Origin of the sequence: Streptomyces sp. NPDC101118 (assembly GCF_044759445.1) — a bacterium.
Lineage (GTDB): Bacteria > Actinomycetota > Actinomycetes > Streptomycetales > Streptomycetaceae > Streptomyces.
Genome location: NZ_JBIVZG010000015.1, coordinates 137,013 through 193,816, shown reverse-complemented (window position 1 = coordinate 193,816; position 56,804 = coordinate 137,013). Strand labels below are relative to the sequence as shown.

Sequence of the window (56,804 nt, the reverse complement as noted above, 5' to 3'; positions counted from 1 at the left end):
GCGCTCGACGCCGCGCTCGCGCAGATTGAACGACAATTCGGCAAGGGCGCCGTGATGCGCCTCGGCGACCGGCCGAACGACCCCATCGAGGTCATCCCCACCGGGTCGACCGCTCTGGACGTCGCGCTCGGCGTCGGCGGCCTGCCGCGCGGCCGTGTCGTCGAGATCTACGGACCGGAGTCCTCCGGCAAGACCACGCTGACCCTGCACGCGGTGGCCAACGCGCAGCGGGCCGGCGGCACGGTCGCGTTCGTGGACGCCGAGCACGCCCTCGACCCCGAGTACGCCAAGGCGCTCGGCGTCGACACGGACAACCTCATCCTGTCCCAGCCCGACACCGGTGAGCAGGCCCTGGAGATCGTGGACATGCTGGTCCGCTCCGGCGCCCTCGACCTCATCGTGATCGACTCCGTGGCAGCCCTCGTGCCGCGTGCGGAGATCGAGGGCGAGATGGGCGACTCCCACGTGGGTCTCCAGGCCCGACTGATGAGCCAGGCGCTCCGGAAGATCACCAGCGCGCTGAACCAGTCCAAGACCACCGCGATCTTCATCAACCAGCTCCGCGAGAAGATCGGCGTCATGTTCGGCTCGCCGGAGACCACGACCGGTGGCCGCGCGCTGAAGTTCTACGCCTCCGTGCGCATCGACATCCGCCGCATCGAGACCCTCAAGGACGGCACCGAGGCGGTCGGCAACCGCACCCGCTGCAAGGTCGTCAAGAACAAGGTCGCCCCGCCGTTCAAGCAGGCCGAGTTCGACATCCTCTACGGCCAGGGCATCAGCCGCGAGGGCGGCCTGATCGATATGGGCGTGGAGCACGGCTTCGTCCGCAAGGCCGGCGCCTGGTACACGTACGAGGGCGACCAGCTCGGCCAGGGCAAGGAGAACGCCCGCAACTTCCTGAAGGACAACCCCGACCTCGCCAACGAGATCGAGAAGAAGATCAAGGAGAAGCTTGGCGTGGGCGTCCGCAAGACGGCCGACGCCGAGCCCGGACCCGACGCGGCCACCGTCTCCACCGACGACGCCAAGTCCGTGCCCGCGCCCGCGAGCAAGGCCAAGGCGACCAAGGCCACCACGGCCAAGAGCTGACCGTGATGGTCCCAGCACCCGAGGACGGCAGCGGTCCCGGCCCGTCGAGGGCCGGGCAGGGGCCGCCGCCCGGCGGGACGGACGAGGCTCCGGAGCGACAGAGCCCCGAGGAGCAGGCCCGGGCGATCTGCCTGCGGCTGCTCACCGGAAGTCCGCGCACCCGCCGCCAGCTCGGGGACGCCCTGCGCAAGCGGGGCATCCCCGAGGAGGTCTCGGAGGAGGTCCTCTCCCGCTTCGAAGAGGTGGGCCTCATCGACGACGCCGCGTTCGCGGGCGCCTGGGTGGAGTCCCGGCACCACAGCCGGGGTCTCGCCCGCCGGGCGCTCGCCCGCGAGCTCCGCACCAAGGGCGTCGAATCCACCCTGATCGACGAGGCGATGGAGCGCCTCGATTCGGACCAGGAGGAGGAGACCGCCCGCGAACTCGTCGCGCGCAAGCTCCGTTCCACCCGCGGACTCGAGCGCGACAAGCGGATCCGGCGCCTCGCCGGCATGCTCGCCCGCAAGGGCTACCCCGAGGGCATGGCCCTGCGGGTGGTCCGCCGCGCCCTCGAGGAAGAGGGCGAGGACACCGAGGACCTGGGGTACGGCTTCGGCTGACCGCCGGTGGCGGCGCCTCCCCCCGGAAGGGGGGTGGGGCTAGCCCCCCGACGGGACGCCGGGGCACTCCAGTGCCCCGGGGCACCCCCGGCCAGCAGGCTTGGCCGCATGATGCTGCGTTTCGCCCTCCAGACCGTCAGGGACCGCAAAGCAGGGTTCCTCGGCGCCTTCGTCGCCTTCCTCTGCGCGGCGGCCCTGATCACCGCGTGCGGCTCCCTGCTGGAGACCGGACTACGCGGCACGATCGCCACCGAGCGCTACGCCGGCGCCCCGGTGGTCGTCTCCGCCGACCAGAACGTCCACCGGACCACGGTCAAGGACAAGGGCGACGGCGAGAAGAAGTACAAGCACAAGGCCAAGCCCGTCCCGGAGCGGGCCTGGCTCCCCGCCGGGACCCTCGACCGGGTCCGCGCCGTCCCCGGCGTCGCGCGGGCCGTCCCCGAACTCACCTTCCAGGCCGTCCCGCTGACGAAGGCCCCGGGCGGCCTCCCCTCGTACGGGCACTCCTGGGAATCCGCCGCCCTGACCCCCTTCACCCTGGCCGCGGGCCGCGCCCCCCGCACCGCCACCGAGGTCGTCGTCGACCGCGCCCTGGCCCGCAGTGCCGGCCTGCGCCCCGGCTCCCCGCTCACCGTCCAGGCCACCGCCTCCCCCCGCACGTACACCGTGACCGGCATCGCCACCGCCGCCGACGGGGACCTCCGGCACCAGACCTCCCTCTTCTTCAGCAGCGCCGAGGCCCGCCGCCTCGCCGCCCGCCCCGACGGCCGCTACACCGCCATCGGCGTGCTGCCCGCCCCCGGAACCGGCCCCGCGACGCTCGACGCCGCCGTCACCCGTGCCCTCCACGGCACCACCGCCCAGGTCACCAGCGGGGCCGACCGCGGGCCCGTCGAGTTCCTCGACGCGGCCGGGGCCCGCATCAAGCTCGTCTCCATCGGCGGCTCGATGATCGGCACCTCGCTGCTGGTCGCGATCCTCGTGGCCGTCGGCACCTTCGCCCTCGCCGTCCAGCAGCGCCACCGCGAACTCGCCCTGCTCCGCGCCATCGCCGCCACCCCCCGGCAGCTCCGCCGGCTGCTCGGCGCGGAGGCCCTGATCGTCGGTCTGGCCGGCGGCGCGCTCGGCGCCCTCGTGGGCCTGCCCCTCGCCGCGTACCTGCACGGCCGGTTCGTCGACGCCGGTGTCGTGCCCGCAGCCCTGGAGCGCTCCGCGGGCATCCTCCCCATGCTCGCGGCCGTCGCCGTCACCCTCGTCGGAGCCCGGGCCGCCGCCCGCATCACCGCCCGCCGCATCGCCCGGATCCGCCCCGCCGAGGCGCTGGCCGAGGCCGCCGTCGAGCGCTCCCGCCCGGCCTGGGCCCGGATCGCCGCCGGACTCGTGCTGGCCGCCGCCGGCGTCGTACTGATCGCCCTGCTCAGCGCGCTGCGCACCGAGCCCGCCTCGACCCCGGTCACCTTCCTCGCCATCGTGGTCCTCGCCGGCGCGGTCTCGCTGCTCGGCCCGCTCCTGGTGAAGGGGGCCACCGCCCTGCTCGCCGGCCCGCTCCGCCTGGCCGGCCCCAACGGCCGCCTCGCCACCGCCAACCTGCGCGGCAACGCCACCCGGATGGCCTCCGCCGTCGCCCCCCTCGCCCTGCTGGTCGGCATGACGTGCACCGTGCTCTTCAGCCAGCCCACCCTCGGCAACGCGGCCCGGGCCCAGGCCCGCGAGGGCATCCGCGCGGACTGGATCCTGGCCGCGCAGGGCCCGGGCGTACCGGGGGAAGCCGCGGCGAAGCTCCGCAGGACCCCGGGCGTCACCGCCGCGACCGAGGTCGTCACCACCCAGGTACGGGTCGGGCTGACCAAGTACGCGGCCCAGGGCGTCACCCCGGCCGGACTCACCCGCACCTGGGACCCCCAGGTCACCCGGGGCACGCTCGACGGTTTCGGCCCGCGCAGCGCGGCGGTCAGCGAACTCGCCGCCGAGGCGCTGGACCTGCGCCCCGGCAGCACCCTCACCCTCCATCTCGGGGACGGCACTCCGGCCGCCGTCACCGTGACCGCCGTCTACGCCCGTGGCCTCGGCTTCGGGGACCTCACCCTCGCCCACGACCTGGTCGCGGCCCACGTGGACAACCCCCTCGCCCGCGCGGTGTACGTCGCCACCGCCCCCGGCACCCCCCGCGACCGCCTCACCGCCGCCGTCGCCCGCTTCCCCGGCACAGCGCTCCTCGCCCCCTCCGCGGCCGACGCGGCCCGGGCCGAGCGCCAGCAGGCGAACGCCGAGGTGAACCTCATCGCGATGGGCCTGGTGCTGGCCTTCACCGCCGTCTCCGTGGTCAACACCCTCGCGATGTCCACCGCGGAGCGGGTCCGGGAGTTCGCGCTGCTCCGGCTGACCGGTGCCACCCGCCGCCAGGTGCTGCGGATGCTGCGGCTGGAGGCCCTCGCCGTCCTGCTGATGGGCGTGGTCCTGGGCAGCGGCACCTCCCTCGCCGTCCTGACCGCCTTCAGCGTCGGGATGACCGGGAGCGCGGCACCCGCCGTGCTGCCGCTGGTGTACGCGGTCGTCCTGGGCGCGGCCGGGCTGCTGGCCCTGGCGGCCACGGCGGTGCCGGGACGCTTCGCGCTGGCGGTGCGGCCGGTCGAGGCCGCGGGGGCGAGGCAGTAGCGGCGGAGTTCGGCCGGGCGGGGCGTTCCTCCTGCGGGAGGGCGCCCCGCCCGGCGTTCCGGTGCCGTGCCGTCAGGCGGGGTGCCGGCCGGTCCTGGCCTCAGTCCTGGCCCTGGTCCTGGCCTTGGTCGTGCCCCTGCCCCTGACCCTGACCCTGACCCAGGTCGTGGCCCCGTTCGACCGGGAGTCCGGCCGACCGCCACGCCTGGAAGCCGCCGATCAGGTCGGTGGCGCGGGGGAGGCCGATGCGCTGGAGCTCGGCTGCCGCGAGGCTGGACGCGTACCCCTCGTTGCAGATCACGATCACGGTCAGCCCGTGGTCCGTGGCCTCGGGCAGCCGGTGGCTTCCGTCCGGGTCGAGGCGCCACTCCAGTTCGTTGCGCTCGACCACCAGGGCTCCGGGGATCAGCCCGTCGCGTTCGCGCAGCGCCTGGTAGCGGATGTCCACCAGCAGCGCGCCCTCGGCGGCGGCCGCGCGGGCCGCGTGGGCGTCCAGCCGGTCCAGTCCCTCGCGCACCCGCTCCAGGTAGGCGTCGATGCCCCGGGGTTCCCCGCCCCCGGGGCGGCCCGCGGCGCTCACTGCCAGTCCGCCGGGCGCTCGACCTGCTCCAGGCGCAGCACGGCGCCGGAGCGCGAGTAGCGCCGGATCAGGGGCAGCGGCGGGTAGTACGCGTGGACCGAGACGGCGTGCTCGGTCTCCGAGTCGTTGAGCACCTCGTGGACGTGGTGCTCCAGGAACGCCCGGCCGGTGCCCTCGGCCAGGCTCCGGCTGCGGTCGACGTCCTCGGCGAGCTCCAGGCTCTGCCAGCCCTCCGAGGGCAGCCGCACCGCGAGGGAGTGCTCCGTGAGCCGTCCGGAGGCGGTGGCGAAGGCCCCGCGCGACTCGGCGTGGTCGTGCCAGCCGGTGCCGGTGCCGGGCGGCCAGCCGATCAGCCAGGCCTCGCTGCCGCCGGGCCCTTCCAGCCGCACCCAGGTGCGGCCCTCCGGGTCGAGGGGGAGCTGGGCGACGAGCTCGGGGTCGGCGGCGGTGCGCAGGGCGAAGTCGAGGAGTTCGGCGGCGGTGGGGCCGTCCTGGACCTGGGTACGGGTGTGCGCGGGCGCGGAGAGGGAGGGTGACACGGGGCATCCGTCCTGGGAGTTCGCGGGGAGCGCGCGTCCTGGCGCGCGGAGGAAGGCGAATCAGCAGGAGGGTCGACACACGCAGCCCGCGTAGCGGAGGAGGTCCATGTGAACCCTCCGCCACAGGCGTGCATCGGTGCCGGTCATGTCCCGGAGTACACCACGGGGCTCAGCGGACGGTCAATCGATCACCGCGACACGTACCACGATACGGATGCCCAGCGCCCGGCATCCGGGCGCGCCCGCCCGTCCCCGGAGCCCGCCGCCCCCTTCCGACCAGGGCCGGAGGGGCTGCGCGGGCTCCCGGCACGCGGGCGGGCCGGCGCGCGCGGCCCCGTACCGCTGCGTTCAAGTGCGGCGGCCGGCCGCACCCGCCGCTCCGCCCGGCAGGGTTCCGGTCAGCTCGCCGCGTCGGCCGCCGTGGGGACCGGGTCCTCGGACGCCGACCGGTCGGTGGAGCCGCCGCGGACGGCCTCGGCCGCCTCGTACAGCTCCGCCGGGCGCACGCCGGAGAACGCCCCCACCAGGTGCCCGTCCGGCCGGACCAGCAGCACGGTGTGCGCCGCCGCGCCCGGGTACGACTCGGCCACCAGCAGCTCCGCCCGCGTCGGCAGCGCGCTCACGGCGGCGGCCAGCCGGGGCATCAGACCGGCCTTCAGCCAGTGCCGCCGGTCCCACACGCCGGTGCCCGGAGCCACGAGCACCACGAGCAGCCGCCCGCGTCCCAGCCGGTCGCGCAGCGGCACGGTCGTCCCGTCCGGCGCGGTCACCCGTACGTCCGTCACCGGCGCGCCCGGCTCGGTGGCGGTCTGCACGGCGCCCTCGGTGGGCGCCGGGGCCAGCGGCGAACGCCCGTACCCCGGCGCGGAGCCCAGCGGCCCGCGGCCCAGGTGGGCGTCGGACAGCAGCGTGGCGTGGGCCCGGGCCGCGCCCGGCAGCAGCACCCGCAGCCCGCCGGAGGAGCGCAGCACCGGCATCGCCTGGTCGGCGGCCCGCAGCCGGGCGGCCACGGCCGTGCGGCGCTCGCTCTGGTAGCTGTCCAGCAGGGTCTCGGAGGCCCCTTGGTGCCAGGCCAGCGCCAGCTTCCAGGCGAGGTTCTCCGCGTCGCGCAGCCCCTCCTCGACGCCCTGCGTGCCGAGGGCGCCCAGCAGGTGCGCCGCGTCCCCCGCGAGGAAGGCGCGGCCGTCCCGCCAGCGCCGGGCCAGCCGGTGGTGCAGCGTGTGCACTCCCGTGTCGAGGAGCTCGTACGGCGGTGTCGTCCCGCCGCACCACTCGGCGAGCGTGTCGCGGATCCTGCCCACCAGCACGTCCGGGGTGACGAGGTCGCCGCGCGGCGGGAGCAGCCAGTCGAGCCGCCACACCCCGTCGGGCAGCGGGCGGGCGGTGACCTCCTCCGGGGGCGACCGGTGCAGCAGCGCCTCGTCGGGCCAGGGGAGTTCGGTGCGCAGCGCGGCCACCGCGTGCCGCTCCACGGCGGTACGGCCGGGGAAGCGCACGCCCAGCAGCTTGCGGACCGTGGACCGGGCGCCGTCGCAGCCCACCAGGTAACTCCCGCGCCACCACGTGGTTTCCGCCCCGCGGGTGTGGGCGGTGACGCCGTGCGGGTCCTGCTCCACGGTGTCCAGCCGGCTGTCCGCGACCACCTGGACCAGGGGGTGCGCGTGCGCGGCGTCGCGCAGCCCGCGGGCGAGGGCGTGCTGCGGCACGTGCAGGGGAGCGGGCGTCCCGGACTCGGCGTCCCGGGGCGCGAACTCGATGCGTACGGGCTCCTGCCGGCGCCGCACGGTGCGCCAGGCGGTCCACCGGGCGGCCTCGTCGCGCAGCGTCGTACAGCCCAGCCGGCGGACCATGGCGGCGGTGTCGGCGTGCAGGACGACGGTACGGGCGGGACGCGGCTCGTCCTTGCCGGGGCCCTCGTCCAGGAGGACCGAGGGAACGCCCTGGCCCGCGAGAGCCAGCGCGAGCGAGAGCCCCACGGGCCCCGCTCCGACAACGATCACCGGGTCCACGCGTGCTCCCCGGCCGTCCGATTTGTGATCACAGAACGTATGCAACCCACTGCGCGTGCTTGCGTCAAGTGACGTAGGTATGCGGAGAGAGGTGTGGTGAGGCGGAACGTTCCGCCACACCACACCTCTCTCCGCGGGTGGGTGATCCGGGGTCAGATCTTCTCGTCGTTGCCGCCGGCGTGCGGGGCCGCGAGCTCCTCGACCTCCTCGGCGGTGAGGGTGGTCCCGGTGCTCCGCTTGGAGCGGCGCAGCCACTTCTCCAGCCAGGAGGCGAAGGCCGTGAGCGCGAAGTTCACCGCGATGTAGATGGCCGCGATCACGACCAGGGTGGCGATGGTGTTCGAGCCGTAGTTGGCCGGGATGGTGCGGTAGGCGGACATCAGGTCCTCGACGCCGAGGATGGCGCCGCCGAGCGCGGTGTCCTTGAGGATCACGACCAGCTGGCTGACCAGGGCGGGCAGCATGGCGGTGACGGCCTGCGGCAGCAGGATGTACTGCATGATCTGGCTCTTGCGCATGCCCAGCGCCTTGGCGGCGTCGGACTGGCCGTGCGGCAGCGAGAGGATGCCCGCCTTGACGATCTCCGCGATGACGGAGGCGTTGTACAGCACGAGGCCGGTGACCACGGCGTACAGCGGCCGGATCTCGGAGCCGATGGCGGTGTACTCGACGTACAGCTGGCTGGCGAACAGCATCAGCATCAGCACCGGGATGGCGCGGAAGAACTCGACCCAGGCGCCCACGGGCACGCGGATCCAGCGGTGCTCGGAGAGCCGCCCGATGCCGAGCAGGGCGCCCAGCGGGATGGCGATGACGATCGCCAGGATCCCCGCCTTGAGGGTCTCGCCGAGGCCGGGGAGGAGGAAGGTCGTCCAGACGTCGCCGTCCTCGACGAACGGCGTCCACTTGGCGGCCTCCATCTCGCCCTTGTCGGCCATCGTGGCGATCACGTACGCCAGGGCGCCGCAGAAGACGATGCCGAAGGCGATGGTGTAGAGGACGTTGCGCCGCCTGGCCCTGGGGCCCGGGGTGTCGTACAGCACGGAGCTCATCGCTTCACCGCCATCCGCTTGGCCACCCAGCCGAGGAACAGACCGGTCGGGAGGGTCAGCACGATGAACCCGAAGGCGAAGACCGCGAAGACGGCCAGGATCGCGTCGGATTCGTTCTCGAGCATGGTCTTCATCAGCGTGGCCGCCTCGGCGACGCCGATCGCGGCCGCCACCGTGGTGTTCTTGGTGAGCGCGATCAGGACGTTGGCGAGGGGCGTGATGACCGCGCGGAAGGCCTGCGGCAGCACGATCAGCCGGATGACCTGGGTGAAGCTCAGGCCCAGCGCGCGGGCGGCCTCGGCCTGGCCGGGCGGCACGGTGTTGATGCCGGAGCGCAGCGCCTCGCACACGAAGGTGCCCGTGTACGCGATGAAGCCCAGGATCGCGAGGCGGAAGCCCTTCTGCTCGAAGGTGTCACCGCCCAGCGTGACGCCGAGGGTGTCGCCCAGGCCGAGCGAGCAGCCGATGATGATCAGCGTCAGCGGGGTGTTGCGGACCAGATTGACGTACGCGGTGCCGAAGGACCGCATCAGCGGGACGGGGCTGACCCGCATGGCGGCCAGCATGGTTCCCCAGATCAGGGAGCCCGCCGCCGACCAGAGGGTGAGCTGCACCGTCACCCAGAAGGCGCCGAGCAGGTCGTACTGCGGATTGTCTAGAAAATCGAACACGTCGTTGCCCTGCGCTCTCCTCAGGATGGCTGGTGGGGCACGCCGCCGGTGGCAGGCCGGCGGCGGGCCCCGTCAGTGGCTCAGCTGCCCTCGGTGACCTGCGGGGCCGGCTCGTTCTTGTAGTTCGCCGGGCCGAAGTTGGCCGTCACGAACTTCTGCCAGGAGCCGTCCGCGACCATGTCCTTGAGCGCCTGGTTGATCTTGGTCTGGAGCTCCTTGTCGCCCTTCTTCAGACCGATGCCGTAGTTCTCGTCGCTCAGGGTCAGGCCCAGGAGCTTGAACTTGCCGGCGTGGTCCGGCTGCGCGGCGTAGCCGGCGAGGATGGAGTTGTCCGTGGTGAGCGCGTCGACGGACTTGTTCTCCAGGCCGGTGATGCACTCCGAGTAGCCGCCGACCTGCTTGAGGTCGGCCTCGGGGGCCAGCTTCTCCTTGACGTTCTGCGCGGAGGTCGAGCCGGTGACCGAGCAGAGCTTCTTCTTGTTGAGGTCCTCGGCCTTGGTGATCGAGTTGTCGTCGGCGCGGACCAGCAGGTCCTGGTGGGCCAGGAAGTACGGGCCCGCGAAGTCGACCTTGGCCTTGCGCTTGTCGTTGATCGAGTAGCTCGCGACGACGAACTTCACGTCGCCGTTCTGGATCATCGTCTCGCGCTGGGCGCTGGGCGCCTGCTTGAACTCGATGTTCTTCTCGTCGTAGCCGAGCTTCTTCGCGACGTACTTGGCCACGTCCACGTCGAAGCCGGTGAACTTGCCGTCCGCGGTCTTCAGGCCGATGCCGGGCTGGTCGAACTTGATGCCGACGACGACCTTGTCGCCGGAGCCGCCGTCGCCCTTGTCGCTGTCGCCGCCGCAGGCGGTCGCGGTCAGGGCGAGGGCTACGACGGCCGCGGCAGCGGCGCCGACCTTGGAAACCTTCATGGTGAACTTCCCTCGGATGAGACGTGGTTGACGTTGACGAATACTGCTGACCGGATCAGTACCAGACCAGACCGGGACCGGTCAGTGGTGCAGGATCTTCGACAGGAAGTCCTTGGCACGATCGCTGCGCGGGTTGTTGAAGAACTGGTCGGGCGTCGCCTCTTCGACGATCTTCCCGTCGGCCATGAAGACCACCCGGTTGGCCGCGGAGCGGGCGAAGCCCATCTCGTGCGTGACGACGACCATCGTCATGCCCTCCTGGGCGAGCTGCTGCATGACCTCCAGCACCTCGTTGATCATCTCCGGGTCGAGCGCCGACGTGGGCTCGTCGAACAGCATGACCTTCGGGTCCATCGCGAGGGCCCGGGCGATCGCGACGCGCTGCTGCTGGCCGCCGGACAGCTGGGCGGGGTACTTCTCCGCCTGCGTGCCGACGCCCACGCGGTCGAGCAGGGCGCGGGCCTTGCGCTCGGCCTCCGCCTTCCCCGTCTTGCGGACCTTGATCTGGCCCAGCATCACGTTCTCGAGCACCGTCTTGTGCGCGAAGAGGTTGAACGACTGGAAGACCATGCCCACGTCGGACCGGAGGCGCGCGAGCTCGCGGCCCTCCGACGGCAGGTCCTTGCCGTCGATGGTGATGGTGCCGGAGTCGATGGTCTCCAGGCGGTTGATCGTCCGGCACAGCGTCGACTTGCCGGAACCGGACGGGCCGATCACGACGACGACCTCACCGCGGGCGATGCTCAGGTTGATGTCCTGGAGCACGTGCAGCGCGCCGAAGTGCTTGTTGACGTTGCTCAGTACGACCAGGTCCTCGCCGGCCGGGGCCGTGTCCTCGGGGCCCTTGGTCACTGATACTCCGCTCATCGGGCTCTTGCTCCGTCCTCCTCGGTTGCAAGGACATTAATGAGCCGGTGAGCGCAGCGTCATCACATCTGAGCGGAAATTGAGCATAACGATAAGGCTTCACCCGGACACAGTGCGTGAAGGGCGTCGTTGTACTCGTACCGGGTGCATAACGGAAGGCGCGCCGGGCCGGAACCCTCTTGACGTGGGCGTCTCCATGGGCGTGGATGCATGGTGGCCACGTGCGCGACCCTGACCATTCACCTGCGCGCGACCGGCCCGCGATCCGGAAAGGGGGACCCATGAGACTGCTGCTCGTCGAGGACGACGACCACGTCGCCGCGGCCCTGTCCGCGATCCTGGCCCGGCACGGCTTCCAGGTCACGCACGCCCGGAACGGTGAGGAGGCCCTCCAGGCGCTGCTGCCCGCCGGGGCGCCGCCGTTCGGCGTAGTGCTCCTCGACCTCGGGCTGCCCGACCAGGACGGCTACGAGGTGTGCGGCAAGATCCGCAAGCGCACCTCCATCCCGGTGATCATGGTCACCGCGCGGTCCGACGTACGCTCCCGCATCCACGGCCTGAACCTCGGTGCGGACGACTACGTCGTCAAGCCCTACGACACCGGCGAGCTCCTCGCCCGCATCCACGCCGTCGCGCGGCGCCGCGCGGGTGCCTCCGGGGAGGCGGCCTCCGGCGGGAACGTGGTCCGGCTGGGCCAGGTCGCCGTCGAGCTGGAGACCCGCCGCGTCACCGTGGCCGGTGCCGACGTACCCCTGACCCGCAAGGAGTTCGACCTGCTGGCGCTGCTCGCCCAGCGGCCCGGCGTGGTGTTCCGCCGCGAGCAGATCATCAGCGAGGTCTGGCGCACCAGCTGGGAGGGGACCGGCCGCACGCTGGAGGTGCACGTCGCCTCCCTGCGGTCCAAGCTCGGCATGCCGGCGCTGATCGAGACCGTCCGCGGCGTCGGGTACCGCCTGGTCGCCCCGGCGGCCGCCCCCTGACCGGCCGTACCCCATGCGCACCCGGCTCCTTCCCCTGCTCGTCGTCCTCATGGCGGGCATCCTCATCGCGCTCGGCTTCCCCCTCGGGGCCAGCCTCGCCGCCGCCCGGCAGCAGCGGGTGGTCGTCGACCGGATCGACGACACGGTGCGCTTCGCCGCGCTCGCGCAGTTCGTCAGCGACTCGGCCGACTCCGGCTCCGAGGGCGCCGACGAGCGCCGCGAGACGCTCCAGATGGAACTCGCCCGCTACTACGACCTCTACGACATCCGGGTCGGCGTCTTCTACCGGGACGACAACGCCATGGCCCGCGCCCCCGGCTGGTGGGCCCTGCCCGAGACGGGTGAGGGGCGGCGCGCCTTCGAGGAGGCGCTGGCCGGCCGGCGCAGCCACGACCCGGCCCAGGTCTGGCCCTGGCAGCACAACGGCCGGCTGGTCGTCGCCTCCCCGGTCGTCCTCGACGGGGACGTCGTCGCCGTGGTCGTCACCGACTCGCCCACCGGCCAGATGCGCTCCCGGATCCTGGCGGGCTGGCTGGTGATCGGCGCCGGCCTCGCCGCCGCCATGCTGGTGGCCTTCGGTGCCGCCCTCCGGCTGACCAGCTGGGTGCTCAGGCCCGTACGGATCCTCGACGCCGCCACCCACGACATCGCCACCGGCCGCCTCAACTCCCGGGTGGCCGCCTCCGGCGGACCGCCCGAACTGCGGCGGCTCGCCCGGTCCTTCAACGAGATGGCCGACAACGTCGAGGAAGTGCTGGAACAGCAGCGCGCGTTCGTGGCCGACGCCTCCCACCAGCTGCGCAACCCGCTGGCAGCGCTGCTGCTGCGCATCGAGCTGCTCGCCCTCGAACTGCCCGAGGGCAACGAGGAGATCGCCTCCGTGCGCACCGAGGGCAAGCGGCTCGCGCAGGTGCTGGACGACCTGCTGGACCTGGCCCTGGCCGAGCACGCCTCGGCCGAGATCTCCGTCGTCGACATCGGCGAGCTGGCCGCCGAGCGGGTGGCCGCCTGGCGGCCGCTGGCCGAGGAGAAGGGCGTACGCCTGACCGAGGTCGGCCGCGGTGCCGTGACCGCCTGGGCCGACCCCATCGCGCTGTCCAGCGCGCTCGACGCGGTCATCGACAACGCCCTCAAGTTCACGCCCGCCGGTGAGGAGGTCACGGTCTCGGTGGCCGCCGAGGGGCGCGCGGCGACCGTGGTGGTGGCCGACCGCGGGCCGGGCCTCACGGAGGAGGAGCTGGTGCGGGTGGGCGACCGCTTCTGGCGCAGCGGCCGGCACCAGAACATCAAGGGGTCCGGCCTGGGCCTCGCCATCTCCCGGGCGCTGCTCGCCGCGGGAGGCGGCTCCCTGGCCTACGAGACGAACCCGCCGCATGGGCTGCGGGTGACGGTGTCGGTGCCGCGGACGCGGCCTGGGGTTTGAGGGGGGCTGGGGTTTGATGGGGCTTGGGGTTTGAGGGGGGCTGGGGTTTGAGGCGGCCGGGGGGCTGAGGGGACCTGCGGTTTGAGGGGGACCCGGCGCCGGTGCCCGTGCGTTCCGCCGGCCCGCCGGAGCTTCGGTGGTGGGTCGTGTGGTGTGTGGGTCCCCTCGGTGCTTGACGCGTCGTGGCCTGCAGGCCCTGCGGCAGGCCCACCCCTGGGGCTTTGGGGCTTCGCCCTGGCCTTCGGCCACCCCAGGCCCGGGCCTGCCTCCGGTCCAGCCTGCCACGACGCCTCAAGCACCTCCCCCACACACCACACGACCGGCCGGGCCCTGCCAAGGGGGAGTGGCCCGGGGGCGGGGTGCGGGCCATGGAGGTATCGGGTGCTGGTATCGCTCCGTCGGGTGGGTGGAGGCTTCGGCCTGGCCTTCGGCCACCTCAGGCGCGGGCCTGGCTCCGGACCGGCCTGGCACGACGCCTCAAGCACTTTCCCCCGGCGGTAGGTGCCCCCTCACCTCCCCAGATACGCCTCCCGCACCGCCGCGTCATCCCGCACTTGCGCCGGTGTGCCCTCCGCCAGCACCGTCCCCAGGTCCAGCACCACCACCCGGGCGCACAGCTCCATCACGAAGGCCACGTTGTGCTCGACCAGCAGCACCGCGCACCCCTCCCGCGCCGCCAGGTCCCGCACCACGGAGGCCAGTTGCGCCCGCTCCGGTGCCGACATGCCGGAGGCCGGCTCGTCGAGCAGCAGCACCCGCGGCGGGTCCGCCACCGCACGGGCCAGCTCCGCCATCCGGGCCCGCCCCACGGGCAGCGCCCCGGCGTACGTGTCCCCGAGCGCCCCGATCCCGCAGCCGTCCAGCACCGCCGCGGCCCGCTCCCGGCGCTCCCGGGCCAGGGCCCGGCCCCGGCCGCCGCGCCACTCCTGGGCGACCATCAGGTTGTCGGTGACGCTCAGCTGCCCGAACAGCTGCTGCCGCTGGAACGTGCGGCGCATCCCGTGCCGGGCCCGCCACACCGGGGAGCGGCGGGTGATGTCGGCGCCGGCCAGCCGTACCGAGCCCGCGTCGGGCCGGCGTATCCCGGACAGCACGTCGAACAGGGTGGTCTTGCCCGCGCCGTTCGGTCCGATCAGCCCGCACACCTCCCCGGCGCGCAGGCCCAGCGAGACCCCGTCGAGGGCGCGCACCCCGCCGAAGCGGACCCCCACGGCCTCTGCGGTCAGCACGTACCCGGTCATCCGCGCACCCCCAGGTAGGCCTCGGTGAGCCGGTCCGCCTCGACCTCGGCGCGCGGCCCGCACCAGGCCACCCGGCCGTCGGCCAGGTACGCGACGGTGTCGGCGATGCCGAGGATCTCGGCCGCCTTCTCCTCGACCAGTAGCAGGGCCGTGCCCGCCGCCCGCAACTCGCCGAGCAGGGCGTACACGTCGTCGACCACGCGGGGCGCCAGGCCCAGCGACGGCTCGTCGGCGACCAGCACCCGGGGCGGGCGCTGGAGCAGCGGTGCGAGGGCCAGCAGCTGCTGCTCGCCGCCCGAGAGGGAGCCCGCGGGAGTGCGGCGCCGCTCGCGCAGGCGCGGGAACCGGCCGTACACCGCGTCCCGTTCGGCGGGGTCCGCCAGCCGCAGGGCAAGGTTCTCCTCGACCGTGAGGGCGGGGAACACCCCGCGCCCCTCCGGTGCCAGCAGCACCCCGTCGCGGGCGCGGCGCACCGGCCCGTGCGAGGTGACCTCGTGCCCGGCGGCGTGCACGGAGCCGGCGGTGACGCGCAGCAGACCGGCGGCGACGCGGCAGGCGGTGCTCTTCCCGGCCCCGTTGGGACCCAGCACGGCGACGATCTCCCCGGGCCGCACCGCGAGGTCCACCCCGCGCAACACCTCACCGCCGTCGTACCCGGCCCGCACCCCCCGCAACTCCAGCGCGGCCACGGAGCTGTCCCCGGCGCCCGCCGCCCCGGCTTTCCGGGCGTCTGCTGCCGCAGCTTTCCCAGTGCCCGCGAGCCCGGCTTTCCGGGCGTCTGGTGCCCCGGCTTTCCCGGTGCCTGCTGCCCCGGCTTTCCGGGCGCTCGCCGCCCCCGCTTCCCCGGCGCTCGCGTCCGGGCCTGCGCCACCCGAGCCCGGGCCCGCGACGCGCACCCCCTCTGGGGCGCGGAACGGCGCGGCGCCAGCCGCCGCCGCGCCCGTGACGGGGGCCCGGGGGCTCGCCCCCGGTTTCGGGGAGGGGCGGGTAGGGGAGACCTCCGCCTCGGCGCCCGCCCCCTCGGCCCGCACCTGCCCCGGCACCGCAGCGCCGGGCACGGGAACCGGCACGGCAGCGCCCGGCACGGGAGCCGGAGCCGAAGCTCCCGGCACGGGACCCGCACCCCTGCGCCGGGCCAAGCGCAGCGGAACGGCCGCGCAGTATCCGTCCGGGTCATTGGCCAGTGCCAGCCCCGCCAGGCCGAAGAGGATCACCGGCAGGTGCGCGGACGAGGTCACCCACTGCTCCAACACGTGCGGGGCCAGGGCGAACACCAGGCCGGCCACCACCGCGTACTGCGGCCGCCGCACCCCCGCGGCCACCACGACGGCCAGCCAGACCAGCCCCGTCATGGCGGTGAAGTCGGTGGCGGTGATACGGGTGTTGTACGAGGCGTACAGCACGCCCCCGAACCCGGCGAGCCCCGCGGACACCGTGAACAGCAGCAGCTTCGTCCGCAGCACCGACACCCCCGAGGCCATCGCGGCCGCGGGCGCCGACCGGACCGCCAGCATCGCCCGCCCCCACGGCGAACTCCGCAGTGCGGTCAGCCCCCATGCCACCAGCACCACCAGCACCAGCATCGCGACGCCGAACGCGCGGTCGTCCGCCAGGTCCACCGGCCCGGCCACGGGACGCGGCACCGACCAGCCGGCGTCCCCGTTCCGCAGCCAGCGCAGCTGGAACAGCACCTGGTCGGCCAGGAAGGCCAGCGCCAGGGTGGCCAGCGCCAGCGACCGCCCGCCCAGCCGCAGCGCGGGCAGGGCCACCAGCGCCCCCAGCGCCGCGGCCACGCAGGTCCCCACCAGCGCGGCGGCCACGAACGGCCACCCGTGGCTCATCAGCAGCCCCGCGACCAGCGCCGCCCCCGTGACGAACGTGGCCTGCGCGAGGGACACCATCGCCCCCAGGCCGGTCACCACCGTGAACGACATGAACACCAGCGCCAGCGCCAGCCCCTGCGCCAGCAGCCCGCTCCAGAACGGTGTGGTGACCGTGTACAGGGCGACGGCCACCAGCACCGCGGCCCCCGTCCAGGGTCCCCAGCGCCGCGCCCAGGGGGCGCCCGCCAGGTGGTCCGGCGGCGGCGCGTCGGCGGCGGCCGCGGTGCCGGCGGTCCGCTGCCGCCGGGTCAGCACCAGCAGTCCGGCGAAGAGGATCAGGAACGGCACCGCGGTGCGGAACCCGGTGATCCCCTCGGCGAACGACGCGTACCCGGCGACCAGGTTCTGCAGCACCCCCAGCCCGAGCCCGCCCGCGAAGGCCACCGGCACCGAGGCGAACCGCCCCAGCACCGCGGCCGTCGCCGAGACGAACAGGAACAGCGTGTAGTCGTGGGCCGACAGCCCCAGCAGCGGGGTCGCCAGCACCCCGGCCAGTCCCGCGAGCCCCGACGCCAGCATCCACGCGACCGAGGAGAGCCGGTCGGCGCTGATCCCGCGCAGCTCGGTGAGGGTGCGGTTGTCCACGGCCGCCCGCAGCAGGAGCCCCAGCCGGGTGTGCCGCAGCAGCACCCACAGGCCCACCGCGACCAGCGCGGTCACCACCCAGGTGATCAGCTGGTCGGAGTCCACCCCGACCCCGTCCATCAACTGCCAGGACTCCGCGGGGCTGGGCCCCACGCCCGGCAGCCCGAACTGGTTCTCGGCGGGCACCACGTCCGCCCCCGCCTCCGCCAGCAGCTCCACCGCCCACAGTCCGGCGGCCGGCAGCGCCACCAGCAGGCCGATGGTGGCCACCAGCTGCGCGGTCTCGCCCACCCGCGCGAGCTTGCGGAACATCAGCCGGTCCAGCGCCCACCCGAGCCCCGGGGCCAGCACGCCCACCACCAGCAGGGCGGCGGGGACCGCCGGCCAGCCCAGGCCCGAGTGCAGCTCGTGGAAGACCAGCGCGCACAGGTAGGCGGTGGCGCCGTGCGCGAAGTTGAACAGCCCGGACGCGGAGTACGACAGCACCAGGCCGGTGGCCAGCAGGGCGTACAGCGCGCCCGAGACCAGACCGCTCAGGACGAAGCCCAGCAGATCCCCCATGGCGGCGGGCCTACGAGAAGGGGATCGGCGGGTGGCACGTGAAGGGGACGGACACGTGGTACTTGCCGTCCTTCAGCTGTACGAGCGCCCCGCACCCGAAGCTCTCCTTCTGGCCCTTGGGCTCGGCCCGGTCGCCCACCAGCGTCCCGGTGTCGGAGAAGCCCTTGGCGGCGGCCTGGAAGGACTCCGGTGTCAGGTCCTTGCCGGCCTTCTTCGCGATGGCCAGGAAGAGGTCGGCACTCATGTAGCCGGTGAGCATGTGCATGCTAAGCGGCACGTCCTTGCCGCCGGCCGCCTTCCTGATGTCGGCCTTGAACTGCGCCATGTTCGCGTCGTCGGCCTCGAACGGCTGGAACTGCAGCAGCACGTGCACGCCGTCCAGCGCCATCCGGGTCGCGTCCTTGGCGAGCAGGCCCGGGTCGTAGTCCGTGGGGTCGGTGAGCACCCCGCGGTAGCCGCTGCGCTTGAGGGCGGTGAACAGGCCGATGTTGTTGGGCGTCTGCATCACGGAGACCACCGCGTCCGGCGCCTTGCCGTCGTTGCTGCGCAGGATCTCCTTGGTGTACGCCGACCAGTCCGTAGGCACGGAGGCGGCGGGCACCGACGGCTTGGCGTACGCGACCTTGAAGCCGGCGGCCGCGAAGCCGCGGCCGAAGGTGCGGATGCCGAACTTCCCGGCGTCGCTGTCGTTGGCGATGATCGCCACGGACTTGCCGGCGCCGCCGCCGAGGACCTGCTTGATGCCCTCCGGCCAGGTCTGGTTGAGGGTGCCGCCGGGCATGGGGACGAGACAGCCGTTGAAGCCGTAGATGTAGGAGGGGCCGCAGAAGGCGGGGGTGGTGCCCCAGCCGAAGACCGGGACCTTCGACTGCTGGAGGAAGTCCGCGCCGGAGAAGGTGACCGAGCTCATCGGGGCGACCGCGAAGACCTTGTCCTGCTGCACGAGCTTGCGCGCGGCGGCGGTGTTCTTGCCGGGGTCCTGGCCGTCGTCCTCGGCGCCCAGGTAGTCGATCCTGCGGCCGTTGACGCCGCCCTCCTCGTTGGCGCGCAGGTAGCGGGCGCGCGCGCCGAGGTCGGTGTCCTTCTTGCTGTAGCCGCTCGCGGTGGTCATCGAGACGATGCCGCCCACGGTGATGGCGTCCGCGGTGACCCCGCGGACGGCGCCGGGCTTCTTCCCGTCGTCCCCGGAGGGTGCGTTGGAGGCGGAGTTGCAGGCGGACACGGAAGCGAGCGCGAGGGCCGCCGCGGCCACGGCGAGGGTGCGGATCGGTCGCAACATGAATGAGGTCCCTCCGTCGGAATCCCCGCATTCTGTGTGCGACCTGATGAACCGTCAATAAATGCGCGAGCATGAATTGACGATCCATCAGATTGTGATGCGGGTCGGACGGAGAGCCCCGGGCGACGCCCCCTCACTCCTGGTAGAGCGCGGCCACCTCGGACGCGTACGCCTTCTCGATCGCCCGCCGCTTTAGCTTCAGCGAGGGCGTCAGCAGCCCGCCCTCCTCCGTGAACGGCTCGGCCAGCACCCGGAACGTCCGGATCCCCTCCGCCCGCGAGACCAGCGTGTTCGCCGCCACCACCGCCCGCCGCACCTCGGCTGTCAGTGCCTCGTCCCGCACCAGCTCCGCCGGCCCCATCGCCTGCCGGCCCCGCATCGCCAGCCAGTGCGCGACCCCCTCCGGGTCGAGGGTGAGCAGCGCGGCGACGTACGGGCGGTCGTTGCCCAGCACGATGCACTGCGACACCAGGGGGTGGGAACGCACCCGCTCCTCCAGTGCCGCGGGGGAGACGGACTTGCCGTTGGAGGTCACCAGGATCTCCTTCTTCCGCCCGGTGATCGTCAGGTACCCGTCGTCGTCCAGCCGCCCCAGGTCGCCCGTCGCCAGCCAGCCGTCCCGCAGCACCGCGTCCGTCGACCGGGCGTCGTTGAGGTAGCCCGCGAACACGTGCCGCCCGTACAGCCACACCTCCCCGTCCTGCGCGATGTGCACGGCGGTGCCCGGGATCGGGGGCCCCACCGTGCCGTACTTGGTCCCGCCCGGCGGGTTCGCGGTCGCCGCCGCGCAGGACTCCGTCAGCCCGTACCCCTCGAAGACCGTCACCCCCGCCCCCTCGAAGAACAGGCCCAGCCGCCGGGACATCGCGGAACCGCCCGACATCGCGTGCCGCACCCGGCCGCCCATCGCCTCGCGTACCTTCCCGTACACCAGCTTCTCGAACAGCTGGTGCTGCACGCGCAGCGAGGCCGACGGGCCCGGTCCGGTGCCGAACGTGCGCAGCTCCCTGGCCTCCGCGTAGCGCACCGCCGTCTCCACGGCCCGGTCGAACGGCCCCAGCCGGCCCTCGGTCTCCGCCTTGCGCCGGGCGGCGGCGAAGACCCGCTCGAAGACGTTGGGCACCGCGAGGATGAACGTCGGCCGGAACGCCGCCAGGTCCGGCAGCAGCTGCTCGGCCGCCAGCACCGGCTGGTGCCCCAGCTTCACCCGGGCCCGGACCGCGGCCACCTCCACCATCCGCCCGAAGACGTGGGCCAGCGGCAGGAAGAGGAGCGTGGACGGCTCGTCCTCCGGCTTCGAGCGGAACACCGGCTCCCAGCGGGCGACCATCGTGTCCGCCTCGTACATGAAGTTGGCGTGTGTCAGCACACAGCCCTTCGGCCGGCCGGTCGTGCCCGAGGTGTAGATCACCGTGGCCACCGAATCGGGGGTCACCGCCCGCCGGTGCCGGTGCACCACGTCCTCGGAGACCGCCGCCCCGGCCGCGTACAGCTCCTCCAGCGCGCCCGCGTCCAGCTGCCACAGCCGCGCCAGCATCGGCAGCCGGTCCACCACCGAGCCGACGGTCATGGCCTGGTCCTCGTGCTCGACCACGCAGGCGCTCACCCCGGCGTCGAACAGCATCCAGTACACCTGCTCCGCGGACGAGGTCGGATACACCGGCACCGGCTGCGCGCCGACCGCCCACAGCGCGAAGTCGAACAGCGTCCACTCGTACCGGGTCCGCGACATGATCGCGACGCGGTCGCCGAACCGTACGCCCTGCGCCAGCAGCCCCTTCGCCAGCGCCAGCACCTCGTCCCGGAAGGCGGCGGAGGTGACGTCCCGCCACTCGCCGTCCGCCTTGCGGCCGAGGACCACCCGGCCGGGGTCGTCGAGGGCGTGCTCGAACACGGCATCGGCCAGCCCGCCGACGGGTGGTGCCGTGACCACCGGCGGGACGCTGAACTCGCGCAAGGGACCACACTCCTTTCCGCACAGCGCCGGTGACGGTACCCCACCCGAAGCCCGGGCGGGACCCTGCTGGAAGATCCCCCGGGCGAACCCATCACCACTGGTCAGCGCCCCGCCCCCACCGCCCCCAAACCTCCACGGAACCTGTACGCCCCCTCCATCTGCCCAGACGGCGGCAGGTGGGGGCCGCTGCACACCTCCGACCCGGTTTACGCATAGCGGCGGCGGACGCACGCACAGTGCTGTGTAATCACCCTGGCCCCAAGAGATCGGCCGGACCGGGACGTCACCGGACGGCGGCACCGACGCGGTCACCAGGCGACACAGGGCTCCGCGCGAGCCCACTGACAGGAGCACCCGCATGGCCACTCCACCCCCGCCACATGGACAGCCCCCGCACCACCCGTACCAGGGCCCCTACGGCCATCAGCAGCCCTACCCGCCGCAGCAGCCCGGAATGCCGCCGGGGCCGCAAGGCGGCTGGCCTCCCCCTCCGCCGCCGAAGCCCGGCATGAGCGCCGGGGCGAAGGTCGGCATCGGCTGTGGTGCCGCCTTCGGTGCGCTCGTGCTCATGGCCGGCTGCGGGGCGGTCGTCGGCGTCTGGAGCGAGAACGACGCGGACGGCGTCAGGAAGGCCCGAGCCACCGCTTCCGCCGGTCCGTCAGCGCCTACTGCTGCCCCGTCGCAGGCCGGGACCGCTCCGGCCCAAGCGAAGGAGAAGGAGAAGGAGAACGGAGAGACCCTGCCGGTCACGCTGACCGCGAAGAAGGTCCGGTTCAAGCCCACGGCGCTGCACGACAACGCCGACTACACGGCGATCCGGGTCACCGTGGTCAACAACGCCGACGACAAGGTCTCCGTCAACCCGCTCTACTTCGAGGTCACGGACGCGAGCGGGGCCAAGCACTCCGCCGAGGTCTTCGGAGCCGAGGACAACCTCCAGGCCGTCGAGCTCTACAAGGGTGAAAAGGTCACCGGCACCATCACGATCAAGGGCAGGATCACCCCGGCCAAGGTGTACTTCACGAAGAACGGCTTCGGCACCACGTACAGCGCCCCCGTCAAGTAGCGGGCGCGGGCCCCTCCGGCAGTGGAAACGAAAGAGCCGGTCACAGTGACTGTGTCACTGTGACCGGCTCTTTCTGGTCGGTCGACCTCTGTGTCCGAGGGGGGACTTGAACCCCCACGCCCGATAAAGGGCACTAGCACCTCAAGCTAGCGCGTCTGCCATTCCGCCACCCGGACCGGGTGAGCGCCCCGGTTTCCCGCGGCGACATGGACAACAATAGCAGGGGTTCGGAGTGCTCTTCACCCGCATATCCGGAGGTCAGCTCGCTGCGCGGGTCCTGTTCTCGGTAACCCAGTCGGCGTGGTGCTGCCAGCCGTACAGGGTGTCGCCGTCCAGGTACGCGTAGTACGCGCCGCAGCGGAAGGTCGCCCTGCCGCGTGCGTCCTCCGGGAACCAGCCCGCCTTCAGCGCGGGTGCGGCGCCGGTCGTGGCGTCCGGGACGGCCCGGCACCCCTCCGGCAGCGCGCCGCCCGGCAGGGTGGCCTTGATCAGCCGGTCGCCGCCCGTGGTCCGCATCGCGTACCGGACCCCGCTCGCCCCGTCAGGCAGCCAGCCCGGCACCGTGCCCCGGTCACGCTTCGCCTCGGCGCCGCTCGCGTACGCCGCGGACTCCTCGTGCCGGTTCTGGTACCAGTCGGCCGCCGCCGGGACGGCCACTGCGGCGCCGAAGCCCACGCCGGCGACGGTCGTCACGAGGGTGAGGGCGAGGGACCTGCGGTTCATGGGGGGCCTTCCGGCTCGGGCGGCGTGCGTGCCCCTCCATGCTCGGCGCCCGGCCGCCCCGCCACGTCAGACCGCGGGACCAACCCGGGTACGACCCAGGTGGCAGACCGCCTACGGACAGCGGATGACCTGGCCCGCGTAACTCAGGTTGCCGCCGAAGCCGAACAGCAGCACCGGCGCGCCGGCCGCGATCTCGCCGCGCTCCACCAGCTTCGACAGGGCCATCGGGATGCTGCCCGCGGAGGTGTTGCCCGACTCGACCACGTCCTTGGCCACCACCGCGTTGACCGCGCCGATCCGCTCCGCGAGCGGCTCGATGATCCGCAGGTTGGCCTGGTGCAGCACGACCGCGGCCAGTTCCTCGGGGGAGGTCCCGGCCTTCTCGCACGCCTTGCGGGCGAGCGGCGGCAGCTGCGTGGTCGCCCAGCGGTAGACGGACTGGCCCTCCTGCGCGAACACCGGCGGCGTGCCCTCGATCCGCACGGCGTGCCCCATCTCGGGCACCGAGCCCCACAGCACCGGGCCGATCCCCGGCGCCTCGCCCTCCGGCACGGCCTCCACCACGGCCGCGCCCGCGCCGTCGCCGGTCAGCACGCACGTGGTGCGGTCGTTCCAGTCGGTGATCCCGGTCATCTTGTCGGCGCCGATCACCAGCACGCGCGTCGCCGACCCGGCGCGGACGGCGTGGTCCGCGGTGGCCAGGGCGTGGGTGAAGCCCGCGCAGACCACGTTGAGGTCCATCACCGCGGGGGAGCCCATGCCGAGCCGGGCGGCGACCCGGGCGGCCGTGTTGGGCGAGCGGTCGATCGCGGTCGAGGTGGCGACCAGGACCATGTCGACGTCCGCCGGCGTCAGCCCGGCCTGGGCCAGCGCCTTCGCGCCCGCCTCGGCGGCCAGCGCGTCCACGGGCTCGTCGTCGCCGGCCATCCGGCGGGTCCTGATGCCCACCCGGGACCTGATCCACTCGTCGCTCGTGTCGACCATGGCGGCCAGGTCCTCGTTGGTGAGGATCCGGGCGGGCTGGTAGTGCCCCAGCGCTACCACTCGTGAACCGGTCATGGGCGTCATGGGCGGGTTCCCCCTCGTGCCTCGTACAGGAATTACCCAGCTTTGCCTGCTACTGCTGGGTATGGGGGCACGTGACCTCTCAGGATTCGACCCCAGCCTTGTGGAGGTTCCACAAGTCCCGCCCGGGGCCGGGCCCCTCTGACGTGCAGGACAATGGGGTCGGGACGGCCGACGGGGGCCGCCCCGCCGTGTGCCGAGGGAGTGGGCTGATCGCCATGGGACGGGTCACCGAACGCCGTCGCGTCATCAGGATCCGGAACGGGGTGGCGGGCGTCCGGCCGGACACCCTGGTCGCCGAGGAGCCGCTGGAGATCCGGCTCAACGGCAAGCCGCTCGCCGTCACCATGCGCACGCCGGGCGACGACTTCGCGCTCGCCGCCGGCTTCCTGGTCAGCGAAGGCGTGATCGGCGCGGCCGACGAGGTCCGGTCGATCGTGTACTGCGCCGGCGCCACCGAGGACGGCTCCAACACGTACAACGTCGTGGACGTGAAGCTCGCCCCCGGCGTGCCGGTCCCGGACGTCTCCCTGGAGCGCAACGTCTACACCACCTCCTCGTGCGGCCTGTGCGGCAAGGCGAGCCTGGACGCGGTGCGTACGGCGACCCGCTTCCCGGGACTGGCCGGCGACCCCGTACGCGTCGGCGTGGAGCTGCTCAGCGAGCTGCCGGACCGGCTGCGCGGGGCACAGAAGGTCTTCGACACCACCGGCGGACTGCACGCGGCGGGCCTCTTCTCCCCGGACGGCGAGCTGCTGGACCTGCGCGAGGACGTGGGCCGCCACAACGCCGTCGACAAGATCGTCGGCCGGGCGCTGCGCGAGGGCCTGCTGCCGCTGGCCGGGACGGTGCTGCTGGTGTCGGGGCGGGCCTCGTTCGAGCTGGCGCAGAAGGCCGTCATGGCCGGCATACCGGTCCTCGCCGCCGTCTCCGCGCCGTCCTCGCTGGCGGTGGACCTGGCGGCCGAGTCGGGCCTCACCCTGGTCGGCTTCCTGCGCGGGGCATCGATGAACATCTACGCCGGCGAGCAGCGCATCCGCACGGGGGCGGAGGCGTAGCGACCGCGGCGACGGGCCCTCGGGCCGGGGTCGGCAGGTACGCATGCCCCGCCGGCGGCCCGCGCCACCGGCTCGTGGCCCCGGCCCGCCGCCCCTGCCCCCGTCAGCGCCGGCGGCGCCGGCCGCGGGTCTCGCGGGCGGGGGCCGGCTCCGGGGCCGGGGGTTCGATCATCTGGAGCTCCAGCGCCGGCGGGACCGGCGCCCGTCCCGGGCCCCCGGCCGCGGCCCAGGCCAGTACGTCCTCGGTGACGTCGTCGTCCAGCGCGAAGCCGATCCAGGCCGCCTTGGCGCCGCGGCGCCGCGCCTCCGACGAGGGCTGGACCACGATCACGTTCGCCTGCGCGCAGGGCCCGAGGCAGTCGCTGGTACGTACGGCCAGCGCGCCGCCCGAGGCCTCGGCGGCCGCCCGCAGCCGGGCCAGCTGCCCCTCGTGGTCGGAGCCCGGGTTCTTGCGGGGGTCCCCGCAGCAGCAGCCGCGGCAGACGACGAGGGTGCAGGGGCGGGACGACGCGAGGGGCCGGAACCCGGGGGTGGCGGGCCGGACACCGGACGCGGTGGGTCGTATCGAGGTCACCGCGGCAACGGTATCCGCCCAGGACTCAGGGCTGTTGGGCGCCGGCTGAGACCTCCGCCACACGGCCGCCGGGGAGTTGCTCTCCCGGCTCACCCTGCCCGGCCGACCCGGCCGACCCGCCCGACCCGGCCGACCCGCCCGACCCGTCCGACCCGTCCGCCTCTTCCCGGGTTCCCGTCACCGGGTCATCGGCGCGGCGGCGGGCCAGCACGGCACAGACCATCAGCTGCATCTGGTGGAACAGCATCAGCGGCAGCACGGCGAGGCTCGCGTGGGCCCCGAACAGCACGCTGGCCATGGGGAGTCCGGCAGCCAGGCTCTTCTTCGACCCGGCGAACTGGATGGCGATCCGGTCCGCCCGGCCGAAACCGAGGCGCCGGGCCCCGTACCACGTGACCGTCAGCATCACGGCGAGCAGCACGGCTTCGGCGAGCAGCAGCGCGCCCAGGCGGCCGATGCCGACCTGGTGCCAGATGCCGGCCGCCATGCCGGCGCTGAACGCGGCGTAGACGACGAGCAGGATCGAGCCGCGGTCGACGTAACCCAGCACCTTCTTGTGCCGGGTGAGGAACCCGCCCACCCAGCGGCGCAGGAACTGCCCCGCGAGGAAGGGCAGCAGCAGCTGGACGACGATCTTCAGCAGGGAGTCGAGGGAGAAGCCGCCCCCGGCCGAGCCGAGCAGCGCGGCTGCCAGCAGCGGGGTGAGGAAGATGCCCGCGAGGCTGGAGAAGGAGCCCGCGCAGATCGCGGCGGGGACGTTGCCGCGGGCGATCGAGGTGAACGCGATCGACGACTGGATGGTGGACGGGACCAGGCAGAGGAAGAGGAACCCGTCGTAGAGCTGCGGGGTGAGCACGTGCGGGACGAGCCCGCGGGCGGCGAGGCCGAGGAGCGGGAACAGGGCGAAGGTGCAGAGCAGCACCGCCAGGTGCAGCCGCCAGTGGCGCAGCCCGTCGAGCGCCTCGCGGGTGGACAGCCGGGCCCCGTAGAGGAAGAACAGCAGCGCCACCGCAGCGGTCGCGGCACCGTCCGCGACCCCGGCGACGGCGCCCCGGGCGGGCAGCAGGGCCGCCAGGCCCACCGTGCCGACGAGGGCGAGGACGTACGGGTCCAGCGGGAGCCGGGCGGGCATCCGGGGGCGGGGCATGGGGCGCACCTACGGGGGATGGGGGACGGGGGGCGGGGGCGGGGCGGGCGGTCCGGGTACGGCCGGTCTGCACGAGGCGTGCCGTGTCCGGCCGTCCTGCACGCGGTGTGCCGCGTACGGCCGGTCCGCGTACGGCCGGTCCGCGTACGGCCGGTCCGCGTACGGCCGGTCCGCGTGCAGCCGGTCCGCGTGCAGCCGGTCCGCGTGCGGCGCTCCCATCGTCCCCCGCCACCGGGTCATCGGGAAACCCGTACACCACTCTGACTGCCATCACGGATCACGATGACCGGACTATCCTGGCGCCCATGACCGACGCGGTGTACGACCCCGTCCAGCTGCGCACCTTCCTCACGGTGGCCCAGACCCTGAGCTTCACGCAGGCCGCGCGGCGGCTCGGGCTGCGGCAGTCGACGGTGAGCCAGCACGTGCGGCGGCTGGAGGACGCCACCGGGCGGCTGCTGTTCAGCCGGGACACCCACAGCGTGCGGGTCACCGAGGACGGCGAGGCGCTGCTGGGCTTCGCCCGCACCATCCTCCAGGCCCACGAGCGGGCGGCGGCCTTCTTCGCGGGGCCCCGGCTGCGTGGCAGGCTGCGGTTCGGGGCCTCGGAGGACTTCGTGCTGACCCGGCTGCCGGAGATCCTGGAGGCCTTCCGCCACGAGCACCCCGAGGTGGACCTGGAGCTGTCCGTGGAGCTGTCCGGCACCCTGCACGAGCGGCTGGACGCGGGCCGGCTCGACCTCGTGCTGGCCAAGCGGCGCGGCCCGGGGGACGAACGCGGCCGGCTCGTGTGGCGCGACCGGATGGTGTGGATCGGCGCCGAGGGCGTCCACGTCGACCCGGACCGCCCGGTGCCGCTGATCGTCTTCCCGCCGCCGGGCATCACCCGGGCGCGGGCCCTGGAGGCCCTGGAACGGGAGGGCAGGTCCTGGCGCATCGCGTGTACGAGCGGCTCGCTGAGCGGCCTGGTCGCGGCGGCCCGCGCCGGTCTGGGCGTGATGGCCCACACCCGGGGCCTGATCCCGCCGGGCCTGGTCCGCGTCCCGGACCGTGCCGGCCTCCCCGAGCTGGGCGGCGTGGAGTTCGCCCTGCTGGGCACCCCCGACCCCGCCCCGGCGGCCGAAGCCCTGGCGGCGGCGATCCTGTCGAGCGCGGACCGGCTGGGGCCGGGGCGGGTCACGGGGTAGCGCCGCGTGCGGTCAGTACGTGTCCCCGCCGGTCTGGCCGTACACGTCGTTGACGACCTTCTGGGCGAGCGACTCGTGGCCGGGCGGCACCTCGACGCGGACCCACATCACCCAGCCGCGGTAGGGCGCGTCCGGCCGGTCCTGGGTCCAGAGCTGGCGGAGCAGGTACATCCGGTGCGTGTTGGCCCCGTCGACCTCACCGGGCTCGCCGCGACCGGGCGCCGTGGCGAAGAACGTCGACGAGGCGGACCGGGGGTTCCTGACCGGCCCCCGCTGCCAGCGCAGGGTGCGCGACTCGGGCAGGCGCTCGAAGAACGCCCTGGTCCTGTCCTGGGTGCACCCGCCGGTGCACCGGTCGACGGCGACGTCGATGCGGGCGGCGACCCCGTCCGGGAACTTGGCCGCCGTGTACGAGGGTTCGCAGGACATGTCCAGGGGCTCGGGCGCACCGAGTGCCGTGCACGAGAGTCCCCGGGGTGCCCGCAGCACGAAGGGGACGCCGGACGCGATCCACAGACGGGAGGGCTCGGCCGCGCCCCAGGTCGCACCGTACAGGGCCGGTCCCCGTGCCGCGTCCCGCTTGTAGAGCGTGAACCGGTTGGGGGTGGGGACGGCCGGGCGTGAGACGTCGGCCAGGGACATGGGCCGGCCTGCGTGCGCGCCGAGGCCGGCCCGCCGCAGGGCGTTCCGGGCGAGGGTCTCGGCCACGTGGAGCGCCAGGGCCCCCTCGGCGTACTCGTCCTCGTACTCGACCTCGAGCAGGAGGTTGCCCACCCGCACGCGGACCCGCACGTCCGGCCCGAACCTGCCCGCCACCGAGTACGCCTCGTCGCCCAGGCCGGCCACGGGCTTGAGGACCGCCCACGGCTCCGCGCCCGAAGTGCCGATCGAGTCGGTCTTCCGGACCGCCTCGAACCGCTGTGCCGCCAGCCCGGACGCGCTCGCCTCCCCGTATCCCGTCAGCAGCGTCGTGCCGATCGTCACCTCGGCGTCGGGGGCGTACGGCGAGGCCGCCACGACCCGGCACACGTCGCCGTCCGGGCCGTCTTTCCCGGCCCGCCCCACGCCACCGGGGACGAGCACCGCCAGGTCCCTCGCGTCCAGGAGTGCACAGGCGTCCGGCGCCGCCCGGACGGGCCCCGGCAGCCTGCCGTCGCGCAGCGGGCCGGTCGCCGTGACCATCAGGGTCAGGGCGGCCAGGCCCGCCGGCACGTACCGGGCGAACGAGAAGGGCGGCCGCCCGCCGTTCCTGCGGGCGGGCCCGGCCGGCTCCGCGTGCGCCGTCTCGGCCAGGCGGTTGCGCAGTTCGAGGTGCCGGAACCGGTACGCACCGCCGGCCTGCCGCAGCACGTCGCGGCGGCTCGCGTCCGCCAGGAAGGGCATCAGCCGCCAGGGCAGCTGCCCCGCGGCGGCCAGCCAGAGCCGGGCCGGGACGTACCGGCCCCAGGCGGAGACCGCGACCGAGTACAGCGTCCAGGACGTGAGCGCAGTCACCCCGAGGAACAGCCAGTCGCGGGCCGACGCCAGGTCCCGGCCCGCCGAGACCTGCCACAGCACGTGCGCCGCGACCGGCACCGACAGCAACGCGAACAACCCGTCCTCGGCCGCGATCCGCGGCTGCGGCGCCAGCCAGCCGAGCAGCAGGACCGACCTCCGGTCGGACCGCAGCAGGTCCGCCGGCGAACTGGCGCGCGCCGGGTCGGCCGGCCGCCACAGCACCGGAAGCGCCACGTTGGTCCACCACAGGGGCACGACCACGCTGACGACCGTGATCCACCCCAGAGCGGATCCCCCGACGGCCGCCGCGACGGGCCACCCCACCGCGAGCACGGCCCCCACCAGCAGGACCGTCACCCGGACCGGCCGCTTCGCCAGCGCCTCCCGCACCATCCGCGCCGTGGGCCTGACCAGCCGCTGCGGCGGAACCCGCCGGGCGGAGCCCGCCGACCCCGACACCAGCAGCAGCACCGCGGCCGACAGCACCAGCCAGACCGGCCAGGCCGGGACCGCCACCCAGTGGTTCCACCAGGGCTGCTCGAACGCGGGACCCGCACAGACCACGCCCATCACCGCGAACGCCGGCAGGTAGCGCAGCGCCCGCACCAGGCGCGGCACCTCCTCGTCCAGCCGCCACCAGGCGAACTCCTGACGGTTGGCGTCCCGCATGCGGCGGGCCAGGAACTCCGTCCAGCTGCGGGCCGTCTCCCGGCCCCAGCGCTCCCGGTCGTCCCGCGACCCGCTGTACACGACGGCCAGGAAGGCGTCGTACAGGTGGCGTTCGAGTTCCCGCCGTCCGGAGAACCGGCCCGGCTCCACGAGCTCGGCGGGGGACCCGCCCCCCGTGCCGTACGCGACCCGCGCCAGCTCGACCATGAGCGGTACCCGCAGCACCCGGCGCAGCCTGCGCGCCTCCCGCGTGCTCCCCTGCCTGAGCTGGTCCAGCACCGCGTCCCAGGGCTCGCCCGACGGCCGGTCCCGGCCCAGGTAGTCGTCCAGCGCGTCGTCGGTCAGGCCGTCCAGGGTGACCTCGGTGCGCTGGAAGGTGCGGTGCGCGTGCGCCTGCCTGCGGTACGCGGGCCCCCGGCTGGTCAGCACGAACGGGCCGTCGACGGCCCCCAGGTCTTCCGTGAGCTGCCGGAAGGCCTCCTCCCGCACCGGACCCGGCAGTTCGTCGAAGCCGTCGAGCACGGGCAGGACGCGGCCGGTGCGCAGCAGCTGGAACGCCACCTCCGCCGGGGGAGCACCCGGAACCGGCGCACAGGCCTCGGGGTGCGCCGCCGCGAGCTGCTCGGACACCCAGGTCAGCAGGCCCTGCGACGGATCCCAGGAGGCGAGCGGCACCAGCGCGGGCACCCGGTCGTACGCCCCCTCCTGCCGCTGGAGGAGCAGGTCGCGGGCGAGCCCCAGCGCCAGGAACGTCTTGCCGGCGCCCGCGCCGCCGAGGACCACCAGCCGCCCGTGCGGCACGGCCCGGAAGAAGCGGGCGGCCGACGAAGTGTCCGCGTCCAGGGCCGGGGCGTGCGTCCCGCCCGTGTACGACCAGGTCACCGAGATCGGCTCGGGACCCGAGGTGCGAGACCGCCGGTCCAGTGCGTACCGGCTGGCCAGACCCTCCGCCAGCGCCTCCGCCGCCCGGTCCAGGTGGCGGGGCGACCGCCAGGCCAGGCTCCGTCGCCGCCGGGCCCGGGCCCGCAGCCGCGCCCAGATCTCGTACACCACGGCCGTGCACAGCAGCACCCAGCCGGCCTCCGCCGCCAGCCCGTCGTACGGGTGGGGGACCGGCAGCCGGGGCCGCGCGAGCACGAGGGCCACCGAGCAGGCCGCCGCCACCGCGCGCAGCACCGTGCCGCCGTGCCCCCGTAACCGCGAACCACCGTCGCCCATAGCGCCGTTGCCCTCCCGAGTCCCGCACCGCCCGTCGCCCCGGCCGCAGTGCCCCGCTGACGGTACGACGAACGACGGCGCTCCCACACCCCCGGTTCCACCGGGCACACCCCCGCCGCGGGCTTTCTGTTCGTACGCGGCACTCTGTACCGTCTGGGGTGGTACGGGCAGGGCGCGCGAGGGGCGCGTGTGGTGGGAGGGGTGACGGGCGATGGACCGGCGGTCGGTGGTGACCGGGGTGCTCTGTGCCGCGGCGGCGCTCGTGGCGTCGGCCGCGATGACGGTGCTGGTGCCTCCGGAGACGACCGCCCACCAGCGCAACGCCCGCGCCGACGTGCGCGACGGGACCGCGGGCGCCCAGGCCCCCGCCCCGTCACAGGCCCCGGCGACGCCGGCCGGGGACCCGGCCGCCCTCGCCGGCGCCCTCTTCGAGCACGGCCTCGACGGCGGCCACCACTGCACCGCCACCGTGGTCCGCAGCCCCGGCCGGAACCTGATCGTCACCGCCGGGCACTGCCTGGCCGCCGGCCCCGCCGGGCAGGACACGGTCTTCGCACCCGGCTGGAACCAGGGCAGGGCCCCCCACGGGGCCTGGCGCGTCGAGGAGGTCTTCGAGGACCCCCGCTGGTCCGACGACGGGGACGACGCCTACGACCTGGCCTTCGCCCGGCTCGCCCCCGACGCGCAGGGCCGCCGCATCGAGGACGTGGTCGGCGGCGCCGAACTCGACACCGGTGCCCGCTCCGACGAGCCGGTGACGGTACGCGGCTACCCCAGCGACCGGGACGTGCCCCGCACCTGCACCGCGCCCGCCGCCCGGGCCGGGGACTCGCTCCAGCGCTTCGACTGCGCCGACTTCCCCACCGGCACCAGCGGCAGCGCCTGGATCGCCGCCGACGGGAAGATCATCGGCGTGCTCACGGGCGGGGACACCGACGACGAGTCCACCAGCACCCTGCTCGGCGGCTACGCCCGCGAGCTGTACGACAGGGCAGCCGCGTCCCGCTGACCGGGCGTCAGCGGGGCCGGGTGGGGCGGCCGGGTGGGTCCGGCGGCGTCAGCGGGGTCCGGCGGCGTCAGCGGGGTCCGGCGGCGTCCACGGCACCGGGACCGCTACCGGTCCACCCGCTCCCAGCCCCGCCGCGGCGGACGCTGCCCCAACTGCCCCTGCTCCTTCGACCGGTAGACCACGTACGGCCGGAACAGGTACTGCACCGGCGCACTGAACATGTGCACCAGCCGCGTGAACGGCACCAGCGCGATCAGCACCATCCCGATCACGATGTGGACCTGGAACGCGACCGGCACGCCCTCCATCAGCGACACGTCCGGCTGCAGCGTGAACAGGCTGCGCGCCCAAGGGGCGATCGTCTGGCGGTAGTCGTAGCCGGAGCTGACCGACGAGTCGGCCAGCTTGGCCCACAGGCCCATCACGATCGCTGCCAGCAGCATCACGTACATCGTCTTGTCGTTGCGCGTGGTCGCCTTGAACACCGGGGCGTTGGTGCGCCGCCGGTACACCAGCATCCCGATGCCCACGACCGCCAGCGCGCCCGCGGCCGTGCCGCCGAACAGCGAGAACAGGTGGTACGTGTGCTCCGACATGCCCACCGCGTCCGTCCACGACTCCGGCACGAACAGCCCCATCAGGTGACCGACGAGCACGAAGAGGATGCCGTAGTGGAACATCGGCGAGGCGATGTTCAGCAGCCGCGACTCGTACACCTGCGAGGACCGGGTGGTCCAGCCGAACTTGTCGTAGCGGTGCCGCCAGATCAGCCCCGACACCAGCAGCACGAACGCGACGTACGGCAGCACACCCCACAGCAGTGTGCTCATCAGCTCTCCCCGCTCAGCACCGGCAGCAGCCCCAGGTGCCCGTACGGGGGAAGTCCGTCCAGCCCCACGTCCTCGCGCGGCGGCCCCGACCGGGCCAGCGCCCGCGCCTCGGCACGGTCCTTGGGGGAGGGGCCGGGCAGCGTCGCGCAGACGGCCGCCACCACGTGCGCGTACGGGGTGCCCGTCTCCGCCAGCGCCAGCCGCAGCAGCTCCAGGCCCGCCCGGTGCTCGCGCAGCAGCGACCCGTCACCGGTCTGCGCCGTGAACTCCAGCACCGCCGGCAGGAAGTCGGGCAGCTCCTCGTTGCTGAACTCCAGCCCGTGCGCCCGGTACGCCTCCTTGAACCGCACCAGCGACTCGCCCCGCCGCCGGGTGTCCCCGTCCAGCCACCAGCTCAGGTACAGGCAGTGCTTGTTCTTGAAGTCGAAGACCCGCACGTAGTGCGCGGCCAGCGCGTCCAGCGGCACGGACTCGGCGTGGTCGAGGAAGCCGTGCAGCTGGGGCGCGGCGGCCCGCAGGAGCGGCAGCCGCTCCTCGAACGCGGCGTCGGGGTACGTCAGGCACAGCGCGGCGGCCTGGTGCAGGACCGCGGGGTCGGCGGCCGGGGAACCGGGCCGGATACGGGTTCCGGTGCTCACTTCTCCTCCTCCTTGTCGGCGGTCTGCCGCCTGCGCAGTGCATGGAAGTTCTCCAGGGTCACCAGCGGCAGGGCCTTGCGCCCCGAGTCACCGCCGAACGCCCCGTCGTCGGTCGGGCCGGTGCCGCCCATGCCGGGCCCGCCGGCGTGGTCCAGGCTGCACGCGTCGGGCACCGCGGACTCCTCCAGCCGCCGGGCGTCGCCGACCGCGGCCGTCGGGATCACGTACCGCTCCTCGTACTTGGCGACGGCCAGCAGCCGGTACATGTCCTCGATGTCCTGGCCCTTCATGCCGACCCGCTCCGCCACCGAACTGTCGGGCCGGCGGCCGAGGTTGACGTCACGCATGTACGACCGCATCGCCGCCAGCCGGTCCAGCGACGCCCTTACGGGCTCGGTGTCGCCGGCCGTGAACAGCTCCGCCAGGTACTCCAGCGGGATCCGCAGCGTGTCGATGGCGCCGAACAGGTTCCCGGCGTCCTCGCCGTCGAACCCCGTGTCGGCCAGCGCGTCCACCACCGGCGACAGCGGCGGGATGTACCAGACCATCGGCATGGTCCGGTACTCCGGGTGCAGGGGCAGGGCCACCCGGTACGTGCTGATCAGGGCGTACACCGGCGAGCGCCGCGCCGCCTCGATCCAGTCGTGCGCGATCCCGTCGCGCTCGGCGGCCCGGCGCACCTCGGGGTCCTCCGGGTCCAGGAACACGCCCAGCTGCGCCTCGTACAGGTCCTGCTCGTCCGCCGCGGACGCCGCCTCGGTGACCCGGTCGGCGTCGTACAGCACCACGCCGAGGTAGCGCAGCCGGCCCACGCAGGTCTCCGAGCAGACCGTGGGCAGCCCCACCTCCAGGCGCGGGTAGCACAGGGTGCACTTCTCGGCCTTGCCGGTGGCGTGGTTGAAGTAGACCTTCTTGTACGGGCAGCCGGTGACGCACATCCGCCAGCCGCGGCAGCGGTCCTGGTCGACCAGGACGATGCCGTCCTCCTCGCGCTTGTACATCGCGCCGGACGGGCAGGACGCCACGCAGGCCGGGTTGAGGCAGTGCTCGCAGATCCGCGGCAGGTAGAACATGAAGGTCTGCTCGAAGGCGAACTTCACCTTCTCCGCGGCCTTCTCACGGGTCTTCACCACCATCGGGTCGGCCCCGCCGTGCTCGGGTGCCCCGCCGAGGTTGTCGTCCCAGTTGGAACTCCACTCCACCTTCATGGGCTTGCCGTCGAGCAGCGACCGCGGCTCCGCCACCGGGAAGTCCTCGCCGAGCGGCGCGTCGGTCAGGTTGCGGTAGTCGTACGTCCAGGGCTCGTAGTAGTCCTTGATCTCCGGCAGCACGGGGTTGGAGAAGATCGACACGAGCTTGTGGAAGCGGCCGCCGGCCCTGAGTTTCAGCCGGCCCCGTTTGTTGAGCTCCCAGCCGCCGCGCCACCGCTCCTGGTCCTCGTAGCGCCGCGGGTAGCCCTGGCCGGGCCGCGTCTCGACGTTGTTGAACCACACGTACTCCATGCCCTGCCGGTTGGTCCACGTCTGTTTGCACGTCACCGAACACGTGTGGCAGCCGATGCACTTGTCGAGGTTCATCACCATCGCGAGCTGTGCCATGACACGCCCGATGGGGGCTCCGTCACGGGCCATGTCAGTACTCCACCTTCTGCGACCGGCGCCGGATGACCGTCACCTCGTCGCGCTGGTTGCCGGTCGGCCCCAGGTAGTTGAAGGCCCAGGAGAGCTGGGCGTACCCGCCGATCAGATGGCTCGGCTTGAGGATGAGCCGGGTCAGCGAGTTGTGGATGCCGCCGCGGCGGCCGTTGTGCTCCGCCTTGGGCACGTTGACCGTGCGCTCCTGCGCGTGGTGCATGTAGACCGTGCCCTCGGGCATGCGGTGCGAGACGATCGCCCGCGCCACGACCACGCCGTTGCGGTTGACCGCCTCGATCCAGTCGTTGTCCGCGACGCCGATCGCCTCCGCGTCCTGCGGCGACATCCAGATGGCCTGGCCGCCGCGGGACAGGGACAGCATGAACAGGTTGTCCTGGTACTCGGAGTGGATGGACCACTTGTTGTGCGGGGTGAGGTACCGGACCGTCACCTCCCGGTTGCCGTCCGGTCCGAGCACCGGCTCGCCGAACAGCCGGTGCATGTCCAGCGGCGGCCGGTACACCGGCAGGCCCTCGCCCAGCTCGTGCATCCAGTCGTGGTCGAGGAAGAACTGCTGGCGGCCGGTGAGCGTGTGCCAGGGCTTGAGGTGCTCGGTGTTCAGCGTGAACGCCGTGTACCGGCGGCCGCCCGATTCGCTGCCCGACCACTCCGGGGAGGTGATCACGGGCACGGGAGCCGCCTGCGTGTCGGCGTACGTGATGTGCTTGCCCTCGTGCTCGGACGCCAGGTGCGCCATCTCCTGGCCGGTGCGCTCCTCCAGGGTGTGGAAGCCCTGCGTGGCCAGCCGGCCGTTGGTGGTGCCGGAGAGCCGCAGGATGGTGTTGGCCGCCTTCACCGCCGTGTCCAGCAGCGGGCGGCCGTCGGCCGGGCCGCCGCGGGCCGTGCCGTTCAGCGCGCCGAGTGCCTCGATCTCCTCGTCGGGCCGGAGCACGATGCCCTTGGCCGGCAGGCCCAGCTTCTCGACCAGCGGGCCGAGCGAGGTGAACTTGGCGCCGACCGCGGTGTAGTCGCGCTCCACGACGGTCAGCTGCGGCATGGTCTTCCCGGGCACCGGCTCGCACTCGCCCTTGCGCCAGTCCAGTGCCACGCCGCCCGGCTGGGCGATCTCGCCCGGGGTGTCGTGCTGGAGCGGCGAGGCGACCAGGTCCTCGCGGGTGCCCAGGTGGTCGCGGGCCAGCTCGCTGAACCGCTCGGCCACGGCCTTGAAGGTCTCGAAGTCCGTGCGCGCCTGCCAGGGCGGGTCCACGGCCGGGGTGAAGGAGTGCACGTAGGGGTGCATGTCGGTGGTCGACAGGTCGTGCTTCTCGTACCAGGTGGCCGCCGGCAGCGTGATGTCGGACAACAGGGTCGAGGAGGTCATCCGGAAGTCGAGCGACAGCAGCAGGTCGAGCTTGCCCTCCGGAGCCTGCTCGTGCCATGTCACATCGCGCGGCCGCATCCCGGGCTCCGCCTCCTGCGCGTTCAGCGACGAGTGCGTGCCCAGCAGGTGCTTGGTGAAGTACTCGGCGCCCTTCGCGGAAGACCCCAGCAGGTTCGCCCGCCACAGCGTCAGCACCCGCGGCCAGTTCTCCGGCGCGTCCGGGTCCTCGCAGGCGAAGCCCAGCCGCCCGGCCTTCAGCTCGTCCACCACGTACGCCGCCGGCTCCCGGCCCGCCGCCCGCGCCTGCTCGGTGAGGTCCAGGGGGTTGCGGTCGAAGGTGGGGTACGAGGGCATCCAGCCCGAACGCGCCGACTGCGCCAGGCAGTCGGCGCCGGTCATCCCCGCGAAGCGGCCCTCGCCCAGCGGCGAGGCCAGCACGTCCGCCGTGAACCGGTCGTACCGCCACTGGTCGGTGTTGAGGAACCAGTACGCGGCACCGATCATCTGCCGCGGCGGCCGCGACCAGTCCGACGCGGCGGCCAGCGTGGCCCAGCCCGTCACCGGGCGGCACTTCTCCTGGCCGACGTAGTGCGCCCAGCCGCCGCCGTTGCGGCCCTGGCAGCCGGTGAGCTGGAGCAGCGCCAGGAAGGCACGGTAGATGGTCTCGGAGTGGAACCAGTGGTTGGTGCCTGCCCCCATCAGGATCATGCAGCGGCCCTGGGACTCCTCCGCCGTGGCGGCGAACTCCCGCGCGATGCGCACCGCCCGCGCCGCCGGCACCGAGGTGTGGGTCTCCTGCCAGGCTGGCGTGCCGGGCTGGCTCGCGTCGTCGTACGAGACCGGCCAGTCGCCCGGCAGGCCCGGGCGGCCCACGCCGTACTGGGCGAGCAGCAGGTCGTACACCGTGGTCACCAGCCGCCCGCCGATCCGGCGTACGGGCACGCCGCGGCGCATCACCTCGCCCCGGCCCTGGCCGTGCGTGCCGCCCTCGGTGTCGAAGCGCGGCAGCAGCACCTCCGCGGTGCCCGCCGCGCTGTCGCCGCCCTGGAGCGTGAGGGCCGGCCGGATGCCGCCCAGGTCGAGGTTCCACTTGCCCTTGCCGGACTCCGTCCAGCGGAAGCCCAGCGACCCGCCCGGCACCACCGGCTGCCCGGTGGCCTCGTCCAGCACCGCGGTCTTCCACTCCGCGCCCTCGGAGGCGTCGCCCAGATCGGATGCGCGCAGGAACTTCGCGGGCACGTGGGCGCCGTCGCGCTCCTCCAGCGTCACCAGGAACGGCAGGTCGGTGAACCGCTTCACGTAGTCGGTGAAGAACGGCGTCTGCCGGTCGACGAAGAACTCCTTGAGGATGACGTGCCCCATCGCCAGGGCCAGCGCCCCGTCGGTGCCCGGGTGCGGGTGGAGCCACTCGTCGGCGAACTTCGCGTTGTCCGCGTAGTCCGGCGCGACCACCACCACCTTCTGGCCGCGGTAGCGGGCCTCGGCCATCCAGTGGGCGTCGGGGGTGCGGGTGACGGGGACGTTGGAGCCCCACATCATCAGGTAGGCCGCGTCCCACCAGTCGCCGGATTCCGGCACGTCGGTCTGGTCGCCGAACACCTGGGGGGAGGCGACCGGCAGGTCCGCGTACCAGTCGTAGAAGCTCAGCATCGGGGCGCCGATCAGGCTCATGAACCGGGCGCCGGCGGCGTGCGAGACCATCGACATGGCCGGGATCGGGGAGAAGCCGGCGACGCGGTCGGGGCCGTACTGCCTGATCGTGTGGACGTGCGCGGCCGCGATGATCTCGACGGCCTCGTCCCAGTTCGCCCGCACCAGGCCGCCCTTGCCGCGCGCCTGCTGGTACGTGCGGCGGCGCCCGGGGTCGGCCTGGATGTCCGCCCACGCCAGCACGGGGTCCTTCAGGCGCGCCTTGGCCTCGCGGTACATCTCCAGCAGGACGCCCCGCACGTACGGGTAGCGCACGCGGGTGGGGGAGTACGTGTACCAGGAGAACGCGGCGCCGCGGGGGCAGCCGCGCGGCTCGTACTCCGGGCGGTCCGGGCCCACGGAGGGGTAGTCGGTGGCCTGGGTCTCCCAGGTGATGATCCCGTCCTTGACGTACACCTTCCACCGGCAGGACCCCGTGCAGTTCACCCCGTGCGTCGAGTACACGACCTTGTCGTGGCTCCAGCGGTCCCGGTAGAAGGCGTCGGCCTCCCGGCCGCCGGTCAGCCGCACGCTGTGGAGGTCGGGTGCGTCCTCGCCGCGCCGGAAGAACCGTCCGGCCTTCAGCAGCACCGCGCCCGGCTCCGATGTGGTGTCCCGCACCCGTACCTCCCCGAAACGATCAGCCATGATTCACCATAAAAGTGGCAATTGTCGGATTCCGCGCGGCGGAGCGGTCGACCGGGGGACCCGCGGAAACCCCCGCGCCCGCCCGCGCGACCGTCACCACCGGCGCCCGCGAGACCCCGTGACGCCCGTCGGCGGCGCCGGCCCCCACCAGCACCGCCGCGCACGTGAAGAGGGCCGCCAATTGGGTTGAGGGTCAGCCCGGTTCGAACCGGTGCGGCTCCCGCACCGCCACCTGCTTCCGGTCGCCCCGCAGAAGACGGCACACCGACCGCGCCGGTCCCGCTGCACCCGCCGCGCGTACCGGACCACCACGTACCCGACCGTCACCGCCGCGGCAGCACGGTCAGGGCGCTCGGGCAGCCGAAGCGGCGCGGCGTCCGGTCCTCGCGCGGCTCCTCCGTCCCGACCGCGGGCCCGCCCGGCGCCGCGCCCGCAGGGCCATCGGTGTGATCCGGCACCGGACGGAACCCCGTCCGCCGGCAGGCCGGCACCCGGTGCTGCGTCCGGCCGGACCCCGCCCCACGATCAGCCGGGACCCGGTGCCCCGTCCGGCCGGGACCCGCCCCCCAACCGGCCGGGGCCCCGTCCGCCGACAGTCCGGGACCCCGTCCCCCAATCGGCCGGAACGCGACCCGGCCGGGCGCCGGGCGCGCGCGGGCGCGTATCGATCCCGGCCCGTGATCGTTTCTCCTCCCGGAGCCACCACGCCGTGGTGCGCCCGACCGGACCGGGAGGACACGCGGTGACCGCTTGGCAGTACCTGGCCGGCGCAGGGATGCTGGCCGCCCTCAGCCCGCTGCACGCCCAGACGGCCCAGGCCGCCGAACCCCCGCCGGACCCCGGCGCGTTCCCCGCCGCCGTGCGGCCGGACGCCTGCCCGGGGGAGCCCCCGGCCACCCCGCCCCCGGCCGCCCCGCCCCCGGCCATCCCCGGACCCCCGCCCCCGCTCACCGTGCCCCCGGCGGAGCCCGCACCCGGGCCCGTCCCCGAACCCCCGGCCCGCCCGACCCCGCCCCCCACGCCGGCCCCGGCACCCCCGCGGCCCGCGCCCCGGCACCTGCCCCCGGCCGGGCCGTCACCCGAGCGGCACGCCCCGCCGGCAGTGCCGGCCGCCGCGGCGCCGGCCCCGGTGCCCGGGCCCGCGTACCCGCCCGCCGAAGCCCCGTACCCGGCCCCCGCACCCGCGGCCCCCACGACCGCGCCCGAGACCCCCGCCGCCGCACCCGCACCGCCCGCGCGGGCCTTCCACGTCCGCCCCTACCACCGCTCGGCGCTCCTCCAGCGCCCCGGGCCGCAGGGCATGTCCACCATGACGCTCATGATCGTCGTGACCACCCCGGCGGTCCTGGCCGCCGCAGCCCTGCGCCCCCGCGGCAGGTCGCGCTCCGGCTCCTGACCGGCCCGCCCGGCCCCCGGCCGCGACCACCCCCGACCCCTAACCGTCCCGATCCGACAACCGGAGACCCCCGTGTACGAGTGGCTGATCCTGGCCGTCTCCATGGTGCTCGTCTGCGCCGCCGTCCTCGCCTTCACCAACCTGCGCCACCGCAGGGTCGCCGAGGACGAGGACACCAACGAAACCCCCGACGTCATCGAGTACATGACGATGATGGTCGGCGTCGTCTACGCCATCGTCCTCGGCCTCGCCATCGCCGGCGTCTGGGAGGCCCGCGGCGCCGCCGAGGACAACGTCCGCCGCGAGGCCCAGGCCCTGTACGAGGTCAGCCAGCGCGTGGACGTCTACCCCGGGCCCGTCCGCGACCGCATCCGCGACGAGGTGAGCGACTACGTCTCCCACACCGTGGCAGTCGACTGGCCGCTCCTGACCGACGACAAGGCCCCCTCCGCGCAGGGCACCGCACTCCTGGGCAAGCTGCGCACGGACATCACCCACCAGAGCCCGGCCACCGAGCTCCAGGCCCAGGCCTACCAGCCGCTGCTGGACCACATCGCGACGGCCGACGACGCCCGGCACGCCCGCAACCAGGGCGCGGGCTCCACGCTCCCCGGGATCGTGTGGTTCGGCCTGCTCACCGGCGCCGTCGTCACCATCGGCCTGATCTTCACCCTGCAGATCCGCCGCTCGGGCCGGGAACTGCTGCTGGCGGGCCTGTTCAGCGCCCTGATCGTGTTCCTGCTCTTCCTGGTCTGGAGCCTCGACGCGCCGTTCGGCCGCGAGGGCACAGACGCCGCGGCGCCCTTCCTGGACCTGTTCCCGGCCGCCGTCGCACAGGCCGCCGCGGGCTGACCCGGCCGACCCCCGGCCGGGTCGGCAGGTCCGGCTACCCGGCCGACCCGGCCGGCCCGGCCCCGCTCGCCGGATCCGGCCCGGCCCGGCCGTCCCGCGGGGCGGCGGCAATGCCGCCCCGCCTCAGCCGGTGCCCGTGGCGCGCCGGGCCGCCGCCACCTCGCGGGAATGCCGCAGCGCGTGGGAGATGCGCACCAGGTCCCTCGGCCCCTCGGCCGGCCCCGGTACCCGCACCGGGGTCTCGTCCCCGTCCGGGCCGTCGTCGAGGGCGCCGGGGCCGTCGGGGCCGTCGGGCTCCTCGGCGGCCGCCGAGCGGGCCCGTACCGCGGCCGCGACCATCGCCGCGTCGGCCACGGCCTTGGCGCCGTCCGGCCCCTCGCCGGCCGCCAGGCTCCGCTCGTACACCCGCGCGTGCAGGGCGAGGTCGAAGTACGGGCCCAGCGTCAGGAAGCCGTCGTGGATGTCCGACTCCCGCTGGAGGACCCGCAGCTCGGCCGGCGACCACCAGGCGATCCGCACGCTCGGCGTGCCCGCCGGCACCGCGCCGCGCAGCTCGCGCCAGAGCGCCCCCAGCTGCCGGTACGTCGCCCAGGTGTGCCAGTTGTCCGCGGCCCGCTGGCACATCAGCGGCAGGATGAACCCGATCGCACTGACCAGCGCGCCCATCGACGCCAGCGGGGGAGCGAGGTACGTGCTCAGGCCGTCCCAGTCCCGCCCCGCCCAGCGCGCCCCGACGGCGGCGAACTTCGTCATGTCGTAGGCGATCGTGAAGCCGTAGCCCACGACGATGATCACGAGTCCGGTGCGCAGCCAGCCGCGGACCTGGAGCGACCAGCGCCAGCAGAGCACGGTCATCACCACGGCGGCGATGTGGTGCGTCACCAGGTACAGCGCGATCATCTCGCGGATGTACGGGGTGTTGGCGTAGTACGTGTCGAAGTCGCGCAGCCGCTCCACGGGGGTCTCCCCGAGGACGAACAGCACCACCACCGCCACGATCACGACCCCGTAGAAGGTCGTCCAGCGGCGCGAGAAGCGCCGGGTGTCCTCGGGCGGCCCGCCCCGCCAGTTCACGATCAGGATCAGACAGGACGCGCTGAACGCGCTGATCAGCGCGTACACCAGCGGGGCCGAGAAGTTCGGGGTGCCGGTCAGCCGGTTGACCACGGAGATCGTGGGCGGCGCGGCGAAGACGAAGACCGCTCCCGAGAGGATCAGCAGCGAGCAGACGGAACGCAGCAGCGGGTCACGCCAGTTGTGTCGCAGCGCCGGCAGCTTGAAGGCCAGGGAGATCCACAGGGCGGCCGCGGGAATGTAGTAGTCCCCACCAGTCAACGGTCAGGCCTGCGGTCCTCGGTAGCCCAGCGAGGCCTCGATGCGGCCGGCCAGTCCGTCGCGGCGGGCCGGGGCACGGCCGATGCCGCCGCTCCGCGCCAGCCAGGGACGGCACTTGCTGCCCAGCAGCAGCCCGAACGTCTCGGCCTCCGTCTCCTCCGAGACGTCGGCCCGGGTCCGGGCGGCCACCCGGCGCACCGTCTCGCTGAGGTCCGCCTCCTCCGACAGCAGCCGGGCCGCCACCGCCGCGCCGTCGACGTGGTGGCTGCAGTGGCCGGCCTTCATGTGCCACAGTTCGTGACCCAGGATCACCAACTGGTGGTCCGGGGCGGTGCGTTCCTCGATCACCACGAGGTCCCGGTCCGCCATGTCGAGCCACAGGCCACTGGCCGTCCCGGGTGGGAACGAGGCCATGCGGAACTGCACCGGCCGGCCGCGGTGGCGGCTCATGCCCTCGCACAGGGCGGCGTAGAGGTCCACGGGTTCCGCGGGCGCCGGGAGCCGGAGGCCGGCCACCAGCTCTCCGCACAGCCGCCGCTGCTCTCTGCCTATGCTCACCGTTCTCCCCGTCGGCGCGGATCCGGATCAGGACTTCAGGAATCTGTCGGTTTGACGCTCTCGAGCAGCATGTCCAGCCACTCGGTGACCTTGTCCCGGTGTTTGTCCGTGGGCAGTTGGGCGGCCCGCCAGGCGATGCCGCGGACCCCGTGGTCCTGGAGCAGTCTGGCCAGCGGGTCGGCTCCCGCGGGGACCTGGGCCGGCACGGTCTCCCGCTCGCGTCCCGCGAAGTCCTGCAGCAGCTGCTGCTCCGTCCGCAGGAGGGCGTCGGTGAGCGCGTCCGCGTCGTGGGCGGTGAGGAACCCGGCGTGCACGCCGAAGAACCGCTGGATCGCGTCGCAGTGTTCCATCGTGGGCCGCCGGTCGCCGTTGATCAGCGCGCCCGCCTGCTGGCGGGACATGCCCGCGCCGTCCGCGATCTCCTGCTGGGTGTAGCGGCGGCCGTTGGGCTTCACCCGGGTGCGGCGGAGCAGGGCCAGCCGCTGGAGGAAGCGCGCCTGTACGTCGGGCTCGCCGGCCGGACGGCCGTCGAGGAGGGCCCTGACCACGTCCGCCGGCACACCGGAGGCCTCGGAGAGGCGGCGGAGGTCGAAGACCTCCGCGTGGGCCCGCCCGAGCTTGTCGGCGAGTTCGGCGACGCGCGCCACGGTGGCCGTCAGAGGCGCGGTGGCCACTGGGACGGGAGCCGGGAAGCCGTCTGTCACCAGTGGTTCTCCTAGATCACGCGAGATTGGTTCGGACACGCGGTTGGCCTGAGGAGGCTAACCCGGATGCCCGCCCGACGGCTAGAACTTGCCACAGCTGTGGCGTGAATAAGGCGTCCCCCGGCTGGAATTGCCACAATAGTTGACACTCCATTGAGGCTGGTAGCAGGATCGCCACACGGAAATGAAGATCGCAGACCGTGAGAAGGGGGAGCTCTCGGTGTCACATCTCGCAGCGGTGGGCCCGTCCGATACCCTCGCGCGGTCCGGCCAGGAAGCCCTGGCGGGCGAAGAGCCCGTACGCGGAACGGTTCGGTCGGAGCGGCGCAAGGAACTCCTGCGGCAGCGCCGCGAGGAACTCGGCCTCAGCCAGGAGGACGTGGCCGCACGCCTGCGCATCAGCGTGCGCGCGTACGGGAACTGGGAACGCGGCCTGGTCAAGGAGTGGACCGACCGGAAACTGCTGGCACTCGCCCAGGCCCTGGAAATGAGCGAGCGGCAGTGCTTCTGGCTGTTCCGCGTCATGGCCGACCGCGACCCGCCGCAGTCCTGGCGCCCCTCCGAGGAGAGCCGCCTGCCCGACGACCCCGCACAGCGCGACTACCTCCGCGACTACGCGGCACTCATGGAGGCCGTGCCCTACCCCTCCTTCCTCGTCGACCACCGCTGGGACGTGGCGCTCACCAACTCCGCCTTCGACCAGCTCTTCCAGTCCGTACGACCGCACCCGACGGCCCTCCCGGACGACAACTTCCTGCGGTTCGTGCTCTTCCACCCGGACGCCGCCGCGGTCCTGGAGGACCACGAGCCGGCCTGGTGCGTGCCCCTGCTGGCGCAGTTCTCCACCGCGCTGGCCGCGGCACCGGAGGACGACGGCCTGACGAGCATCCGGCAGGACATCGCCCGCGACCCGTTCATGGAGGCCGCGTACCGCTACGGCGTCCCGCACTGGCTGAGCACGTACGGACCCCAGGCGGCCGAGCGTGACGGCAGCGTACGCGCCGTACGGCACCCCGACCCCCGCTGGGGACGGGCCCGGTGCCGCCTGGTGGCCGAAAACGGCCCCATGCTGGACGGCATGGGCTTCACCCGGATCACCCTGGTCCTCTCCGCCCCGCAGGGCGGCTACGGACCGCCCGTCGGCACGCCCCCGGCGCCCGCGCAGCAGGCCCCCAGGCTCCGCGCCGTCCCGCCGCTCAAGGACTGAGCGGCCGGGACCGCGGAGCCCGCCGGGCCCGCCCGCCGGCCGGCCGGAACCCGCGGCCGGCCGGGGCGCCGCTCCCCGGACGGACCGCACGGAGGCCACACTGTGCGGTACACGGTGACCTGTGACCGTGCAGTGTGAAGGGTGGTATGTCACGTGAAACTGACGATCCTCGGCGGCGGCGGGTTCCGGGTCCCGCTCGTCTACGGCGCGCTCCTCGGCGACCACGCCGAGGGCCGCATCGACCGCGTCACCCTCCACGACGAGGACCCGGCCCGGCTCACCGCCATCAGCCGCGTCCTCGCCGAACAGGCCCGCGGCATCCCCGACGCCCCCGCCGTCACCGCCACCCGCGACCTCGACGAGGCCCTGCGCGGCGCCGACTTCGTCTTCTCCGCCATCCGCGTCGGCGGACTCCAGGGCCGCGCCGACGACGAACGCGTCGCCCTCGAACAGGGCGTCCTCGGCCAGGAGACCGTCGGCGCCGGCGGCATCGCGTACGGCCTGCGCACGGTCCCCGTGGCCCGCCGCATCGCCCGCCGGATCGCCGAACTTGCCCCCGACGCCTGGACCATCAACTTCACCAACCCGGCGGGCCTCGTCACCGAGGCCATGGCCCGCGACCTCGGCCGGCGGGTCATCGGCATCTGCGACTCCCCGGTCGGCCTCGGCCGCCGCCTCGCCCGGCTCGCCGGCGCCCGCCCCGACCGCGCCTTCGTCGACTACGTCGGCCTCAACCACCTCGGCTGGGTCCGCGGCCTGCACGTCGACGGCCGCGACGAACTGCCCCGGCTGCTCGCCGACACCAAGGCCCTGGAGTCCTTCGAGGAGGGCCGGCTCTTCGGCGCCGACTGGATCCGGTCACTCGGCGCCGTCCCCAACGAATACCTGCACTACTACTACTTCAACCGCGAGGCCGTCGCCGCCTACCGGCAGGCCCAGCGGGACGGCCGCACCCGCGGGGCCTTCCTCCGCGACCAGCAGGCCGGCTTCTACGCCGAGGCGGCCCGGGAGGGCACCTCCGCCCGGGCCGCCTGGGAGCGCACCCTGGCCGAGCGCGAGGCCACCTACATGGCCGAGAACCGCGAGGCGGCCGGCGTCGGCGAACGCGACGAGGACGACCTCGAGTCCGGCGGCTACGAGAAGGTCGCCCTCGCCCTGATGCGGGCCATCGCCCGCGACGAGCGCACCACCCTCATCCTCAACGTCCCCAACCGCACCACCCTCTCCGTCCTCGACGCGGACGCCGTCATCGAGGTGCCCTGCCTCGTCGACGCGAGCGGCGCCCACCCCCTCGCCGCGTCGCCCCTCCCGTACCACGCCGTGGGGCTGGTCACCGCCGTCAAGGCGGTCGAGCGCGAGGTCCTCGCCGCAGCCGAGAGCGGATCGCGGGCCGCCGCCGTCAAGGCCTTCGCCCTGCACCCCCTGGTCGACTCGGCGGCGGTCGCCAGGACCCTGCTCGACGGGTACGTCGAAGCCCACCCCGGCCTCTCCTACCTGCGCGGATAGCCGGACCGGGACCGGCCGGCGCCGGCCGCGCCGGCACCCCCGTACGGCGTAATGTCACATGCGACACCCACACCCCGGTGTGAGAGTGCGAGATGTGACCACCCTCCGAGAGTCCGCCCCCGTGGCCGCCGAGCCGCCGCCCGTGCTGGACCGGCGGCGGCGCAACGTCGTCTTCGGCACGATCATGCTCGGCGTGCTGCTCGCGGCGCTCGACCAGACGATCGTGGGCACCGCGCTGCCCACGATCGTGGCGGACCTCGGCGGCGCCGCCCACATGTCCTGGGTGGTCACCTCGTACCTGCTCGCGGAGACCGTCGCCACCGTGCTCGTCGGCAAGTTCGGCGACCTCTTCGGCCGAAAGGTCATCTTCCAGATCTCCGCCGTGGTCTTCATCATCGGCTCGTTCCTGTGCGGCCTGGCCACCAACATGTCGCTGCTCATCGTGTGGCGCGGCCTCCAAGGCGTCGGCGCCGGCGGCCTGATGGTCACCTCCATGGCGCTGATCGCCGACGTGATCCCGCTCCGCGAACGCGGCAAGTACCAGGGCGCCATCGGCGCGGTCTTCGGCGTGGCCACCGTCATCGGCCCCCTCCTCGGCGGCCTGTTCACCGACCACCTCAGCTGGCGCTGGGCGTTCTACGTCAACGTCCCCCTCGCCGTCATGGTCGTCGCGGCCGCCGCCCGCTCCATCCCATCCGTGCGCTCCGCCAGCCGCCCGGCCATCGACTACCTCGGCATCGCCCTGGTCGCCGTCGGATCCAGCGCCCTCATCCTCGCCACCAGCTGGGGCGGCAACGAGTACGCCTGGGGCTCGCCCGTCATCATCGGGCTCTTCGCCGGCGGCGCCGTGGCCCTCGCGCTGTTCTGCGTGGTGGAGACCCGCGCCGCCGAACCCATGCTGCCGATGCGGCTGTTCCGCAACCCGGTCTTCACCGTCTGCTCGGTGCTCAGCTTCGTCGTCGGCTTCGCCATGCTCGGCGCGATGACCTTCCTGCCCACCTACCTCCAGTACGTCGACGGGGACTCGGCCACCGTCAGCGGCGTGCGCACCCTCCCCCTGGTCATCGGCCTGCTCATCGCCTCCGTCTTCAGCGGCAACGTCGTCAGCAAGACCGGCCGTTACCGGGTCTTCCCCATCGCCGGCTGCCTGGTCATGGGCATCGGCCTCTACCTGCTCTCCCGCATGGGCCCCGGCACCGGCACCTGGCTGGAATCGCTCTACATGTTCGTCCTCGGCGTCGGCATCGGCCTGTGCATGCAGGTCCTGACCATCGCCGTGCAGAACACCGTCGACTACGCCGACCTCGGCACCGCCACCTCGGGCGTGACGTTCTTCCGCACCCTCGGCAGCTCCTTCGGCACCGCCGTCTTCGGCACCCTCTACGCCAACAACCTGGGACCCAACCTGGCCGCGGGCGTCGCCGAGGCCGCCCGCACCACCGGCACCCCGCCGGCCGAACTGGCGGGCGCCGCCCAGAGCCCCCAGGGCGTCCACTCCCTCCGCCCCGCCGAGGCCGCGCCCATCGTCCAGGCCTACGCCGACACCCTCCACACCGTGTTCCTGTGGACCGTGCCCGTCGCCGCCGTGGGCTTCGTCGTCGCCCTGTTCCTCAAGGAGGTCAGGCTCCGCGACAGCGCCCGCGCCACCTCCACCGACATGGGCGAGGGCTTCGCTTCCCCGGCCACCACCGGCGACTCCGCCAAGCTCCTCGAACTGGCCGTCGGCCGGCTCATCCGCGGCATGGGCCCGGCGCAGGCCCGCCGCATCGTGGAGGAGTCCGACACCCGCCTCGACATCGCCGGGGCCTGGGCCGTCATGCAGGTCGACCTGCTCACCCGCACCGTCGGCCACGCCAGCCTCGGCCTGATCGCGGCCCGCCGCCACCTGCCGCCCGAGGTGCTCCTACCCGTCTTCGACCGGATGACCGAGGAGGGCTTCCTCTCGCGCGAGGGCAGCTTCTTCTCCCACACCGAGGCCGGCCGCCGCGAGGCCGCGGTCATCTCCGCCGCGTGGGCCGACTGGCTCGGCGCCGAACTGGAGAAGGACCGCGGACGCCCGCGCAGCGCCGAACTCCGCGCCGCCGCCGACGCGATCGCCAAGCGGCTGCTGGCCGAGGACCTCGCCGAGGGCGGCTTCGCCCGCGTCCCGGCCCTCCCGGGCTGACCGCCGCCGCACGCCGGCCCGGCGGGAGTCCGCCGCCCGTGTACCCGGCCGGCGGGTGTCCGCTGCCGTGCGCCGCTCCGGCGGGGACGCCGCCGTACGCCGGTCCCGCGGGCCGGCTCCCCCCACGGCGCTGATCCGGCCCGGCGTCCGCTGCCCGTACGCCGGGCCGGCTGGTCCGCTGCCCGTGCGCCGGACCGCCCGCCGTACGTCGTGCCGCCCGTCCCGCGCCGCCCGTGCCGCCCGTCCCGTGCCGCCCGTGCCGTGCCGGGCTAGGCCCCGTGCCGGGCTGCGTCCCGTGCCGGACTGCGTCCTGCGCCCGGCTACGCCCCCGCCACCGGGTAGCAGTGCGCCGGTACCGCCGCCACGTCCAGGCCGGGGCGCCACACCCGCAGCACTGCCGCCGACGGCGCGAACATCTCCGCCGGCAGCCGCTCCGGCGCGAACCACTCCCACCGCACGATCTTGTCCGGCTCGGTCACCCGTGCCTCGCCGCCGACGCCCTCGGCCACCGCGGCCGCCGTCACCCGACTCACGCCGCCCTTCGCGTCCTTGAGCACCGCCAGCACCCGCACCCGGGCCGGGTCGACCAGCAGCCCCGTCTCCTCCGCCAGCTCCCGCGACCCCGCGGCCTCGAAGCTCTCCTCCGGATCGGTCTTGCCGCCCGGCAGCTCCCAGCGCCCGTCGTGCGCGAGCCCGAGCAGTACCCGTCCGGCCGCGTCCACGACCACCATCCCCACGCCCGACACCGCGTTCGTGGCCGGCAGCGCCCGGTCGGGCCGCTCCTCGCCGGGCTTCCCGTCCGCCATCGCGCATCCCTCCGCAGGTCCGTGCCAGCGCGCCGCCACGGCACGCGACGCCCAGCCGAGGATACGGGCGCACCCCCGCCGGCACGCGCGGCCGCGGCAAGCCCGGCCGCGGGGAGCCCCTCGCCGGCACGCCTGGCCGTGGTGAGCCTGCCGCTGGCACGCCTGGCCGCGGCGAGCCCGTTCCCGGCACACCCACCCCGGCACACCCACCCCGGCACACCCGGCCCCCGGCACACCCGGCCCCGGCAAGCCCTGCCACGGCAAGCCCTGCCACGGCAATCCCGCCGCCGGCACGACACGGCACGGCACCGCACGGCCCGTCCGGCACGCCCCCGCGCGCCCCGCCCCGCCGCCCGGGTTTCGCCCCCGCCCGGCCCGCGCAGGCTCTTGGGCGACGCGGTGCACCGGCCCCGCGCGCGGGCGGCGGGAGGGGCAGTGGCGCATTTCCTGGTCATCGGCGGAGGCATCGGCGGCATGGCCACCGCCCTGCTCGCCGCGCGGCACGGGCACACCGCCGAGGTCTTCGAGCGGGCCGAGCGCGCCCCCGGCACCGACCTCGACGGCGACTTCTTCGGCTGGCACCGCCCCGGCGTCCCCCAGGCCAACCAGCCGCACGTGCTGCTCGGCGCCGCCCGCACCCTGCTCCGCACCGAACTCCCCGACGTGTACGCGGAGATGCTGCGTCTCGGCGCCCGCGAGCGGCACGAGCTCGACTGGTTCGAGGAACGCCCGCCCGCCCGGCCGGGCGACGACGATCTGGTGATGGTGCAGGCCCGCAGGATCGTCCTGGAGAGCGCCCTCGCCTCCGCCCTGCGCGCCGAACCCGCGGTCACCCGCCACTTCGGCACCCCCGTCACCGGGCTCCTCACCCGGCCGGCGGCGGGCGCGCAGCCGCCGCGCGTGACGGGCGTACGGACCGGGGACGGCCGCTCCGAGGGCGACCTGGTCGTCGACACCGCCGGGCGCCGCGGTGCGGTGGACCGCTGGCTCGCCGAGGCCGGCTGCCGGCCCGGCAGGACCGAGCAGCACCGCACCGGCATCGCCTACTTCGGCCGCTGGTACCGGCTGCCCGGCGGCGCCCTCGACGGCCCCGCCCGGCCCTGGTCGGTGGCCGGCGGCACCTTCGCGGGCTGCGCCGTCTTCCCGTCCGACAACGGCACGTTCGCCGTGACCCTGTTCGTCCACACCTCGGACCCCACCCGCGCGGCGCTGCGCGACCCGGCCGTCTTCGAGGCCGCCGCCCGCACGTTCGCGCCCGGCGCGGCCTGGCTCGGCCTCGGCGCCGAACCGCTCTCCGACGTGCTGGCGATGGCGGGGCTCGACAACCGCTGGAGCGCGCCCGCCGACGAGCGGGGGCCGGTGGTCACCGGCCTGGTGCCGGTCGGCGACGCCCTCACCCACACCAACCCCACCCTCGCCCAGGGCATGTCCCTGGCCCTGTGGGCGGCCCACCGGGTCGCCTCGACCGCACACGAGGACCCGGGCGGCGCCCGTTTCGCCACCGGGTACCACGCCTGGGCGGCCCGCACGCTGCGGCCCTGGTTCGACCTCCAGGTGGCGGCCGACGACTCCACCGGCGACCGGCTGGCGAGCCGCGCGGCGCGCACCGGCGCCGCCCGGGAGTCCGCGGCCCTCTTCGACTGCGCGCTCGACGACCCGGAGGTGATGCGGGTACGGGCCCGGGTCCGCCACCTGGCGGAGTCGCCGGAGCGCGCATACGCCGACCCGGGGGTCCGCCGGCGGGTGGCGGACTGGCTGGCCGCCCGGCCCGGGTACGTACCCAACCAGGCGGGTCCCGACCGGGACGAGTGGGAGAAGATCACCGCGCGCTGAGGCGGCGGGGTCAGCCGGTGCCGAGCACCTCGGCCAGGTCGTAGCGGACCACTTCCTCCAGCTGGGCGTACGTACAGCCGTCCGGCGTGCGGTCGGGCCGCCAGCGGCGGAACTGCGTGGTGTGCCGGAACCGGTCGCCCTCCATGTGGTCGTACGCGACCTCCACCACCCGCTCGGGCCGCAGCGGCACCCAGGTGAGGTCCTTCTTGCCGGACCAGCGGCTCGGGGCACCGGGCAGCCGGGCGCCCTCGTGCGCGGTCTCGTCGGACCAGGCGGCCCAGGGGTGGCCGGAGGCGTCGTCGAGCCGCAGCGGCTCCAGCTCCTCGACGAGTTCGGCGCGCCGCTTCATCGGGAAGGCGGCGCAGACGCCGACGTGCTGGAGGGCGCCCCGGTCGTCGTACAGGCCGAGGAGCAGGGAGCCGACGACGGGGCCGCTCTTGTGGAAGCGGTAGCCGGCGACCACGACGTCGGCGGTCCGCTCGTGTTTGATCTTGTACATGACCCGGGCGTCGGGCTTGTAGGGCAGGTCGAGGGGCTTGGCGACGACGCCGTCGAGGCCCGCGCCCTCGAAGCGGTCGAACCAGTCCCGTGCCAGCTCGGGGTCGGTGGTGGCGGGGGCGAGGTGGACCGGGGGCCGGGCCGGGGCCAGGGCCTCGGTGAGCCGGGCGCGGCGGTCGGCGAGCGGTGCGGGCGTCAGGTCCTCGTCGCCGAGGGCGAGCAGGTCGAAGGCGACCAGGCGGGCAGGGGTGCGCTCGGCGAGCAATGTCACACGTGACGCGGCGGGGTGGATGCGCTCGGTGAGCCGGTCGAAGTCCAGCCGGCCGTCGTGGACGATCACGATCTCGCCGTCGACGACGCAGCGGTCGGGCAGGTTGGCCTTCAGGGCCGCCGCCAGTTCGGGGAAGTACCGGGTGAGGGGCTTGCCGGTGCGGCTGCCGATCTCGATCTCGTCGCCGTCGCGGAACACGATGGCCCGGAAGCCGTCCCACTTGGCCTCGTACTGCATGCCGGCCGGGATCCGGGCCACGGATTTGGCGAGCATCGGTTTCACGGGCGGCATCACCGGCAGGTCCATGGCTCGATTCTGCGCCGGGGCCGCGCGGGCCGCCCGGTGTGCGGGGCCCGGCGGGCGCGCTTACCGTGGCGGGCATGGGATCTGCGGTGGAGCTGGACGCGGGCGGACGCACGGTCCGGCTGTCCAATCCGGACAAGGTGTACTTCCCGGAGCGCGGGCTGACGAAGCTGGACGTGGCGAACTACTACCTCGCGGTGGGGGACGGGATCCTGCGCGCCCTGCGCGACCGGCCGACCACCCTGGAGCGCTACCCCGACGGGGTGGAGGGCGAGTCCTTCTTCCAGAAGCGGGCCCCGAAGAACCTGCCCGACTGGATCCCGACCGCGCACATCTCCTTCCCCAGCGGCCGGACGGCGGATGAGATCTGCCCGACGGAGGTGGCGGCCGTGCTGTGGGCGGCGCAGCTGGGCTGCATCACCTTCCACCCGTGGCCGGTGCGCCGGGACGACACCGACCGGCCCGACGAGCTCCGCATCGACCTCGACCCGCAGCCGGGGACGGACTACGGCGACGCGGTGGAGGCCGCGCACGAGCTGCGGGACGTGCTCGACGGGCTCGGGCTGCGCGGCTGGCCGAAGACCTCGGGCGGCCGCGGGCTGCACGTGTTCGTGCCGATCGCGCCGCGGTGGACGTTCACCGAGGTCAGGCGGTGCGCGATCGCGATCGGGCGGGAGCTGGAGGAGCGGATGCCGGGCCGGGTGACCACGGCCTGGTGGAAGGAGGAGCGCGGCGAGCGGATCTTCGTGGACTACAACCAGACGGCGCGGGACCGCACGATCGCCTGCGCCTACTCGGTCCGCCCGCGCCCGCACGCCCCGGTCTCCGCACCGCTGCGCTGGGACGAGGTCGGCAGCGCCGAGCCGCGCGACTTCGACATCGTGACGATGCCGGCCCGGTACGCCGAGCTGGGCGACGTACACGCGGACATGGAGGACCACTCCTTCACGCTCGACGCGGCCCTGGAGCTGGCGGAGCGCCACGAACACGACCACGGCCTGGGCGACATGCCGTACCCGCCGGACTACCCGAAGATGCCGGGAGAGCCCAAGCGCGTCCAGCCCAGCCGGGCCAGACACGACGGCCCTCCCGGCCGGGATTCATGAGGCGGGCCCCAGCCCCTCGGGCAGGTGGGCGGTGACGAGGCGGACGGCCTCGTCCGCACTGGCGGCGTAGCCGATCACCCGGGAACTACGGGCCTCGCACACGCGGAACCGTCCGTCCGGCAGGGGGTCGACGGCCGGCGCCTGGACGACGTACGGGAAGGTCGTGGAGGTGCTGAGGCGCAGGGTGTGGTCGGAGGTGAACGGGAAGAGCTCCCGCAGCCTCGGTTCCGCACGGGCCGCCTCCAGCAGGGCGACGATGTCGGGGAACGGACTCCCCGGTGCGCGGACCTCGTGATCGTCACGCTGGCGCTGCCAGGTCAGGATCAACTGCTGCCATCTCGCCTCGACCGCACGGGGCGGCATGGATGCGTTCGAATTCACCGTCGGAGTGTGCCGTCCCGCCGGCCTTTGCGGAAGGTGTGCGTCCACAACGATCGAACTTCGTGTGACCGGACAAACACAGGACCGAAAAACAACACGAACGATCGTGCTAATATCTTCGCATCCGCCGTCCTGAGCGAGATCCGGAGAAACGGGCATGCAACCCATGGCTTCCCTGCTCGGCGCCGCCCTCGGCGCCGGCTCGTACGTCGCGCCGGCCCTCACCGGGCGGGCCGCGTTCCACCTGTTCGTCCGGCCCGCCGGGCGGAGCACCGCGCGGCCCGAGGAGGCCGCCCTGATGCGCGAGGCCGTCGTCGGGCAGGTCCAGGTCGACGGCCGTGCCGTCACCACCTACCGGTGGGGGAGCGGCGGCCGGCCCGTGCTGCTGGTGCACGGGTGGTCCTCCCGGGCCGCGAAGTTCGCCGGGTTCGTACGGGCCCTCCGCGAGCGCGGCCACACCGTCGTCGCCTTCGACGCCCCCGGCCACGGCGCCTCCGCCGGCCGCGCCACGAACATCCGCCAGATGCGCGACGCCATCCGGCAACTCCAGGAAGAGAACGGGGAGTTCGCGGCCGTCGTCGCCCACTCCTTCGGCGTCCTCGCGACCTTCTTCGCCCTCCGCAGCGGCGTGCGCGCCGACCGTGTCGTCGCCCTTGGCGGGGTCGCCGACTTCGACTACCTGCTGGCGCAGTTCTCGGCCCGGCTCGGCCTCGGCGCCCGGGTGCAGCGCGCCCTGCGCGCCCACGTCGAGGAGAAGCTCTTCCCCGGCGAGCCCGGCATCTGGGACCGGCTCGCCGCCACCCACCGGCCCGACGAGACCGGCGTGCGCGTCCTGCTCCTGCACGACGCCGACGACGAGGTCGCGGCCCCCGCCCAGGCGCGGGCCATCGCCGCCGCGTACGGCGACCGCGCCCGGCTCGTCGAGACCCGCGGCCTCGGCCACCGCCGGATCCTGCACGACCCCCAGGTGATCGCGAGCGCCGTCGAGTTCGCCGTCACCGACGAGAACCTCCCGTCGGCCGTCGCCTGACCGGCGGCCACGGGACCGCGGACGGTGCCGGCAGAGTGGAATCAGGCGGTACCGAACACGGGCGGCCGCTCCGGGAGTTCCTCCGGGGCGGCCGCCGCCGTGCGCAGCCGGGACAGGATGCCGCGCGCGGCCCGCCCGTACGCCGACGGGTCGTCGTGCAGCACCGACTCGGCGTTCGCCATCTCCATCAACGCGATGATCTCGAAGGCGAGTTGGGGTACGTCGAGGTCCGCGTCGAACCCGCCGGCCAGCCGCGCCCGCTCCAGCGTGCCCTCCACGTAGCGCCGCCAGTCCCCACGCGTCTTCGCGATCTCGTCGTGCACGGCGCCGGGGCGGGCGTCGAACTCGGCCGACACGGAGTAGAAGAAGCAGCCGCCGGGGAACACCCGCCGCTCCGAGTACTCCAGCCACAGCTCGCACAGCCGCCACGCGCGCCGGACGCCCTGCGGCTCGTCCCGCAGCGGCCGGATGACCTGGTCGGTGAACAGCTCCGTCGCCGCGCGGACGGTCGCGAGCTGGAGGTCCTCCTTCGAACCGAAGAGGGCGAACACGCCGCTCTTGCTCAGGCCCAGCTCGGTGGCCAGCTTGCCCAGGGAGAGCCCCTCCAGGCCGTCCACGGAGGCGGTGCGCATGGTCCGGTCGAGGACGAGCCTGCGCGTCTGGTTTCCGCGTTCCACGCGACCGTCAGTCATGCCCCCAGCTTACTGAACGCACGGTCGTGCGGTCTGTGGCCCGGGGGCGGGGGGAAGCGGCCCCGGCCCGGGCCGACGCGCGCGGGAAGCCGAACCCGGCGGAATGTCGGTGCCGGGTGCCATGCTCGGAGGTGTCGGAGTCCTGCGGTGGATCAGGGGAGACCGGAGAACCGGTGGCAAGGAGGCCACGATGCTGACCACGAACTACGTCGACGGCGCGCCGAACTGGGTCGACCTGGGCACTCCCGACGTCGCCGGCGCGGAGACCTTCTACTCGGCCCTCTTCGGCTGGACCTTCGAGGCGGGCGGCGAGGACGTCGGCGGGTACGGCACCTTCCGCCTCGGCGGCAGAGCCGTCGCGGGCGGGATGGCCCTCACCGACGAGCAGGGCCCGCCGGCCTGGACCGTCTACTTCCAGAGCCCGGACGCCGACGCGACCGCGCGGGCCGTGCGCCAGGGCGGCGGCCGGGTCCTCTTCGAGCCGACGGACGTCCTGGACCAGGGCAGGATGGCGGTCCTCGCGGATCCCGCGGGCGCCGTCTTCGGCGTCTGGCAGCCGCGGGCCAACCGGGGTCTGGACGCCGTGACGGACGTGGGCACCCTCTGCTGGACCGAGCTGTACACCCCCGACCCGGCCGCGGCGGCCGCGTTCTACCGAGGGGTCCTCGGCTGGGACGTGTCGGAGGTGCCCTTCGACGGCGGCGCGTACACGGTCGTCAAGCCCCCGGGCGCCCCGGACGAGCAGGCCTTCGGGGGGCTGGTGCCGCTCGGGTCCGACCCCGTGGACGACGTGCCGTACTGGACGCCGTACTTCGAGGTCCCCGACTGCGACGTGACCGCCGCCCGTGCGGAGGAGCTGGGCGGCAAGGTCCGGCTGACACCGGAGTTCATGGAGGGGGTGGGCCGGTTCGCCAAGCTCGCCGACCCCGCCGGGGCCCGCTTCGCCGTCATCGCCAGCGCCCCGCCCCCGGGCGCGTGACCGCCCGCGGGCGGCCGCGTTGAACGGTCGTTGATCAGCCGTTTATCGGCCCCCGGCACGATGCCGTTCATGCCGATCACCAAGACTCTCTCGCCGCTGGACTGGACGACCGACGCGCTCTGCGCCCAGACGGGCCCGGCCTTCTTCTTCCCGGAGCCGGGTACGTCGGTGCGCGACGCGAAGCGGCTGTGCGGGGCCTGCACGGGGCGCGCGGCCTGCCTGGAGTACGCCCTGGCCAACGACGAGCGCTTCGGCGTGTGGGG

General features: G+C 73.9%; 46 protein-coding genes, 1 tRNA gene and 1 pseudogene (2 of these 48 cut by a window edge). 19 read left to right on the top strand and 29 right to left on the bottom strand.

Annotated features, from left to right (window positions below; genetic code table 11):
• The 3 genes and pseudogenes from recA to ACIQUQ_RS23935 form a co-directional block, all read left to right on the top strand.
• Window positions 1–1,092, top strand: partial view of a recombinase RecA gene (gene recA, locus ACIQUQ_RS23945; RefSeq protein WP_399958530.1) — the 3' portion only. Its footprint begins 24 nt before the window's first position; only the last 1,092 of its 1,116 coding nucleotides appear in the window; its start codon lies off the left edge, out of view; it ends in the stop codon at window positions 1,090–1,092.
• A pseudogene (gene recX, locus ACIQUQ_RS23940) lies at window positions 1,023–1,691 on the top strand (recombination regulator RecX); the annotation flags it as partial. The gene recA and the pseudogene recX, both read left to right, overlap by 70 nt.
• A 108-nt stretch (window positions 1,692–1,799) precedes the next feature.
• Entirely contained in the window at window positions 1,800–4,346 is a 2,547-nt protein-coding gene (locus tag ACIQUQ_RS23935) for an FtsX-like permease family protein (RefSeq protein WP_403979199.1), read from the top strand.
• Window positions 4,347–4,446: 100 nt separating this feature from the next.
• On the opposite strand, the gene ACIQUQ_RS23930 is transcribed toward ACIQUQ_RS23935, so the two are convergent.
• From ACIQUQ_RS23930 to ACIQUQ_RS23895, 8 genes are all read right to left on the bottom strand, one after another.
• Entirely contained in the window at window positions 4,447–4,932 is a 486-nt protein-coding gene (locus ACIQUQ_RS23930) for a rhodanese-like domain-containing protein (RefSeq protein ID WP_403979247.1), read from the bottom strand.
• Complete coding sequence (locus tag ACIQUQ_RS23925) at window positions 4,923–5,465, bottom strand: cysteine dioxygenase (RefSeq protein ID WP_403979196.1); 543 nt, start codon at window positions 5,463–5,465, stop codon at window positions 4,923–4,925. The genes ACIQUQ_RS23930 and ACIQUQ_RS23925 overlap by 10 nt, the downstream gene beginning before the upstream one ends.
• A gap of 60 nt (window positions 5,466–5,525) precedes the next feature.
• Window positions 5,526–5,612 carry a putative leader peptide gene (locus ACIQUQ_RS23920; protein ID WP_403665578.1) on the bottom strand — a complete coding sequence of 29 codons (87 nt, stop codon included), beginning with the start codon at window positions 5,610–5,612 and terminating at the stop codon, window positions 5,526–5,528.
• Between the two features lie 251 nt (window positions 5,613–5,863).
• Window positions 5,864–7,474 carry an FAD-dependent monooxygenase gene (locus tag ACIQUQ_RS23915; RefSeq protein ID WP_403979194.1) on the bottom strand — a complete coding sequence of 537 codons (1,611 nt, stop codon included), beginning with the start codon at window positions 7,472–7,474 and terminating at the stop codon, window positions 5,864–5,866.
• A gap of 152 nt (window positions 7,475–7,626) precedes the next feature.
• A complete protein-coding gene (locus ACIQUQ_RS23910) occupies window positions 7,627–8,526 on the bottom strand; it encodes an amino acid ABC transporter permease (RefSeq protein WP_403979190.1) in 900 nt (299 codons plus the stop codon).
• On the bottom strand, window positions 8,523–9,197 hold the full coding sequence (locus ACIQUQ_RS23905) for an amino acid ABC transporter permease (RefSeq protein ID WP_403979187.1): 675 nt from the start codon (window positions 9,195–9,197) through the stop codon (window positions 8,523–8,525). The genes ACIQUQ_RS23910 and ACIQUQ_RS23905 overlap by 4 nt, the downstream gene beginning before the upstream one ends.
• 80 nt (window positions 9,198–9,277) lie before the next feature.
• Window positions 9,278–10,111, bottom strand: a complete 834-nt coding sequence (locus tag ACIQUQ_RS23900; RefSeq protein WP_403979184.1) for a glutamate ABC transporter substrate-binding protein — start codon at window positions 10,109–10,111, stop codon at window positions 9,278–9,280.
• 81 nt (window positions 10,112–10,192) lie between these two features.
• Window positions 10,193–10,978, bottom strand: coding sequence for an amino acid ABC transporter ATP-binding protein (locus ACIQUQ_RS23895; protein ID WP_403979181.1), 786 nt, complete (start codon window positions 10,976–10,978; stop codon window positions 10,193–10,195).
• Window positions 10,979–11,259: 281 nt separating this feature from the next.
• Here ACIQUQ_RS23895 and ACIQUQ_RS23890 point away from each other — a divergent pair, with 281 nt between their 5' ends.
• The gene (locus tag ACIQUQ_RS23890; protein WP_403979178.1) at window positions 11,260–11,958 is read left to right on the top strand and encodes a response regulator transcription factor; all 699 of its coding nucleotides are present in this window, start codon (window positions 11,260–11,262) and stop codon (window positions 11,956–11,958) included.
• A gap of 13 nt (window positions 11,959–11,971) precedes the next feature.
• Window positions 11,972–13,381: an ATP-binding protein gene (locus ACIQUQ_RS23885; RefSeq protein ID WP_403979175.1), complete on the top strand. Its 1,410-nt coding sequence runs from the start codon at window positions 11,972–11,974 to the stop codon at window positions 13,379–13,381.
• A 509-nt stretch (window positions 13,382–13,890) separates the two neighbouring features.
• Here ACIQUQ_RS23885 and ACIQUQ_RS23880 read toward each other — a convergent pair.
• The 4 genes from ACIQUQ_RS23880 to ACIQUQ_RS23865 all read right to left on the bottom strand — a co-directional run bounded on the left by ACIQUQ_RS23880 (window position 13,891) and on the right by ACIQUQ_RS23865 (window position 20,887).
• Window positions 13,891–14,622 carry an ABC transporter ATP-binding protein gene (locus tag ACIQUQ_RS23880; RefSeq protein WP_403979172.1) on the bottom strand — a complete coding sequence of 244 codons (732 nt, stop codon included), beginning with the start codon at window positions 14,620–14,622 and terminating at the stop codon, window positions 13,891–13,893.
• Window positions 14,619–17,651, bottom strand: coding sequence for an ATP-binding cassette domain-containing protein (locus ACIQUQ_RS23875; RefSeq protein WP_403979169.1), 3,033 nt, complete (start codon window positions 17,649–17,651; stop codon window positions 14,619–14,621). The genes ACIQUQ_RS23880 and ACIQUQ_RS23875 overlap by 4 nt, the downstream gene beginning before the upstream one ends.
• A gap of 10 nt (window positions 17,652–17,661) precedes the next feature.
• A complete protein-coding gene (locus ACIQUQ_RS23870) occupies window positions 17,662–18,930 on the bottom strand; it encodes an ABC transporter substrate-binding protein (protein WP_403979166.1) in 1,269 nt (422 codons plus the stop codon).
• Between the two features lie 133 nt (window positions 18,931–19,063).
• A complete protein-coding gene (locus ACIQUQ_RS23865; protein WP_403979163.1) occupies window positions 19,064–20,887 on the bottom strand; it encodes an AMP-dependent synthetase/ligase in 1,824 nt (607 codons plus the stop codon).
• A gap of 508 nt (window positions 20,888–21,395) precedes the next feature.
• Between ACIQUQ_RS23865 and ACIQUQ_RS23860 the strand changes: the two genes are divergently transcribed.
• Window positions 21,396–21,953: a DUF4352 domain-containing protein gene (locus ACIQUQ_RS23860; RefSeq protein ID WP_403979160.1), complete on the top strand. Its 558-nt coding sequence runs from the start codon at window positions 21,396–21,398 to the stop codon at window positions 21,951–21,953.
• A gap of 91 nt (window positions 21,954–22,044) precedes the next feature.
• Here ACIQUQ_RS23860 and ACIQUQ_RS23855 read toward each other — a convergent pair.
• From ACIQUQ_RS23855 to ACIQUQ_RS23845, 3 genes are all read right to left on the bottom strand, one after another.
• A tRNA-Leu gene (locus tag ACIQUQ_RS23855) sits at window positions 22,045–22,129 on the bottom strand.
• An 82-nt stretch (window positions 22,130–22,211) separates the two neighbouring features.
• Complete coding sequence (locus tag ACIQUQ_RS23850; protein WP_403979157.1) at window positions 22,212–22,676, bottom strand: hypothetical protein; 465 nt, start codon at window positions 22,674–22,676, stop codon at window positions 22,212–22,214.
• Window positions 22,677–22,787: 111 nt separating this feature from the next.
• The gene (locus ACIQUQ_RS23845) at window positions 22,788–23,735 is read right to left on the bottom strand and encodes a beta-ketoacyl-ACP synthase III (RefSeq protein ID WP_403979155.1); all 948 of its coding nucleotides are present in this window, start codon (window positions 23,733–23,735) and stop codon (window positions 22,788–22,790) included.
• A gap of 224 nt (window positions 23,736–23,959) precedes the next feature.
• Here ACIQUQ_RS23845 and fdhD point away from each other — a divergent pair, with 224 nt between their 5' ends.
• The gene (gene fdhD, locus ACIQUQ_RS23840; protein WP_403979152.1) at window positions 23,960–24,799 is read left to right on the top strand and encodes a formate dehydrogenase accessory sulfurtransferase FdhD; all 840 of its coding nucleotides are present in this window, start codon (window positions 23,960–23,962) and stop codon (window positions 24,797–24,799) included.
• Between the two features lie 103 nt (window positions 24,800–24,902).
• Here fdhD and ACIQUQ_RS23835 read toward each other — a convergent pair whose 3' ends face one another.
• Together ACIQUQ_RS23835 and ACIQUQ_RS23830 are read right to left on the bottom strand one after the other, a co-directional pair.
• A complete protein-coding gene (locus tag ACIQUQ_RS23835; protein WP_403979245.1) occupies window positions 24,903–25,364 on the bottom strand; it encodes a (2Fe-2S) ferredoxin domain-containing protein in 462 nt (153 codons plus the stop codon).
• A 34-nt stretch (window positions 25,365–25,398) separates the two neighbouring features.
• Window positions 25,399–26,520 (bottom strand): bile acid:sodium symporter family protein, encoded by a 1,122-nt coding sequence (locus tag ACIQUQ_RS23830; RefSeq protein ID WP_403979150.1) that lies wholly within the window; start codon window positions 26,518–26,520, stop codon window positions 25,399–25,401.
• 317 nt (window positions 26,521–26,837) lie between these two features.
• Between ACIQUQ_RS23830 and ACIQUQ_RS23825 the strand changes: the two genes are divergently transcribed.
• Window positions 26,838–27,707 carry a LysR substrate-binding domain-containing protein gene (locus ACIQUQ_RS23825; RefSeq protein ID WP_403979242.1) on the top strand — a complete coding sequence of 290 codons (870 nt, stop codon included), beginning with the start codon at window positions 26,838–26,840 and terminating at the stop codon, window positions 27,705–27,707.
• Between the two features lie 12 nt (window positions 27,708–27,719).
• On the opposite strand, the gene ACIQUQ_RS23820 is transcribed toward ACIQUQ_RS23825, so the two are convergent.
• Window positions 27,720–31,091 (bottom strand): NACHT domain-containing protein, encoded by a 3,372-nt coding sequence (locus ACIQUQ_RS23820; protein WP_403979148.1) that lies wholly within the window; start codon window positions 31,089–31,091, stop codon window positions 27,720–27,722.
• Window positions 31,092–31,302: 211 nt separating this feature from the next.
• Here ACIQUQ_RS23820 and ACIQUQ_RS23815 point away from each other — a divergent pair, with 211 nt between their 5' ends.
• Window positions 31,303–32,100, top strand: coding sequence for a trypsin-like serine peptidase (locus ACIQUQ_RS23815; protein ID WP_403979145.1), 798 nt, complete (start codon window positions 31,303–31,305; stop codon window positions 32,098–32,100).
• Between the two features lie 104 nt (window positions 32,101–32,204).
• On the opposite strand, the gene narI is transcribed toward ACIQUQ_RS23815, so the two are convergent.
• The 4 genes from narI to ACIQUQ_RS23795 are packed head-to-tail and all read right to left on the bottom strand — an operon-like array spanning window position 32,205 to window position 38,920.
• On the bottom strand, window positions 32,205–32,930 hold the full coding sequence (gene narI, locus ACIQUQ_RS23810; RefSeq protein ID WP_403979142.1) for a respiratory nitrate reductase subunit gamma: 726 nt from the start codon (window positions 32,928–32,930) through the stop codon (window positions 32,205–32,207).
• Window positions 32,930–33,568, bottom strand: coding sequence for a nitrate reductase molybdenum cofactor assembly chaperone (gene narJ, locus ACIQUQ_RS23805; protein WP_403979138.1), 639 nt, complete (start codon window positions 33,566–33,568; stop codon window positions 32,930–32,932). The genes narI and narJ overlap by 1 nt, the downstream gene beginning before the upstream one ends.
• Complete coding sequence (narH, locus tag ACIQUQ_RS23800; protein WP_403979135.1) at window positions 33,565–35,199, bottom strand: nitrate reductase subunit beta; 1,635 nt, start codon at window positions 35,197–35,199, stop codon at window positions 33,565–33,567. The genes narJ and narH overlap by 4 nt, the downstream gene beginning before the upstream one ends.
• Before the next feature lies 1 nt (window position 35,200).
• Complete coding sequence (locus ACIQUQ_RS23795) at window positions 35,201–38,920, bottom strand: nitrate reductase subunit alpha (protein WP_403979133.1); 3,720 nt, start codon at window positions 38,918–38,920, stop codon at window positions 35,201–35,203.
• Between the two features lie 742 nt (window positions 38,921–39,662).
• On the opposite strand from ACIQUQ_RS23795, the gene ACIQUQ_RS23790 reads away from it, so the two are divergent.
• Complete coding sequence (locus ACIQUQ_RS23790) at window positions 39,663–40,316, top strand: hypothetical protein (RefSeq protein ID WP_403979130.1); 654 nt, start codon at window positions 39,663–39,665, stop codon at window positions 40,314–40,316.
• A 72-nt stretch (window positions 40,317–40,388) separates the two neighbouring features.
• A complete protein-coding gene (locus tag ACIQUQ_RS23785; protein WP_403979127.1) occupies window positions 40,389–41,168 on the top strand; it encodes a hypothetical protein in 780 nt (259 codons plus the stop codon).
• 123 nt (window positions 41,169–41,291) lie between these two features.
• Here the strand turns inward: ACIQUQ_RS23785 and ACIQUQ_RS23780 are convergent, their stop codons facing one another.
• From ACIQUQ_RS23780 to ACIQUQ_RS23770, 3 genes are read right to left on the bottom strand one after another with little or no spacing between them, the layout of a single operon-like run.
• Window positions 41,292–42,503 carry an MAB_1171c family putative transporter gene (locus tag ACIQUQ_RS23780; RefSeq protein ID WP_403979124.1) on the bottom strand — a complete coding sequence of 404 codons (1,212 nt, stop codon included), beginning with the start codon at window positions 42,501–42,503 and terminating at the stop codon, window positions 41,292–41,294.
• Window positions 42,504–42,506: 3 nt separating this feature from the next.
• Window positions 42,507–43,061, bottom strand: a complete 555-nt coding sequence (locus ACIQUQ_RS23775; RefSeq protein WP_403979122.1) for a toxin-antitoxin system, toxin component — start codon at window positions 43,059–43,061, stop codon at window positions 42,507–42,509.
• A 35-nt stretch (window positions 43,062–43,096) separates the two neighbouring features.
• Window positions 43,097–43,765 carry a helix-turn-helix domain-containing protein gene (locus tag ACIQUQ_RS23770; protein ID WP_399941186.1) on the bottom strand — a complete coding sequence of 223 codons (669 nt, stop codon included), beginning with the start codon at window positions 43,763–43,765 and terminating at the stop codon, window positions 43,097–43,099.
• A gap of 220 nt (window positions 43,766–43,985) precedes the next feature.
• Between ACIQUQ_RS23770 and ACIQUQ_RS23765 the strand changes: the two genes are divergently transcribed.
• From ACIQUQ_RS23765 to ACIQUQ_RS23755, 3 genes are all read left to right on the top strand, one after another.
• Window positions 43,986–44,972, top strand: coding sequence for a helix-turn-helix domain-containing protein (locus ACIQUQ_RS23765; protein WP_403979118.1), 987 nt, complete (start codon window positions 43,986–43,988; stop codon window positions 44,970–44,972).
• 153 nt (window positions 44,973–45,125) lie between these two features.
• The gene (locus ACIQUQ_RS23760; RefSeq protein ID WP_403979116.1) at window positions 45,126–46,478 is read left to right on the top strand and encodes a 6-phospho-beta-glucosidase; all 1,353 of its coding nucleotides are present in this window, start codon (window positions 45,126–45,128) and stop codon (window positions 46,476–46,478) included.
• A 58-nt stretch (window positions 46,479–46,536) separates the two neighbouring features.
• A complete protein-coding gene (locus tag ACIQUQ_RS23755) occupies window positions 46,537–48,642 on the top strand; it encodes an MDR family MFS transporter (RefSeq protein ID WP_403979112.1) in 2,106 nt (701 codons plus the stop codon).
• Between the two features lie 320 nt (window positions 48,643–48,962).
• Here ACIQUQ_RS23755 and ACIQUQ_RS23750 read toward each other — a convergent pair whose 3' ends face one another.
• Window positions 48,963–49,448, bottom strand: a complete 486-nt coding sequence (locus ACIQUQ_RS23750) for an NUDIX hydrolase (RefSeq protein ID WP_403979110.1) — start codon at window positions 49,446–49,448, stop codon at window positions 48,963–48,965.
• A 435-nt stretch (window positions 49,449–49,883) separates the two neighbouring features.
• Between ACIQUQ_RS23750 and ACIQUQ_RS23745 the strand changes: the two genes are divergently transcribed.
• A complete protein-coding gene (locus ACIQUQ_RS23745; protein ID WP_403979107.1) occupies window positions 49,884–51,281 on the top strand; it encodes an FAD-dependent oxidoreductase in 1,398 nt (465 codons plus the stop codon).
• Window positions 51,282–51,291: 10 nt separating this feature from the next.
• Here the strand turns inward: ACIQUQ_RS23745 and ACIQUQ_RS23740 are convergent, their stop codons facing one another.
• A complete protein-coding gene (locus tag ACIQUQ_RS23740; protein ID WP_403979104.1) occupies window positions 51,292–52,356 on the bottom strand; it encodes an ATP-dependent DNA ligase in 1,065 nt (354 codons plus the stop codon).
• A 74-nt stretch (window positions 52,357–52,430) separates the two neighbouring features.
• On the opposite strand from ACIQUQ_RS23740, the gene ligD reads away from it, so the two are divergent.
• Window positions 52,431–53,459: a non-homologous end-joining DNA ligase gene (gene ligD / locus ACIQUQ_RS23735; RefSeq protein WP_403979101.1), complete on the top strand. Its 1,029-nt coding sequence runs from the start codon at window positions 52,431–52,433 to the stop codon at window positions 53,457–53,459.
• Here ligD and ACIQUQ_RS23730 read toward each other — a convergent pair.
• Window positions 53,454–53,840, bottom strand: a complete 387-nt coding sequence (locus ACIQUQ_RS23730) for a DUF6193 family natural product biosynthesis protein (RefSeq protein WP_403979098.1) — start codon at window positions 53,838–53,840, stop codon at window positions 53,454–53,456. The genes ligD and ACIQUQ_RS23730 overlap by 6 nt on opposite strands.
• Before the next feature lie 157 nt (window positions 53,841–53,997).
• Between ACIQUQ_RS23730 and ACIQUQ_RS23725 the strand changes: the two genes are divergently transcribed.
• The gene (locus ACIQUQ_RS23725; protein ID WP_403979095.1) at window positions 53,998–54,870 is read left to right on the top strand and encodes an alpha/beta hydrolase; all 873 of its coding nucleotides are present in this window, start codon (window positions 53,998–54,000) and stop codon (window positions 54,868–54,870) included.
• A 41-nt stretch (window positions 54,871–54,911) separates the two neighbouring features.
• Here the strand turns inward: ACIQUQ_RS23725 and ACIQUQ_RS23720 are convergent, their stop codons facing one another.
• Complete coding sequence (locus tag ACIQUQ_RS23720; protein WP_403979094.1) at window positions 54,912–55,562, bottom strand: TetR/AcrR family transcriptional regulator; 651 nt, start codon at window positions 55,560–55,562, stop codon at window positions 54,912–54,914.
• A 190-nt stretch (window positions 55,563–55,752) separates the two neighbouring features.
• Here ACIQUQ_RS23720 and ACIQUQ_RS23715 point away from each other — a divergent pair, with 190 nt between their 5' ends.
• Together ACIQUQ_RS23715 and ACIQUQ_RS23710 are read left to right on the top strand one after the other, a co-directional pair.
• Window positions 55,753–56,541, top strand: coding sequence for a VOC family protein (locus ACIQUQ_RS23715; RefSeq protein ID WP_403979093.1), 789 nt, complete (start codon window positions 55,753–55,755; stop codon window positions 56,539–56,541).
• A gap of 69 nt (window positions 56,542–56,610) precedes the next feature.
• On the top strand, window positions 56,611–56,804 hold the 5' portion of the coding sequence (locus ACIQUQ_RS23710; RefSeq protein ID WP_403979091.1) for a WhiB family transcriptional regulator. 55 nt of this gene lie beyond the right edge of the window; 194 of the gene's 249 nt are visible here — the first part of the coding sequence; its start codon is at window positions 56,611–56,613; the stop codon falls past the right edge of the window.

Excerpts from the sequence above, each read along its gene's own strand:
- ACIQUQ_RS23935 (WP_403979199.1), top strand. The coding sequence starts at position 1,800 with ATGATGCTGCGTTTCGCCCTCCAGACCGTCAGGGACCGCAAAGCAGGG.
- ACIQUQ_RS23920 (WP_403665578.1), bottom strand. The coding sequence starts at position 5,612 with ATGACCGGCACCGATGCACGCCTGTGGCGGAGGGTTCACATGGACCTC.
- ACIQUQ_RS23910 (WP_403979190.1), bottom strand. The coding sequence starts at position 8,526 with ATGAGCTCCGTGCTGTACGACACCCCGGGCCCCAGGGCCAGGCGGCGC.
- ACIQUQ_RS23900 (WP_403979184.1), bottom strand. The coding sequence starts at position 10,111 with ATGAAGGTTTCCAAGGTCGGCGCCGCTGCCGCGGCCGTCGTAGCCCTC.
- ACIQUQ_RS23895 (WP_403979181.1), bottom strand. The coding sequence starts at position 10,978 with ATGAGCGGAGTATCAGTGACCAAGGGCCCCGAGGACACGGCCCCGGCC.
- ACIQUQ_RS23890 (WP_403979178.1), top strand. The coding sequence starts at position 11,260 with ATGAGACTGCTGCTCGTCGAGGACGACGACCACGTCGCCGCGGCCCTG.
- ACIQUQ_RS23885 (WP_403979175.1), top strand. The coding sequence starts at position 11,972 with ATGCGCACCCGGCTCCTTCCCCTGCTCGTCGTCCTCATGGCGGGCATC.
- ACIQUQ_RS23880 (WP_403979172.1), bottom strand. The coding sequence starts at position 14,622 with ATGACCGGGTACGTGCTGACCGCAGAGGCCGTGGGGGTCCGCTTCGGC.
- ACIQUQ_RS23875 (WP_403979169.1), bottom strand. The coding sequence starts at position 17,651 with ATGGGGGATCTGCTGGGCTTCGTCCTGAGCGGTCTGGTCTCGGGCGCG.
- ACIQUQ_RS23870 (WP_403979166.1), bottom strand. The coding sequence starts at position 18,930 with ATGTTGCGACCGATCCGCACCCTCGCCGTGGCCGCGGCGGCCCTCGCG.
- ACIQUQ_RS23860 (WP_403979160.1), top strand. The coding sequence starts at position 21,396 with ATGAGCGCCGGGGCGAAGGTCGGCATCGGCTGTGGTGCCGCCTTCGGT.
- ACIQUQ_RS23850 (WP_403979157.1), bottom strand. The coding sequence starts at position 22,676 with ATGAACCGCAGGTCCCTCGCCCTCACCCTCGTGACGACCGTCGCCGGC.
- ACIQUQ_RS23845 (WP_403979155.1), bottom strand. The coding sequence starts at position 23,735 with ATGACCGGTTCACGAGTGGTAGCGCTGGGGCACTACCAGCCCGCCCGG.
- fdhD (WP_403979152.1), top strand. The coding sequence starts at position 23,960 with ATGGGACGGGTCACCGAACGCCGTCGCGTCATCAGGATCCGGAACGGG.
- ACIQUQ_RS23830 (WP_403979150.1), bottom strand. The coding sequence starts at position 26,520 with ATGCCCCGCCCCCGGATGCCCGCCCGGCTCCCGCTGGACCCGTACGTC.
- ACIQUQ_RS23820 (WP_403979148.1), bottom strand. The coding sequence starts at position 31,091 with ATGGGCGACGGTGGTTCGCGGTTACGGGGGCACGGCGGCACGGTGCTG.
- ACIQUQ_RS23815 (WP_403979145.1), top strand. The coding sequence starts at position 31,303 with ATGGACCGGCGGTCGGTGGTGACCGGGGTGCTCTGTGCCGCGGCGGCG.
- narI (WP_403979142.1), bottom strand. The coding sequence starts at position 32,930 with ATGAGCACACTGCTGTGGGGTGTGCTGCCGTACGTCGCGTTCGTGCTG.
- narH (WP_403979135.1), bottom strand. The coding sequence starts at position 35,199 with ATGGCCCGTGACGGAGCCCCCATCGGGCGTGTCATGGCACAGCTCGCG.
- ACIQUQ_RS23795 (WP_403979133.1), bottom strand. The coding sequence starts at position 38,920 with ATGGCTGATCGTTTCGGGGAGGTACGGGTGCGGGACACCACATCGGAG.
- ACIQUQ_RS23755 (WP_403979112.1), top strand. The coding sequence starts at position 46,537 with ATGCGACACCCACACCCCGGTGTGAGAGTGCGAGATGTGACCACCCTC.
- ACIQUQ_RS23750 (WP_403979110.1), bottom strand. The coding sequence starts at position 49,448 with ATGGCGGACGGGAAGCCCGGCGAGGAGCGGCCCGACCGGGCGCTGCCG.
- ACIQUQ_RS23740 (WP_403979104.1), bottom strand. The coding sequence starts at position 52,356 with ATGGACCTGCCGGTGATGCCGCCCGTGAAACCGATGCTCGCCAAATCC.
- ligD (WP_403979101.1), top strand. The coding sequence starts at position 52,431 with ATGGGATCTGCGGTGGAGCTGGACGCGGGCGGACGCACGGTCCGGCTG.
- ACIQUQ_RS23725 (WP_403979095.1), top strand. The coding sequence starts at position 53,998 with ATGCAACCCATGGCTTCCCTGCTCGGCGCCGCCCTCGGCGCCGGCTCG.
- ACIQUQ_RS23720 (WP_403979094.1), bottom strand. The coding sequence starts at position 55,562 with ATGACTGACGGTCGCGTGGAACGCGGAAACCAGACGCGCAGGCTCGTC.
- ACIQUQ_RS23715 (WP_403979093.1), top strand. The coding sequence starts at position 55,753 with ATGCTGACCACGAACTACGTCGACGGCGCGCCGAACTGGGTCGACCTG.